The 57,671-nt window shown below is 72.4% G+C and carries 50 protein-coding genes and 1 riboswitch (2 of these 51 only partly in view); of the genes, 35 read left to right on the top strand and 15 right to left on the bottom strand.

All coding sequences use genetic code 11. The features are described from left to right. Together gcvH and gcvT are read right to left on the bottom strand one after the other, a co-directional pair. On the bottom strand, positions 1-273 hold the 5' portion of the coding sequence (gene gcvH / locus JYK04_RS29125; RefSeq protein ID WP_189742936.1) for a glycine cleavage system protein GcvH. The gene continues 111 nt to the left of window position 1, outside the view; the window shows 273 of its 384 coding nt (coding positions 1-273); it begins with the start codon at positions 271-273; the stop codon falls past the left edge of the window. A 101-nt stretch (positions 274-374) separates the two neighbouring features. Continuing rightward, positions 375-1,490 carry a glycine cleavage system aminomethyltransferase GcvT gene (gene gcvT / locus JYK04_RS29130; RefSeq protein ID WP_189742934.1) on the bottom strand — a complete coding sequence of 372 codons (1,116 nt, stop codon included), beginning with the start codon at positions 1,488-1,490 and terminating at the stop codon, positions 375-377. A gap of 175 nt (positions 1,491-1,665) precedes the next feature. Continuing rightward, a riboswitch (glycine riboswitch) is annotated at positions 1,666-1,769 on the bottom strand. 206 nt (positions 1,770-1,975) lie between these two features. Here gcvT and JYK04_RS29135 point away from each other — a divergent pair. From JYK04_RS29135 to JYK04_RS29185, 11 genes are all read left to right on the top strand, one after another. Then, positions 1,976-2,632 (top strand): P-loop nucleotide/nucleoside kinase family protein, encoded by a 657-nt coding sequence (locus JYK04_RS29135; RefSeq protein ID WP_229876338.1) that lies wholly within the window; start codon positions 1,976-1,978, stop codon positions 2,630-2,632. Between the two features lie 215 nt (positions 2,633-2,847). Then, on the top strand, positions 2,848-3,582 hold the full coding sequence (locus tag JYK04_RS29140) for an enhanced serine sensitivity protein SseB (protein ID WP_189742930.1): 735 nt from the start codon (positions 2,848-2,850) through the stop codon (positions 3,580-3,582). A gap of 94 nt (positions 3,583-3,676) precedes the next feature. Then, positions 3,677-4,417, top strand: coding sequence for an enhanced serine sensitivity protein SseB C-terminal domain-containing protein (locus tag JYK04_RS29145; RefSeq protein ID WP_189742928.1), 741 nt, complete (start codon positions 3,677-3,679; stop codon positions 4,415-4,417). A 420-nt stretch (positions 4,418-4,837) separates the two neighbouring features. Then, positions 4,838-5,833: an ABC transporter permease gene (locus tag JYK04_RS29150; protein WP_189742926.1), complete on the top strand. Its 996-nt coding sequence runs from the start codon at positions 4,838-4,840 to the stop codon at positions 5,831-5,833. A 78-nt stretch (positions 5,834-5,911) separates the two neighbouring features. Continuing rightward, complete coding sequence (locus JYK04_RS29155) at positions 5,912-7,660, top strand: ABC transporter substrate-binding protein (protein WP_189742924.1); 1,749 nt, start codon at positions 5,912-5,914, stop codon at positions 7,658-7,660. A 152-nt stretch (positions 7,661-7,812) separates the two neighbouring features. Next, positions 7,813-8,820 (top strand): ABC transporter permease, encoded by a 1,008-nt coding sequence (locus tag JYK04_RS29160; RefSeq protein ID WP_189742922.1) that lies wholly within the window; start codon positions 7,813-7,815, stop codon positions 8,818-8,820. An 86-nt stretch (positions 8,821-8,906) separates the two neighbouring features. Further along, positions 8,907-9,971, top strand: coding sequence for an ABC transporter ATP-binding protein (locus JYK04_RS29165; protein ID WP_229876366.1), 1,065 nt, complete (start codon positions 8,907-8,909; stop codon positions 9,969-9,971). Positions 9,972-10,003: 32 nt separating this feature from the next. Then, a complete protein-coding gene (locus JYK04_RS29170; protein ID WP_189743223.1) occupies positions 10,004-11,080 on the top strand; it encodes an ABC transporter ATP-binding protein in 1,077 nt (358 codons plus the stop codon). Between the two features lie 162 nt (positions 11,081-11,242). Next, the gene (locus JYK04_RS29175; protein ID WP_189742918.1) at positions 11,243-11,899 is read left to right on the top strand and encodes a trimeric intracellular cation channel family protein; all 657 of its coding nucleotides are present in this window, start codon (positions 11,243-11,245) and stop codon (positions 11,897-11,899) included. A 47-nt stretch (positions 11,900-11,946) separates the two neighbouring features. After that, positions 11,947-12,804 (top strand): thioesterase family protein, encoded by an 858-nt coding sequence (locus JYK04_RS29180; protein ID WP_189742916.1) that lies wholly within the window; start codon positions 11,947-11,949, stop codon positions 12,802-12,804. 124 nt (positions 12,805-12,928) lie between these two features. After that, positions 12,929-14,092 carry a cysteine desulfurase family protein gene (locus JYK04_RS29185; protein WP_189742915.1) on the top strand — a complete coding sequence of 388 codons (1,164 nt, stop codon included), beginning with the start codon at positions 12,929-12,931 and terminating at the stop codon, positions 14,090-14,092. Here JYK04_RS29185 and JYK04_RS29190 read toward each other — a convergent pair. Next, positions 14,085-14,765, bottom strand: a complete 681-nt coding sequence (locus tag JYK04_RS29190; protein WP_189742913.1) for an N-acetylmuramoyl-L-alanine amidase — start codon at positions 14,763-14,765, stop codon at positions 14,085-14,087. The genes JYK04_RS29185 and JYK04_RS29190 overlap by 8 nt on opposite strands. Before the next feature lie 60 nt (positions 14,766-14,825). Here JYK04_RS29190 and mnmA point away from each other — a divergent pair, with 60 nt between their 5' ends. Then, entirely contained in the window at positions 14,826-15,959 is a 1,134-nt protein-coding gene (gene mnmA / locus JYK04_RS29195) for a tRNA 2-thiouridine(34) synthase MnmA (protein ID WP_189742911.1), read from the top strand. A 100-nt stretch (positions 15,960-16,059) separates the two neighbouring features. Here mnmA and JYK04_RS29200 read toward each other — a convergent pair whose 3' ends face one another. Beyond that, positions 16,060-16,833, bottom strand: coding sequence for a PE-PPE domain-containing protein (locus JYK04_RS29200; protein ID WP_189742909.1), 774 nt, complete (start codon positions 16,831-16,833; stop codon positions 16,060-16,062). 251 nt (positions 16,834-17,084) lie between these two features. Here JYK04_RS29200 and JYK04_RS29205 point away from each other — a divergent pair, with 251 nt between their 5' ends. Further along, on the top strand, positions 17,085-19,463 hold the full coding sequence (locus tag JYK04_RS29205) for an NACHT domain-containing protein (RefSeq protein ID WP_229876336.1): 2,379 nt from the start codon (positions 17,085-17,087) through the stop codon (positions 19,461-19,463). Here the strand turns inward: JYK04_RS29205 and JYK04_RS29210 are convergent. Beyond that, positions 19,460-19,762, bottom strand: coding sequence for a hypothetical protein (locus tag JYK04_RS29210; protein WP_189742904.1), 303 nt, complete (start codon positions 19,760-19,762; stop codon positions 19,460-19,462). The two genes, JYK04_RS29205 and JYK04_RS29210, sit on opposite strands and share 4 nt — an antisense overlap. Before the next feature lie 145 nt (positions 19,763-19,907). Beyond that, complete coding sequence (locus JYK04_RS29215) at positions 19,908-20,831, bottom strand: NADP-dependent oxidoreductase (RefSeq protein ID WP_189742902.1); 924 nt, start codon at positions 20,829-20,831, stop codon at positions 19,908-19,910. Between the two features lie 116 nt (positions 20,832-20,947). On the opposite strand from JYK04_RS29215, the gene JYK04_RS29220 reads away from it, so the two are divergent. The 12 genes from JYK04_RS29220 (at position 20,948) to JYK04_RS29275 (ending at position 34,286) form a co-directional block, all read left to right on the top strand. Continuing rightward, on the top strand, positions 20,948-21,913 hold the full coding sequence (locus JYK04_RS29220; RefSeq protein WP_189742900.1) for a GlxA family transcriptional regulator: 966 nt from the start codon (positions 20,948-20,950) through the stop codon (positions 21,911-21,913). 89 nt (positions 21,914-22,002) lie between these two features. Next, positions 22,003-22,347, top strand: coding sequence for a DUF1330 domain-containing protein (locus JYK04_RS29225; protein ID WP_189742898.1), 345 nt, complete (start codon positions 22,003-22,005; stop codon positions 22,345-22,347). Continuing rightward, on the top strand, positions 22,347-23,300 hold the full coding sequence (locus tag JYK04_RS29230; RefSeq protein ID WP_189742896.1) for a hypothetical protein: 954 nt from the start codon (positions 22,347-22,349) through the stop codon (positions 23,298-23,300). The genes JYK04_RS29225 and JYK04_RS29230 overlap by 1 nt, the downstream gene beginning before the upstream one ends. 31 nt (positions 23,301-23,331) lie before the next feature. Then, complete coding sequence (locus JYK04_RS29235) at positions 23,332-24,021, top strand: SDR family oxidoreductase (RefSeq protein WP_189742894.1); 690 nt, start codon at positions 23,332-23,334, stop codon at positions 24,019-24,021. After that, positions 24,018-25,001: a methionine synthase gene (locus tag JYK04_RS29240; protein WP_189742892.1), complete on the top strand. Its 984-nt coding sequence runs from the start codon at positions 24,018-24,020 to the stop codon at positions 24,999-25,001. The genes JYK04_RS29235 and JYK04_RS29240 overlap by 4 nt, the downstream gene beginning before the upstream one ends. Positions 25,002-25,032: 31 nt before the next feature. Then, complete coding sequence (gene ligA / locus JYK04_RS29245; RefSeq protein ID WP_189742890.1) at positions 25,033-27,234, top strand: NAD-dependent DNA ligase LigA; 2,202 nt, start codon at positions 25,033-25,035, stop codon at positions 27,232-27,234. A gap of 386 nt (positions 27,235-27,620) precedes the next feature. Further along, positions 27,621-29,810 (top strand): putative bifunctional diguanylate cyclase/phosphodiesterase, encoded by a 2,190-nt coding sequence (locus JYK04_RS29250; RefSeq protein ID WP_229876335.1) that lies wholly within the window; start codon positions 27,621-27,623, stop codon positions 29,808-29,810. A gap of 270 nt (positions 29,811-30,080) precedes the next feature. Continuing rightward, positions 30,081-30,377 (top strand): Asp-tRNA(Asn)/Glu-tRNA(Gln) amidotransferase subunit GatC, encoded by a 297-nt coding sequence (gatC, locus tag JYK04_RS29255; protein ID WP_030010586.1) that lies wholly within the window; start codon positions 30,081-30,083, stop codon positions 30,375-30,377. Positions 30,378-30,382: 5 nt separating this feature from the next. Further along, entirely contained in the window at positions 30,383-31,876 is a 1,494-nt protein-coding gene (gatA, locus tag JYK04_RS29260) for an Asp-tRNA(Asn)/Glu-tRNA(Gln) amidotransferase subunit GatA (protein ID WP_189742886.1), read from the top strand. After that, positions 31,873-32,118, top strand: a complete 246-nt coding sequence (locus tag JYK04_RS29265; protein WP_030010588.1) for a hypothetical protein — start codon at positions 31,873-31,875, stop codon at positions 32,116-32,118. The genes gatA and JYK04_RS29265 overlap by 4 nt, the downstream gene beginning before the upstream one ends. A 16-nt stretch (positions 32,119-32,134) precedes the next feature. Further along, positions 32,135-33,646 carry an Asp-tRNA(Asn)/Glu-tRNA(Gln) amidotransferase subunit GatB gene (gene gatB, locus JYK04_RS29270; protein WP_189742884.1) on the top strand — a complete coding sequence of 504 codons (1,512 nt, stop codon included), beginning with the start codon at positions 32,135-32,137 and terminating at the stop codon, positions 33,644-33,646. A 124-nt stretch (positions 33,647-33,770) separates the two neighbouring features. Further along, on the top strand, positions 33,771-34,286 hold the full coding sequence (locus JYK04_RS29275; RefSeq protein WP_229876333.1) for a hypothetical protein: 516 nt from the start codon (positions 33,771-33,773) through the stop codon (positions 34,284-34,286). Between the two features lie 157 nt (positions 34,287-34,443). Here the strand turns inward: JYK04_RS29275 and JYK04_RS29280 are convergent, their stop codons facing one another. The 3 genes from JYK04_RS29280 to JYK04_RS29290 all read right to left on the bottom strand — a co-directional run bounded on the left by JYK04_RS29280 (position 34,444) and on the right by JYK04_RS29290 (position 39,301). Then, a complete protein-coding gene (locus tag JYK04_RS29280) occupies positions 34,444-36,339 on the bottom strand; it encodes a protein kinase domain-containing protein (RefSeq protein WP_189742882.1) in 1,896 nt (631 codons plus the stop codon). Positions 36,340-36,578: 239 nt separating this feature from the next. After that, the gene (locus JYK04_RS29285) at positions 36,579-37,190 is read right to left on the bottom strand and encodes a GNAT family N-acetyltransferase (RefSeq protein WP_189742880.1); all 612 of its coding nucleotides are present in this window, start codon (positions 37,188-37,190) and stop codon (positions 36,579-36,581) included. Continuing rightward, positions 37,187-39,301: a penicillin acylase family protein gene (locus JYK04_RS29290; RefSeq protein WP_229876363.1), complete on the bottom strand. Its 2,115-nt coding sequence runs from the start codon at positions 39,299-39,301 to the stop codon at positions 37,187-37,189. Before JYK04_RS29290 ends, JYK04_RS29285 begins: the two co-directional genes overlap by 4 nt. A gap of 142 nt (positions 39,302-39,443) precedes the next feature. Between JYK04_RS29290 and JYK04_RS29295 the strand changes: the two genes are divergently transcribed. Then, positions 39,444-40,178, top strand: coding sequence for a siderophore-interacting protein (locus JYK04_RS29295; protein WP_189742876.1), 735 nt, complete (start codon positions 39,444-39,446; stop codon positions 40,176-40,178). A 34-nt stretch (positions 40,179-40,212) separates the two neighbouring features. Here JYK04_RS29295 and JYK04_RS29300 read toward each other — a convergent pair whose 3' ends face one another. The 3 genes from JYK04_RS29300 to JYK04_RS29310 all read right to left on the bottom strand — a co-directional run bounded on the left by JYK04_RS29300 (position 40,213) and on the right by JYK04_RS29310 (position 42,251). Next, on the bottom strand, positions 40,213-40,485 hold the full coding sequence (locus tag JYK04_RS29300) for a hypothetical protein (protein WP_189742874.1): 273 nt from the start codon (positions 40,483-40,485) through the stop codon (positions 40,213-40,215). A gap of 206 nt (positions 40,486-40,691) precedes the next feature. After that, positions 40,692-41,192 (bottom strand): DinB family protein, encoded by a 501-nt coding sequence (locus JYK04_RS29305; protein WP_189742872.1) that lies wholly within the window; start codon positions 41,190-41,192, stop codon positions 40,692-40,694. A 252-nt stretch (positions 41,193-41,444) separates the two neighbouring features. Further along, entirely contained in the window at positions 41,445-42,251 is an 807-nt protein-coding gene (locus tag JYK04_RS29310) for a GNAT family N-acetyltransferase (RefSeq protein ID WP_189742870.1), read from the bottom strand. A gap of 53 nt (positions 42,252-42,304) precedes the next feature. On the opposite strand from JYK04_RS29310, the gene JYK04_RS29315 reads away from it, so the two are divergent. From JYK04_RS29315 to JYK04_RS29340, 6 genes are all read left to right on the top strand, one after another. Then, a complete protein-coding gene (locus tag JYK04_RS29315) occupies positions 42,305-42,703 on the top strand; it encodes a cupin domain-containing protein (RefSeq protein ID WP_189742868.1) in 399 nt (132 codons plus the stop codon). 195 nt (positions 42,704-42,898) lie between these two features. Next, the gene (locus JYK04_RS29320) at positions 42,899-45,148 is read left to right on the top strand and encodes an MMPL family transporter (RefSeq protein WP_189742866.1); all 2,250 of its coding nucleotides are present in this window, start codon (positions 42,899-42,901) and stop codon (positions 45,146-45,148) included. Between the two features lie 39 nt (positions 45,149-45,187). Continuing rightward, positions 45,188-45,742 (top strand): GNAT family N-acetyltransferase, encoded by a 555-nt coding sequence (locus tag JYK04_RS29325; RefSeq protein ID WP_189742864.1) that lies wholly within the window; start codon positions 45,188-45,190, stop codon positions 45,740-45,742. A gap of 121 nt (positions 45,743-45,863) precedes the next feature. Continuing rightward, positions 45,864-46,454 (top strand): hypothetical protein, encoded by a 591-nt coding sequence (locus JYK04_RS29330; protein ID WP_189742862.1) that lies wholly within the window; start codon positions 45,864-45,866, stop codon positions 46,452-46,454. Positions 46,455-46,620: 166 nt separating this feature from the next. Further along, positions 46,621-46,812, top strand: coding sequence for a hypothetical protein (locus tag JYK04_RS29335; RefSeq protein WP_189742860.1), 192 nt, complete (start codon positions 46,621-46,623; stop codon positions 46,810-46,812). A gap of 59 nt (positions 46,813-46,871) precedes the next feature. Continuing rightward, positions 46,872-49,940, top strand: coding sequence for an ATP-binding protein (locus JYK04_RS29340; protein ID WP_189743217.1), 3,069 nt, complete (start codon positions 46,872-46,874; stop codon positions 49,938-49,940). Here the strand turns inward: JYK04_RS29340 and JYK04_RS29345 are convergent. From JYK04_RS29345 to JYK04_RS29355, 3 genes are all read right to left on the bottom strand, one after another. Further along, complete coding sequence (locus JYK04_RS29345; RefSeq protein WP_189743218.1) at positions 49,903-50,082, bottom strand: DUF6191 domain-containing protein; 180 nt, start codon at positions 50,080-50,082, stop codon at positions 49,903-49,905. The genes JYK04_RS29340 and JYK04_RS29345 overlap by 38 nt on opposite strands. A 42-nt stretch (positions 50,083-50,124) precedes the next feature. Then, positions 50,125-51,363 carry a PQQ-dependent sugar dehydrogenase gene (locus JYK04_RS29350; protein WP_189742858.1) on the bottom strand — a complete coding sequence of 413 codons (1,239 nt, stop codon included), beginning with the start codon at positions 51,361-51,363 and terminating at the stop codon, positions 50,125-50,127. Positions 51,364-51,507: 144 nt separating this feature from the next. Beyond that, positions 51,508-52,515 (bottom strand): aldo/keto reductase, encoded by a 1,008-nt coding sequence (locus JYK04_RS29355; protein WP_189742856.1) that lies wholly within the window; start codon positions 52,513-52,515, stop codon positions 51,508-51,510. A gap of 73 nt (positions 52,516-52,588) precedes the next feature. Between JYK04_RS29355 and JYK04_RS29360 the strand changes: the two genes are divergently transcribed. The 3 genes from JYK04_RS29360 to JYK04_RS29370 form a co-directional block, all read left to right on the top strand. Further along, positions 52,589-53,536 carry a 2-hydroxyacid dehydrogenase gene (locus tag JYK04_RS29360; protein WP_189742854.1) on the top strand — a complete coding sequence of 316 codons (948 nt, stop codon included), beginning with the start codon at positions 52,589-52,591 and terminating at the stop codon, positions 53,534-53,536. A 282-nt stretch (positions 53,537-53,818) separates the two neighbouring features. Continuing rightward, entirely contained in the window at positions 53,819-56,716 is a 2,898-nt protein-coding gene (locus tag JYK04_RS29365; RefSeq protein ID WP_373297475.1) for an EAL domain-containing protein, read from the top strand. Positions 56,717-56,920: 204 nt separating this feature from the next. Beyond that, positions 56,921-57,671 carry the 5' end (the start) of an acetolactate synthase large subunit gene (locus tag JYK04_RS29370; RefSeq protein ID WP_189742850.1) on the top strand. The gene runs 1,136 nt beyond the window's last position, so the window shows 751 of its 1,887 coding nt (coding positions 1-751); its start codon is at positions 56,921-56,923; its stop codon lies beyond the right edge, outside the window.

A 57,671-nucleotide genomic window follows, 5' to 3' on the forward strand; every position in this document is an offset into this window, starting at 1 on the left:
GACGAGGGCCGGGTCGTCCACGACGTCCTGGTTGGCCTCGACGACCTCGCCGGTGACGGGGGAGTACAGGTCGCTGACCGACTTGGTCGACTCCAGCTCGCCACAGGTCTCGCCCGCGGTCACCGTGTCGCCGACCTCGGGGAGCTGGGCGTAGACGACGTCACCGAGCGCGTTGGCCGCGAACTCCGTGATGCCGACCGTCGCGACGCCGTCCTCGGCGGTCGACAGCCACTCGTGCTCCTTGCTGTAACGCAGCTGCTGGGGGTTGCTCATGACCTGATTCTCCTGGATGCGGGGGAGTGGATACGAACTGCGGTCTTGGGTACTGAGACGGCGCCGTACGGGTTCCCGGACGGCGGACGTGGTGCGTGGGGCTACTTCTGCCGCTTGTAGAACGGCAGCGCCACGACCTCGTACGGCTCATGCGTACCGCGAATGTCGACGCCGACGCCGGACGTGCCGGGCGCGGCGTGCGCCGCGTCCACGTACGCCATCGCGATCGGCTTGCCCAGCGTCGGGGACGGGGCGCCGGAGGTGACCTCGCCGATGACCTGGCCGTCGGCGACGACCGGGAACCCGGCGCGCGGGACGCGGCGGCCCTCGGCGATCAGGCCGACCAGCTTGCGCGGAGGAGCGGTGGCGGCGCGCTCGGCGGCGGCCTCCAGCGCGGCGCGGCCGACGAAGTCGCCCTCCTTCTCGAACTTCACGACCCGGCCCAGGCCCGCGTCGAACGGGGTGAGGGCGGTGGTCAGCTCGTGCCCGTACAGCGGCATGCCCGCTTCCAGGCGCAGGGTGTCGCGGCAGGACAGGCCGGCCGGGACCAGGCCGACGCCCTCGCCCGCCTTGGTCAGCGCCTGCCACAGCTCCACGGCGTGCTCGGGGGCGACGAACAGCTCGAAGCCGTCCTCGCCCGTGTAGCCGGTGCGCGCGATCAGCGCGGGCACGCCCGCGACGGTGCCCGGCAGGCCGGCGTAGTACTTCAGGCCGTCCAGGTCGGCGTCGGTCAGGGACGCCAGGATGCCGGGGGACTCCGGGCCCTGGACGGCGAGCAGCGCGTACGCGTCGCGGTCGTCGCGGACCTCGGTGTCGAAGCCGGCGGCGCGCTCGGTCAGGGCGTCCAGGACGACCTGGGCGTTGGAGGCGTTGGCGACGACCATGTACTCGGTCTCGCCGAGGCGGTAGACGATCAGGTCGTCGACGATCCCGCCGTCCTCCTGACAGATGTGCGTGTAGCGGGCGCGGCCGACGCCGACGGTGGAGATGTTGCCGACCAGGGCGTAGTCCAGGGCCTTGACGGCCTCCGGGCCGGTCAGCGTGATCTCGCCCATGTGGGACAGGTCGAAGAGACCGGCCTTGGTCCGTACGGCGTTGTGCTCGTCGCGCTCGCTGGCGTACCGCAGCGGCATGTCCCAGCCCGCGAAATCGGTCATGGTCGCACCGAGCGAGCGGTGCAGCGCATCGAGGGCGGTCAGGCGGGGGGCAGTGCTCATGGGTGTGGCTCCCGGGTCCCAGGGCATCGACATGACATGACGAGGACGTTCCTCCCCATCTGTCATCGGAACCTGAGAGGTTCGCCGAGAGTTCCGCCGATCGTCCGATCGCCGGTTCTTCTCATCGACTTGCACCTTGGGTGGAGCTGCGCAGCAGCTCGCTTTTCAGATCTGCCTCATCCACGCGGTACGGGGCCTGAGAGATTCAAGGGAGGTTCTTGCTCCTTCGGCGCCCGCGCACGGCCTTGCGGCGTGCCGGGACTCTCCCGCGCGGATTCAAGCGGCCGGTATGCAGTTGGTCCAGATGGCGCACATCATTGCACGCCATGCCCGAGATCGGGCGGCGGGGTCCGAAAGTTCGTACGGCCCTCCGAAGGGTCGGACCGGAACCGGGGCCGCCGGATTACCGTCTCTTTACACTCAGTGGGCAAGGGTCCTGGTGACCCGATTCGGGGGAGGCGAACACTGTGCGGAGATTCGGAGTGGTGACGACGACGGGAACCGTGGAGGCGGTGCCCGCGCAGCGCGGCGCGCGCGGGCGCGAGAGGGCGGCCGACCGAGGCCTCGGCCTCGTACGCGACCTGCGCGGCCCGGCCGTGCGCGCCCCGCACCGGCTCGGCTTCGCCGACGGCGACATCGTCGTGGTGTCCGGTCTGCCCGGCGGCGGCAAGAGCACGCTGATCAAGCGCGCGGCCGCCGAGGGCGGGGCCGTGGACTCCCAGGACACCCGTGAGCGCTGGGAGCACCGCATGCCCGCGGCGCTGCCGTACGCGGTGTACCGGCCGCTGGTGCGCGCCGCCCACTACTGGGGGCTGTGGCGGATCCTGCGCTCCGGGGCCTCCGTGGTCGTCCACGACTGCGGTACGCAGGCCTGGGTGCGCGGCCTGCTCGCGGCCGTCGCGCGCCGCCGGGGCCGGGCGCTGCACCTGCTCCTGCTGGACAGCAGCCCCGAGGAGGCCCTCTCCGGGCAGGCCGCGCGCGGCCGCCGGGTCTCCGCCTACGCCTTCGCCCGCCACCGGGGCGCGGTCACCCGGCTGCTGCGCGAGGCCGAAGCGGGCCGGCCGCCCGCGGGCTGTGCCTCGGCGACCCTGCTGGACCGGGCCTCCGCCGCGACGGTGACCCGCATCGCCTTCACCGCCTGACCGGATCAGGCCCCGCCGGGTGCGGCGCCGCTGCCGGGCTCTGCCCGGACCCGCTCCTCAAACGCCGGAGGGGCTGGATTTGCCGGCGTTTGAGGCGCGGGGTTCGGGGCGGAGCCCCGGCTCTCCTCGGCGCAGGCCGAACCCCGGCGGCGCGGCCGCGCGCGGGGCCGGTACCCTGCGGGGCGACACGCGGCGGGATCACGGAGGCACGGGACATGCAGGGCAGCGGCTGGCCGGGGAATGAGCTGGAGCAGGTGCTCGGGGCGGCGCTCGGGCAGCCGGACGCCGGGGGGCGGATCCTGGAGGTCCTCGGGCGCAGCCAGGTGTGGGTGCCCCTGCCCGGCGGGGGCGGCCCGACGACGGCCGGCCTCGACCTGCCCACCATGGACATCGGCGGGGCGGCGTACGTCCCCGTCTACAGCTCCGAGGCCCAGTTCCTCGCCTGCGTCGGCCCCGGCATGGACTTCGCGGTGGCTCCCGCCGTCGAGTTCGCCCGCGGCCTGCCCCCGCAGCTCGGCATCGCCGTCAATCCCGAGGGCGCCGTCGGCGTACCGCTCCCGCCGTCCGCCGTCGCGGAGCTGTGCCGCAGCGGCCGGACCCCGCTCGACGGCCCGGCCACCGGCGGCAGGGTCCGGCTCTTCGAGCCCGACTGGCAGGATGATCCGGTGGATTTCCTGGCCGCCGCCACCGAGGAGTTCCGGGCCACCGGGGTGGTCGCCGCCGCGTACCGCTGCCTCGCCAGCATCGAGGGCGGGGAGCCCCAGCTGTTCGTCGGTGTCCGCCTGGTGGGATGGGAACCCGAGATGCAGAGCGCGCCGATGGAGGCCCTCGGACGGGCCCTGACCCGGGTCCCGCCGCCGTGGCCCGTGCAGTTGATCCTGCTGGACGCCGCCCAGGACCCGGTCACGGACTGGATTCGTGAGCGCGTACGCCCCTTCTACCTGCCGTAGGGCCGCTTAAGCTGGTTACATCTCCTGGCCGCACGCGCGACTGCCGGTTCGGAGGAAACGCGTGGAGCGACGGGCGGACGAAGAGGGGTTCCGGGTGAGTGCGTCAGGCACGGCCGCGGCCGGGCAGGTCGAGCACATGATGCGCCAGGTGACTCCCGGGCGCTACGAGAGTTACGAGTCACTCCTGCACGCCCTCGCCGAGGGCCGGCTGTGGATGCTGCTCTGGCAGGGGCAGCCGGGCTCCGCGGACGCCCAGTACGGCGGCATGGAGGTCGACAGCCTCGGCTATGCGCCCTGTGTCACCTCCCCCCAGGAGCTGGCCGCCAGCGGCTGGAACCGGGGCTACGAGGTGGTCACCGGGCGGGACATCGCCCGCGCGCTGTACCCGGACCGCTGGGGTCTGTGGCTCAACCCGCACGCCCAGGGCGGCGGCCTCGGCGTGCCCTGGGCCGACCTGCGCCGGATCGCCACCGGCCTGGACCGGATGCCGGCCGGTCCGCTGCGCCTGTCCGAGCCCGCGATCGAGCTCCCGCAGTTCTACGGGCTGCTGACCCAGCACGCGCACCGCACCCCCGCGGTGCGGTCGCTGCGCCGCGCGTGGGTGCAGCCCGCGCTCGGCTCCCCGTACCTCGCGGTCGGGCTCGACCTGTACGACGCCTCCGCGCCCGCGCTGGAATCCGTACGGGAGATGATGCGGCAGTCGGTCGGGGTGGTCCCCGAGGGCGTCCCGGTGTGCACGGTCGCACTCGGGGACGAGCACGACCCCGTCGCCATGTGGCTGCGCGCCCAGACCCGCCCCTTCTACGACCGCGAGGGCCAGGCGCCGGCGTACTGACGCGATATCCGAATATCGAGACATCCTTCCCGAAGGCCGCACCGATCCCATCGGTGCGGCCTTCGGCATATCCGGTGAATCCGCCCAAGATCCATGCCCGAAAGGGCAGTTGGGCCGGATGTCCGTTCCGCGCAGAACGGGCGGTGTTTCACCGCTCAACAGATCCCGGGGTTCGGATAACGGAAGGTGTAGGCGTAGATCACGGTTGCGCATCACATCCCCGGGGGGTCTGGCGGGCGCTTGAGAGGGCGTTGAAGACTCCACCCCACCGAAGGCCGGTCCATCTCGCGAACACCAGCTCTTCACGTGCACTTCCGGCACATTTCGTGCCAATCGCACCACCAGCGACGCCGATTGAACCAAGCCGCCGCAGCGGCGGGCATGGGCCGACCGATGTCGGCCGAGAGGGGTCCCACCACGATGACGGCACCACTGCAGGACACCAGCGCGGCCGAGCCCGCAGCCGTGGCCACCTCCGAGGTTCCGCGCAAGGCGATCGAGGGACGTTCGCTCGGCCGTATCGCGTGGACCAGACTCAAGCGCGACAAGGTGGCGATGGCCGGCGGCATGGTCGTGCTGCTGCTGGTGGTCCTGGCCATGCTCTCGCAGCCGATCCAGTGGATGTTCGGGCTGGACCCGGACGCCCTGCACCAGGACCTCATCGACCCCTCCCTGGCCACCCCCGTCGGCTCCTTCGGCGGCATCAGCTGGGAGCACCCGCTGGGCGTGGAGCCGAAGTTCGGCCGCGACATCGCCACCCGCATCCTGGAAGGCTCCTGGGTCTCCCTGCTGGTCGCCTTCGGGTCGACCGTGGTCTCGGTGTTCATCGGCTCCGTGCTGGGCGTCATCGCCGGGTACTACGGCGGCTGGGCCGACACGGTGATCAGCCGCATGATGGACACCTTCCTCGCCTTCCCGCTGCTGCTCTTCGCGATCTCCATCTCGGCCGCCCTCCAGGGCGGGGCCTTCGGCCTCGAAGGACTGCCGCTGCACATCAGCGTGCTGATCTTCGTCATCGGCTTCTTCAGCTGGCCCTACATCGGACGCATCGTGCGCGGCCAGACCCTCTCCCTGCGCGAGCGGGAGTTCGTCGACGCGGCCCGCAGCCTCGGCGCCCGCGGCCCCTTCATCGTCTTCCGCGAGCTGCTGCCGAACCTGATGGCGCCGATCCTCGTCTACTCCACGCTCCTCATCCCGACCAACATCCTCTTCGAGGCCTCCCTGAGCTTCCTCGGCGTGGGCATCCAGCCGCCGCAGGCCTCATGGGGCGGAATGCTCAGCTCCGCCGTGGCCTACTACAAGGTCGACCCGATGTTCATGGTCGTCCCGGGCATGGCGATCTTCGTCACCGTGCTCGCCTTCAACCTCCTCGGCGACGGTCTGCGCGACGCCCTGGACCCCAAGAGCTCGCGCTGACCCTCCCGTTCCTCGGGCACCCGGCCGAGGCTCCGCCAGTACGCACCATCACTCCGAATCAGGGGGCATCACTCCGCCATGAGAAGCAGGTCGAGAACAGCCGCGGTGCTCGCCGCCGCCATCACCGTCGCCCTCACCGCCTCCGCCTGCAATGGTGGTGACAAGACCGGCGGCGACGACAAGTCGGCCGGCGCCAACGCCGCCGTCAAGGCCGTGGTCAACGCCTCGGACAAGAAGGGCGGGACGGTCGTCTACGAGGCGTCCGACACCCCCGACTCCTTCGACCCCGGCAACACGTACTACGGCTTCGTCTTCAACTTCAGCCGCCTGTACGCCCGTCCGCTGACCACCTTCGCGCCCGCCCCGGGCGCCGAGGGCAACAAGGTGGTCCCGGACCTCGCCGAGAGCCTCGGCGTGCCGAGCGACGGCGGCGCGACCTGGACCTACAAGCTGCGCAAGGGCGTCAAGTACAGCGACGGCTCGGCGGTCACGTCCAAGGACGTCAAGTACGCGGTCGAGCGCAGCAACTTCGCGCGTGACGTGCACTCCAACGGCCCGAACTACCTCGCGCAGTACCTCAAGAACAACGAAACCCCGTACGAGGGCCCGTACAAGGACAAGTCCGACACCGGGCTGCAGTCCATCGAGACCCCCGACGACCAGACGATCATCTTCAAGCTGAAGCAGCCCTTCGCCGAGTTCGACTACCTGCTGGCGAACCCGCAGTCGGCCCCCGTGCCGAAGGCCAAGGACAACGGCGCCGACTATGTGAAGAACATCGTCTCCTCGGGCTCGTACATGTTCGAGAGCTACGAGCACGACAAGCAGGCCGTCCTGGTCCGCAACCCCAACTGGGACGCCTCCACGGACCCGCTGCGCAAGCAGCTCCCGGAGAAGATCGTCGTCAAGCTGAAGGTCAACCAGGAGACGATCGACTCCAACCTGAAGGCCGGCAACACCCACATCGACATCGTCGGCAACGGTGTGGCCCAGCAGACCCAGACCGAGCTGCTGACCTCGAAGGACCCCAACACCGACAACGCCGAGGGTGGTCGCCTGGTCTACATGGCGATGAACACCAAGGTGGCGCCCTTCGACAACGTCGAGTGCCGCAAGGCGGTCCAGTACGCGATCGACAAGGTGTCGGTGCAGACCGCCTTCGGCGGCCCGATCCGCGGCGCCATCGCCAGCACCGTCCTGCCGACCGACATCCCGGGTCACGTGGACTTCAACACCTACAAGACCCCGGACGACAAGGGCGACGAGACCAAGGCGAAGGCCGCGCTGACCGCCTGCGGCCAGCCGAACGGCTTCGAGACCACCATCACCGCGCGCAACGACCGCGCCGGCGAGGTCGACATGGCCACGGCCATCCAGGCGTCCCTGAAGAAGATCGGGATCACGGTCAAGATCCAGCAGTTCCCGGCCGGCAAGTACTTCAGCGACTACGCGGGCGTCCCGAAGTTCACCGAGGACAACAAGATCGGCCTCATGATGATGCAGTGGGGCGCCGACTGGCCGAGCGGCTTCGGCTTCCTCCAGCAGGTCGTCCACGGTGACTCGATCAGCAAGACGGGCAACACCAACCTGTCGCAGCTGAACGACCCCGAGATCAACAAGATGCTGAACGACAACATCGCCAACACCGACTCCGCCGCCCGCGAGAAGGTCTACGGCGAGATCGACAAGAAGGTCATGGACCAGGCGGTCATCGTGCCCCTGACCTACTTCAAGGTCCTGCACTACCGCTCGCCCAAGCTCACCAACGTGGTCTCCAACCCGGCGTGGAGCGGTCAGTACGACTACCTCAACATCGGCCTGAAGTAACCCCGGACGTCAAGTCCTCAGGCAGTTCGACCCTCTCAGCCAGATCTGCCAGAACCGTGGAAGGCAGGTGAAGGCAGCAGTGCGCGCGCCGGTCCGTCCCGCGCCCCCGACCGGGGTGCGGGGCGGACCGGCGGACGCCGAAGCCGACCCCCGTGTTTGTGTACATCGTCCGGCGGCTGTTCGCCGCGGTGTTCCTGCTGCTTGTTGTCAGCGCGATCACCTTCGCGATCTTCTTCCTGCTGCCCCGGCTGGCCGGCGGCACGGCCGACTCGCTGGCCACCCAGTACGTCGGCAAGAACCCCTCGCCCGAATCCATCGCCGCGGTCAAGAAGAACCTCGGCTTCGACCAGCCTCTGTACTCGCAGTACTGGGACTTCCTGCGGGGCATCTTCGCGGGCCGCGAGTTCAACTACGGCCCCGATCCCTCGCAGTGCAACGCCCCCTGCCTCGGCTACTCCTTCAAGGACCACGTCGAGGTCTGGCCCGACATCGTCAACCGGCTCCCCATCACCGCCTCCCTCACCCTGGGAGCGGCCGTCATCTGGCTGATCACCGGTGTGACCACGGGCGTGGTCTCGGCCCTGCGCCCGGGCTCGCTCTTCGACCGGCTCGCGATGGGCGTGGCCCTCGCCGGCGTCTCGCTGCCGATGTTCTTCACCGGCACGCTCTCGCTGGCCGTATTCGTCTTCAACTGGCCCGTGTTCACCAATGTGTACGTGGACTTCTCCGAGGATCCGGCCGCCTGGTTCCAGGGGCTGGTCCTGCCCTGGAGCACGCTGGCCTTCCTCTACTCCGCGCTCTACGCCCGGCTCACCCGGGCCGGAATGCTGGAGACCATGAGCGAGGACTACATCCGCACCGCGCGCGCCAAGGGCCTGCGCGAACGGGTGGTCATCACCCGCCACGGGCTGCGCTCCGCGCTGACCCCGATCGTGACCATCTTCGGCATGGACTTCGGGCTGCTCCTCGGCGGCGCCATCGTCACCGAGACGGTCTTCTCGTACCACGGCATCGGTGAGTACGCGTACCACGCCATCGCGGTGAACGACCTGCCGAAGATCCTCGGGGTGACCCTCTTCGCCGGAGCCTTCATCGTGCTGTGCAACCTGGTGGTGGACCTCGTCTACGCCATCATCGACCCGAGGGTGAGGCTGTCGTGACCGATCCGACTCCGAAGGGGAACGAGGCCGGCGCTGCCGCTGCCGCCGCCGACCGTGCCGCGCACACCGCCACCGCCACGGCGCCCGTGGCGGGACCGGGCGACGGCCCTCCCTCCGAGGCCTTCCTCGACGTACGCGACCTCAAGGTCCACTTCCCCACCGACGACGGCCTCGTCAAGTCCGTCGACGGGCTCTCCTTCCAGCTGGAGAAGGGCCAGACCCTCGGCATCGTGGGCGAGTCCGGCTCCGGCAAGTCCGTCACCTCGCTGGCCGTCATGGGCCTGCACCGGGCGGGCAACGCCGACCGCTCCAACGTCGAGATGTCGGGCGAGATATGGCTCGGGGGCAGGGAACTGCTCTCCGCCGATCCCGAGGAGGTGCGCCGGCTGCGGGGCCGCGACATGGCGATGATCTTCCAGGACCCGCTGAGCGCGCTGCACCCGTACTACACGATCGGCTCCCAGATCGTGGAGGCGTACCGCGTCCACAACGACGTGGACAAGAAGACGGCGCGCAGGCGGGCCGTCGAGATGCTCGACCGGGTGGGCATCCCCGAGCCGGGCAAGCGCGTCGACGACTATCCGCACCAGTTCTCCGGCGGCATGCGCCAGCGCGCGATGATCGCGATGTCGCTCGTCAACAACCCCGACCTGCTGATCGCGGACGAGCCGACCACGGCGCTGGACGTCACCGTGCAGGCGCAGATCCTGGACCTGATCCGCGATCTGCAGAAGGAGTTCGGCTCCGCCGTCATCATGATCACGCACGACCTCGGCGTCGTCGCGGAGATGGCCGACGAGATCCTCGTGATGTACGGCGGCCGGTGCGTCGAGCGGGGCACCGCCGAGAAGGTGTTCTACGAGCCCCGCCACCCCTACACCTGGGGCCTGCTGGGCTCGATGCCGCGCATCGACCGCGAGCAGAGCGAGCGCCTCATCCCGGTCAAGGGCTCCCCGCCCAGCCTCATCAACATCCCCGACGGCTGCGCCTTCAACCCGCGCTGCCCGTACGCCGACGTGCCCAAGGGCAACGTGACGCGTACGGTCCGGCCCGAGCTCACCCAGGACGACAGCCGCCACTGGTCCGCCTGCCACATGCCGCAGGAAGAGCGGACCCGGATCTGGACCGAAGAGATTGCGCCGAAGCTGTGACCGAGACGCCTGACACGAAGAAGCCGGAAACGGTGGTCATTCCCGCGCAGGCCACGGACTCTCCCGAGGTCCTGCTCAAGGTCACCGGCCTGGCGAAGCACTTCCCCATCACCAAGGGGCTGATCCGGCGCCAGGTGGGCGCGGTCAAGGCCGTCGACGGCCTCGACTTCGACGTCCGGCGCGGGGAGACCCTCGGCATCGTCGGCGAGTCCGGCTGCGGGAAGTCGACCATGGGCCGGCTGATCACGCGGCTGCTGGAGCCGACCGGCGGCTCCATCGAGTTCGAGGGCAAGGACATCACGCACCTCGGGGTGTCGGGCATGCGCCCGCTGCGCCGTGACGTACAGATGATCTTCCAGGACCCGTACGGCTCGCTGAACCCCCGCCACACGGTGGGCACCATCGTCAGCGCGCCGTTCAAGCTCCAGAAGGTCACCCCGGAGGGCGGGCTCAAGGCGGAGGTCCAGCGGCTGCTCTCGCTCGTGGGCCTCAACCCCGAGCACTACAACCGCTACCCGCACGAGTTCTCCGGCGGCCAGCGCCAGCGCATCGGCATCGCGCGGGCCCTGGCGCTGAAGCCGAAGCTGGTGGTCGCGGACGAGCCCGTCTCGGCGCTGGACGTGTCGATCCAGGCCCAGGTGGTGAACCTGCTGGACGACCTCCAGGACGAACTCGGGCTCACCTACGTGATCATCGCGCACGACCTGTCGGTCATCCGGCACGTCTCGGACCGCATCGCCGTGATGTACCTCGGAAAGATCGTCGAGCTGGCCGACAACAAGGGGCTGTACGGGGCGCCCATGCACCCCTACACCACGGCCCTGATGTCGGCCGTGCCGGTGCCGGACCCGAGGCGGCGCGGTGCCAAGAGCGGCCGCATCCTGCTCAAGGGCGACGTCCCGTCACCGATCTCGCCGCCGAGCGGCTGCCGCTTCCACACCCGGTGCTGGAAGGCCACGCAGATCTGCGCGACGCAGGAGCCGCCGCTGCTGGCGCTGAAGCCGGGCCACCAGGTGGCCTGCCACCACCCGGAGAACGCCCCCGACCAGGCACCGGGCGACCAGCCCCTGCCGGGCGCGGCGGACGCGGTGGCCAAGGTCACGGAGTGACGGGAACGCCGGCGGGGCCGTGCTGTTTCAGCCCCGCCGGCGTTTGAGGCGCGGGGGTTCGGGGGCAGCGCCCCCGCAACGGCGCCGCACGGCACACCCGGCACACCCGGCCTCGGTGGAGCCCCGCATTCCGCCGAGCCCGCCGCAGGTGACAATGGCCCGGTGCTCCACGATCTCTTCCCGCCCGGGATCCAGCATGCCCTGGATCTCGCCGGCATCTTCGTCTTCGCCACCGCAGGCGCCCTGCTCGCCGTCCGCAAGAACTTCGACGTCTTCGGCATCGCCGTCCTCGCGCTCGTCACGGCCCTGGGCGGCGGTCTCTTCCGGGACATCGTCATCGGCGCCGTGCCGCCCGCCGCCTTCGGCGAGCTCAGCTTCTTCGTGACCCCGCTGATCGCCGCCGCGATCGTCTACTTCCTGCACCCCGAGGTCCAGCGGATCAACCGCGCCATCAACGTCTTCGACGCGGCCGGCCTCGGGCTGTTCTGCGTGACGGGTACGACCAAGGCCTACGAGTTCGGCCTCGGCCTCACCGCCTCCGCGGCGCTCGGCGTGACCACGGCCGTCGGCGGCGGCGTCCTGCGCGACGTGCTGGTCAACGAGGTGCCCTCGCTGCTGCGCGACCGCGAGATGTACGCCGTCCCCGCGCTGGTCGGCGCCTCGATGGTGGCCGTCTTCATCAGCATGCACGCCCTCAACGGCATCACCACCGGCCTCGCGATCGTCACCACCTTCGTCCTCCGCCTCCTTGCCATGCGCTACCACTGGCGGGCTCCGCTGGCCTGGAACAGGCGGTCGTCGGTGGCCGAAGAGCCGTAACAATAGAAAGCTACCGCTTAGTAGCAAGCCGGTGTACCGTCGTTTACATGTCACACGCAGCTGCCAAGGCCTCCATCGGCGACAGTGAGTTCGACCGCGACACCGCCATCACCGCACGCGCGGGCGAGCCCGGGGTGTACGACGCGGAACTCTCCGCCGGATGGACGATCATCGCCGCCGTGAACGGCGGCTACCTGCTGGCCCTGGTCGGCCGGGCCCTGTCTGCGGCCCTCCCGCACCCGGACCCGTTCACCGTCTCCGCGCACTACCTGACCTCCTCCGTGCCCGGCCCCGCCGTGATCCGCACCCAGGTCGTCCGCGTCGGCCGCACCCTCTCCACCGGCCAGGCCTCGCTGTTCCAGTACGACGAGAGCGGCGCCGAAATCGAGCGCATCCGCGTCCTCGCCTCCTACGGCGACCTCGCGGCCCTGCCGGACGACGTACGCACCGTCGCCGTGCCGCCCGCCATCCCCGCCTACGAGGACTGCATCGGCCCCGAGGCCGGCCCGGCCCCGATCCCCGGCAGCTCCGCCATCGTGGACCGGCTCCGGCTCCGGCTGGACCCGGCGACCGCCGGGTGGGCCGTCGGCGCGCCCTCAGGAAAGGGCGAGATGCGGGCCTGGTTCGAGCTGGCCGACGGCCGCGACGCCGACCCGCTCTCCATGCTCCTGGCCGTCGACGCGCTCCCGCCGACCGCCTTCGACATGGGCCTGGTGGCCTGGACCCCGACGGTGGAACTCACCACCCACGTCCGCCGCCGCCCGGCCCCCGGCCCGCTCCGGGTCTCCATCACCACCCGCAACCTGGCCGGCGGCTTCCTGGAGGAGGACGCCGAGGTCTGGGACTCCTCGGACCACCTGGTCGCGCAGTCCCGCCAACTGGCCCGCGCCCTGCGCCCGGCCTGACCCCGGCCCGGCCCCGGCCCGCCCCCGGCCCGGCGGTTCCGACGGCGCCCGGGGGTGCCTTGCCGGCCATCGCGGGGTCCCGCGGCGCAAGCGGCCACCGGCGGACTCGTAGAATCGGGGGATCATGGCCTACCTCGACCACGCCGCCACCACCCCGATGCTGCCGGAGGCCGCCGCGGCGATGACCGCGCAGTTCGCCGCCACGGGGAACGCCTCCTCCCTGCACGCCGCAGGCCGCCGAGCCCGCCGTACCGTGGAGGAGGCCCGCGAGGCCTTCGCCGAGGCGATCGGCGCCCGCCCCAGCGAGGTGGTGTTCACCGCCGGCGGTACGGAAGCCGACAACCTCGCCGTCAAGGGCCTCTACTGGGCCCGGCGCGACGCCGACCCCGCCCGGACCCGGGTCATCGCCAGCCCCGTCGAGCACCACGCCGTGCTCGACGCCGTGCACTGGCTCGCCGAGCACGAGGGCGCGCAGGTCGAGTACCTGCCCGTGGACCGCTACGGGCGCGTCCACGCCGACGCCTTCCGCGAGGCCGTCGAGCGCAACCCCGACGACGTGGCCCTGGCCACCGTCATGTGGGCCAACAACGAGATCGGCACCGTCATGCCGGTCCGCGAACTCGCCGCCATCGCCCGCGAGTCCGGGATCCCGCTGCACTCCGACGCCGTCCAGGCCTTCGGCCAGCTCGACGTCCACTTCGGCGACAGCGGCCTCGCCGCCATGACCGTCAGCGGCCACAAGATCGGCGGCCCCTACGGCATCGGCGCACTGCTGCTCGGCCGCGACCAGAGCCCCGTACCCGTCCTGCACGGCGGCGGCCAGGAGCGGCACGTCCGCTCCGGCACCCTCGACGTGCCGGCCGTCGCCGCCTTCGCCGTGGCCGCCGTCCTCGCCGTCGAACGGCGCGAGCGGTTCGCCGCCGAGATCGGCGCCCTGCGCGACGAGCTGGTCGCCGCCGTCCGCGCGGCCGTGCCCGACGCGGTCCTCGGGGGAGACCCCGACGAGCGGCTTCCCGCCAACGCCCACTTCAGCTTCCCCGGCTGCGAGGGCGACTCGCTGCTGCTCCTGCTCGACGCCCAGGGCATCGAGTGCTCCACCGGCTCCGCCTGCACCGCGGGCGTGGCCCAGCCCAGCCACGTCCTGCTGGCCGCGGGCACCGACCCGCAGCTGGCCCGGGGCACCCTGCGCTTCTCCCTCGGCCACACCTCCACCCAGGAGGACGTCGCGGCCCTGGCCGCGGCCATCGGCCCGGCGGTGGAGCGCGCCCGCACGGCGGGCCTCAGCTAGGAGCCGGAGCCTCCAGGGCCGCCCGGACCAGGCCGATGTAGCGGTTCCAGTCCCAGTGGCGGCCGGGATCGGTGTGGTCGGCGCCCGGGACCTCGGAGTGGCCGAGTATGTGCGTGCGGTCCGCCGGTATGCCGTACCGGCGGCAGACGTCGGCCGCCAGCCGGGCCGAAGCCGCGTACATCGCGTCCGTGAAGTCCTGCGGGCGGTCCACGAAGCCCACGTGCTCGATGCCGACACTGCGCTCGTTCATCGAGCGGTTCCCCGAGTGGAAGGCCACGTCCAGCTCGCGCACCATCTGCTCGACGTGCCCGTCCCCGCGCACGATGTAGTGCGCCGACGCCTTGTGCCACGGGTTCTTGAAGGCGTCCACCGAGGACTCGAAGCCGCCCTGTGTGACATGCACGACGATCCGGTCCACCCGGTAGTCGTCCGGGCGGTCCGCCTTGCGCCAGTTCGCCGGCGAGGCCGACGTCCAGCTCGCGCCCGCGTGGTCGAGCTCGCCCTCCTTGCGCGGCTTGTCCACACCCGGTATCAGCCACCAGGCACGGCCGATCTCCTCCCGGCCGGCCACCGCCGCCACCGCGAAGATCCCGAGCCCGCCGAAGAGCACGGCCCTTCGGGTCCGCCCCGGCGGCCTCTTCCCCTTGTTCCCCTGCTCGACGATGTGATCCACCCCCCGTACCGGACAACGCGCTGTGACCCCGCTCGGTTCCCCCGTACTCTGGACGGTGCTATGACTGAGAACCTGCCGCGCACCGACCGTCCCCTTCGCGTCCTGGCCGCCATGTCCGGGGGCGTGGACTCCGCCGTCGCCGCCGCCCGCGCGGTCGAAGCCGGGCACGACGTGACCGGCGTCCACCTCGCGCTCTCCGCGAACCCGCAGTCCTTCCGGACCGGCGCCCGCGGCTGCTGCACCATCGAGGACTCCCGCGACGCCCGCCGGGCCGCCGACGTCATCGGCATCCCGTTCTACGTCTGGGACCTCGCCGAGCGCTTCCGCGAGGACGTCGTCGAGGACTTCATCTCCGAGTACGAGGCCGGGCGCACCCCGAACCCGTGCCTGCGCTGCAACGAGAAGATCAAGTTCGCGGCGCTGCTCGACAAGGCCCTCGCGCTCGGCTTCGACGCCGTCTGCACCGGCCACTACGCGACCGTCGTGCTCAAGGAGGACGGCTCCCGCGAGCTGCACCGCGCCTCCGACATGGCCAAGGACCAGTCGTACGTCCTCGGGGTCCTCGACGAGAAGCAGCTCGCCCACGCACTCTTCCCGCTCGGTGACACCCTCACCACCAAGGAAGAGATCCGCGCCGAGGCCGAGGAGCGGGGGCTGGCCGTCGCGAAGAAGCCCGACAGCCACGACATCTGCTTCATCGCCGACGGCGACACCCAGGGCTTCCTCGCGAACCGCCTCGGCAAGGCCGAGGGCGACATCGTCGACGAGGCGACCGGCGAGAAGGTCGGCACCCACGAGGGCGCCTTCGGCTTCACCATCGGCCAGCGCAAGGGCCTGCGCATCGGCCACCCCGCCCCCGACGGCAAGCCGCGCTACGTCCTCGACATCTCCCCGGTGAACAACACCGTCACCGTCGGCCCCGTCGAGGCCCTCGACGTCACCGCCCTCACCGCGATCCGCCCCCGCTGGTGCGGAGCCGTGGCCGCCGCCCCGGGCACCTACACCGCCCAGCTGCGCGCCCACGGCGGCGAGACCGAGGTCTTCGCCGAGGTCGTGGACGGCGAGCTGCGCGTCTCCTTCACCGAGCCGGTCCGGGGCGTGGCTCCCGGCCAGGCGATCGTGCTCTACGACGGCACCCGCGTGGTCGGCTCGGCCACCATCGCGACCACGACGCGGGCCGCCGCCACCGTCTGAACGGCGCCGTTCACGGCATGACGCCGCGGTCCGTCCCCCCCCCCCCCCCCCCCCCCCCGGGCGGACCGCGGCGTCATGTTGTGGCGGGGTGCCGCCCGGATCAGGCCGCGGGGTACCAGACGGTCCCACTGCCGCCGTGCCCGGCGAGGGTGCTCGCGATGATCTCGCCCTCCCGGAAGTAGCGCGGGTGCTGCTGCAGGAAGCCGGGGAAGGAATCCAGGGACGTCGCGTCACAGACCCCGTCGGTCTTGATGCAGTGGCGCTGGACCGGGACGCCGGGGAACACTTCCGGCCCGGTGCCGGGGGAGTACGCCACGAACGGGATGAGGACCCCCTGGGGCACCAGGCGCCAGAAACCGGTTCCGGGCTGCATGGGGTCGGAGTAGAGCATGCCGTCGACCCGGTCGCGCGGCACCTCGGTGCCGTTGTTCGCGATCGTCTGGAGCAGCAGGTCGCCGACCCAGGCGCCCTGGGAGTAGCCGGCGATCGTGAAGGTCGCGGTCGGGTCGGCCCGGTAGGCGTTCTCCAGGGCGGCCTTGGCGTTCCAGTAGCCCTGGTTCACGCTGTCGCCGAAGCTCGGTGCGAAGGGGGCCGGCTGTTCGTTGTGGCTGCCGACGAAGGGGCCGCCGCTGGCCACGTAGCAGACCGGAATCGCGATGCCCCCGTTCAGCTGCCGGTTCGCGGCGTCGAAGCTCGTCGTGCACCCGGGTGCGTCCGCCGCCGCGCCGGTACCGCCGATCTCGATGTAGTAGTGGTTCGCCGGGGCGGCGTGCGCAGTGGTCGGCGCGGCCACGGCGCCGGCGAACAAGAGGGCCGTCGCTGCGACGGCGGACTTGAGGCGGCGGGCGAGCCTGTTGGGCTTCGTGGTGGACATACGGGTCAACTCCCCTGGTTCGATGCGGGCACCGCGTCGGGTGCGGCGACCGGCACTCATCGTGGTGTTCGTGCTGGTCGGGGGACCATGCCCGCAACCGGCCATATGTGGCCGGTCGACGGTGCCCCGTGGTTTGACCGGGATCCGGGAGGACATCGGACCCAAGTGGCAGGGTCGTCGTCGGGCGGAAGGGCAGACAAGTGAGCAGCCGGTTCGGTGCGTTGCTCCGCGGGTTGCGGCACGAGGCGGGGATGACGCAGGAGCAGTTGGCCGAGCGGTCCCGGCTCGGGGTCCGCACCATCCACCGGCTGGAGACCGGCAAACCCACCGACGCCCGGATGGGAACGGTGAAGCAGGTCGCGCACGCGCTGGCCGACGAGCTCAAACGCGACCGGGACGCGCTCTGGACGGACCTGCTGGCCGCCCACCGCGGCAACGGGGCCGCCGCCGGGGAGGACCTGCGCGCGGCACGTGCTCCCGGGCCGGAGCCCGTACCGGACCGTCCGGTCCGGCCGGTGCCGCACCGCACCCTGCCCACGTCCCGGAGCGCCCTGGCCGAGGCCGCCGCGTCGCTCGCCCACGACGTCTACGGCCGCTGCATCCGGGAGGAGGAGCAGCGCCGCATCCACGACCCCTTCCCGCTGCCCGTGCGCTGGCGGTCGGCCCCCGCCGACCTGCTGGACCACTGGGACAACATCCGCGGCACTCCGCCCGGAGCCGCCCGCGGCCCGCTGTCCCTGGACGGCGGCCTCACGGACATCGCCGACGTCTACCGGCGCGTCCGGTCCGGGCGGCTGGTGGTGCTCGGCCGGGCCGGCTCCGGCAAGACCGTCCTCGTCCTGCGGTTCGTCCTCGACCACCTGGGGGCGCGTTCCGACGCCGAGCCCGTGCCCGTGGTCTTCAGCATGGGATCGTGGGACCCGACCGGCACGACCCTGCGCGACTGGCTGATCGCCCGCCTGCTGCGCGACCACCCGAACCTCGACGCCCGCGCCCCCGGCGGCTCCACCCTCGCCGCCGCCCTCGTGGACGCGGGCTGGATCCTGCCGGTCCTGGACGGGTTCGACGAGATGGCCACCGGGCTGCTCGGCGTCGCCCTGCGCGAGCTCAACGCGAGCTCGCTGCCGCTGCTCCTGACCAGCCGCACCGAGCAGTTCGCCGAGGCCGTCGGGGTCGAGGTGCTCCGCCGGACCGCCGGCATCGAGCTGCTGGACCTGGACGCCGACGACCTGGTCCACTACCTGCCCCGCACCGCGCGCCCGACCGCGCCGGCCGGCCGGGACCGGCGGGACGGGCGGGACGGCCGGGCCGCCACCGGGTGGGACCCCGTCCTGGAGCGGCTGCGCACGGACCCGGACGGCGGGCCCGGCGCCCGCCTCAGGGCCGTGCTGAGCACTCCGCTGATGGTCCTGCTCGCCCGGACCGCCTACAGCGACACCCCGGCCCAGGACCCGGCCGGACTGCTGGACGAGGCCCGCTTCCCGACCCCGGAGGCCATCGAGGAGCATCTGCTGGCCGGGTTCGTGCCGAGCGTCTACCGGCCCCTGCCCACGGCCGTCCCCGGCGGCCGCCGCACGCGCAGGCCCCGTGGCTGGGAACCGCACCGCGCCCGGCGCTACCTGGGCCACCTCGCCGACCACCTGGAGCGGCCCGGGCGCCGCGCCGGCCAGGACCTGGCGTGGTGGCAGCTGCGCGACTCGCTGCGGCTGTCCTCACGGATCCTGGCGGTCGTCCTCGCCTGCTCCGTGGTCACCGCCGTCGCCGACTGGCTGGTCTTCCCGGCGAAGAACCTGGCCGCGGGCCGCGGCGCCGCCTTCGCGCTGGGTACGGGCCTGCTGGACGCCCTGTTGTTCGGTCCCGCCGTCGGCCTCGCCTTCGGGCTGGTCTACGGGCTCATGGCCGTGCTCGGGATCCGGGCGTTCGAGCCGTCCCGGGTGCGGATGCGGCTGCCCGGCCGCCGCCGGCGGGGCACCGGACCGTCCTCCCGCAGGTTCGCCACCCTGGTCCCGGCCGGACTGCTGGGCGGCCTCGTGATGGGCCTCGGGTGCGGGATCGCCTTCACCGTGGGCGCGCAGCTGACGTACGGCGGGGTGCCGGTCAACGCGGCGGTGATCGAGGCGACGGCCGTCAACTGCCTCATGTACGGGCTCACGTTCGCCCTGGCGGGCGGGCTCGTCCTCGGGCTCGTGGCCACGCTGGAGACCCCCATCGACCTCGGCTGCGCCGCCACCCCGACGGACCTGCTGGCCGTCAACCGCAGCATCGTGGTGCGCCAGGCGCTCTTCCTCGCGCCGATGCTCACCCTGGTGATCGCCTTCGGCGGCCGGCTCATGACCGAGCTGCTCCAGGGCGTCGTCGGCCCCCTGACCTGGCCGATGGCCGACGGGCTCGCGCTCGGCGCCGTGGGCGGGGTGGCCGGTGCGCTCTCCTACGCCCTGGCGTTCACCGCCTGGGGCCAGTGGGTGCTCCTGGCCCGGATCTGGCTGCCGCTGACCGGTCGCCTCCCCTGGGCGACGGTCGCCTTCCTGGAGGACGCCTACCGGCGGGGCGTCCTGCGCCAGGTCGGCGCCGTCTACCAGTTCCGCCACGCCCGCCTCCAGCGCCACCTGCGCGGCCGGCCCACCGACTAGGGGGTGTACGGAGCCGCGTTCCACACCGTCTCCGGGCGATGGCCCGGCCCGGTGATCGCTGTCCAGCAGAGCCTGCAGAAGATCATGTCGTTGTCCTCGTCGAAGGCGAGATCCGCGGGATGACCCGGTACGGACCTGGCCACCGCGAAGTCGATCGGACTCTCCATGTAGCAATGCGGGTCGCCCTTGGCCAGCCAGAACGGATCGGCGCCGAGGCCTGGCGGACGCGGGCGGAAGCTGCTGCCGGCCCGGACGAGCGCGTCGACCACCTCGTACATGTGTCGCTGCGAATGCTCCATGGCCCGAGTCTGCACCGGGCCGTCGGCGCGGACACGGGCGGGGCCCGACCGGCGCGGCCGCCCGCTGTCCCCGGTCGTCACGCCGGGGCAGCGGGCGGATCGCGGCGGACGTGACCGCCCGGACGGGTCCGGGACGGTCCTGCGCTCAGGCGACCGTCAGGACGATCTTGCCGGTGGTGCGGCCCTGCTCGCCGATCTCGTGGGCCTTCGCGGCCTGCTCCAGCGGCAGCACCGTGTCGACCAGCGGCTTCAGCAGGCCCTGCTCGACGAGCGCCGCGATCTCGCGCAGGCCGCCCAGGTCCGGCTCCACCAGGACCCAGGAGGCGTGCACGCCCTGCGGGTCTTCCGGGAGGGAGTCCGGGCCGGGCAGGGTCACCAGGTGACCGCCGGCCTTCAGGACCTTCAGCGAGCGCCGCGTGTAGTCCCCGCCGATGGCGTCGATCACGACGTCCACGTCGGCGACGGCGTCCTCGAAGTCCGTGGTGCGGTAGTCGATCACCTCGTCGGCGCCGAGCTCGCGCAGCAGCGCGTGCTTGCCCGCGCTCGCGGTGCCGATCACGTACGCGCCGCGGGCCTTGGCGATCTGCACCGCCAGGTGGCCCACCCCGCCGGCCGCCGCGTGCACCAGCACCCGCTGTCCGGCACCGACCCCGGCCGTGTCCACCAGGGCCTGCCAGGCGGTCAGCGCGGCCAGCGGCAGCGCCGCGGCCTGTACGTGGTCCAGTGCGGCCGGCTTGGGGGCGAAGTGCCGGGCGGGGGCCGTCACGTACTCGGCGTACGCGCCGGCCTGCTGCGGGAAGCGGGGCATCCCGTAGACCTCGTCGCCCACCCGGTACAGGGTCACGCCCGGGCCCACGGCCTCGACGGTGCCGGACACGTCCCAGCCGACCGCCGGCACGGGGCCCCAGGGGATCAGGGCGCCGCTCTCGCGCGTCTTCCAGTCCACCGGGTTGACCCCGGCGGCGCGGACCCGGACCAGGATCTCGCCCATACCGGGCTCCGGACGCTCGGCCTCGGTCTCGACGAGGACCTCGGGTCCGCCCCACTTGCTGATGACGACGGCGCGCATGACATGTCTCCTTGCTGGGTTCCGGCCGGCCGGTGTCCCGGCCGATGACCTCACTCTCTCCGCTCGCCGACCTGCGCAGTGTTGGCCGTACGGCCACCATGTGTCAGGATCTGGCCATGCACCGAATCGCCGTACTCGCCCTCGAAGGGGTCCCTCCGTTCGAGCTCGGCATCCCCTCCCGCGTCTTCGGCAACGCCCACGACGAGGCCGGGGACCCGCTCTACGAGGTGACCGTCTGCACCGCCGACGGACTGCCCGTGACCAGCGACGCGGGCTTCACCGTCGGCGTCTCGGCGGGCCCCGAGGCCCTCGCCGCCGCCGACACCGTGATCGTCACGCCCACCCACGCCATGGACGAGCTCGCGCACGGCGCGCCCCTGCCGCAGCCGCTGACCGACGCCCTCGCGGCGATCCGGCCCGGCACCCGGATGGTCTCCCTGTGCACCGGCTCGTACGTCCTGGCCGCCGCCGGACTGCTCGACGGCCGACCCGCCACCACGCACTGGCTGCACGCGCCCGAGTTCCAGCGCGGCTTCCCGCGCGTCCGGCTCGACGAGGAGGTGCTCTTCGTAGACGACGGCGACATCCTCACCTCGGCCGGCGTGGCGGCCGGCATCGACCTCTGCCTCTACCTGATCCGCCAGGACCACGGCACGGGCGTGGCCAACCGGGCCGCGCGGCTGTGCGTGGTCCCGCCCTGGCGCGACGGCGGACAGGTCCAGTACATCGACCGCCCCGTCCCCGAGCCGACCGTCGCCACCACCACCGCCACCCGTGCGTGGGCCCTGGAACGCCTCGCCGAACCGGTCACCCTCGGTGAGCTGGCCGCGCACGCCCGGATGAGCCTGCGCACCTTCACCCGCCGGTTCCGCGACGAGGTCGGCATGACCCCGGTGCAGTGGCTCACCGCCCAGCGCCTGGAACTGGCCCGCCACCTGCTGGAGTCCAGCGACCTGCCGGTCGACCTGGTGGCCCACCGGGCCGGCTTCGGCTCCGCGAACTCCCTGCGCCAGCACATGCGTTCCGCGCTCGGCGTCTCCCCGATCGCCTACCGGCGCACCTTCCAGCCCGCATCGGCATGACCTGCAAGGTAATCGCCGCCGGGGCCGCGCGCTGACACGATCGGATCAACGGGCCCGGACCGACGGGCCGGTCGACAGGGGAGCAGACCATGACCGCGTACGCCATCGCCCACATACGCCCCGAGACGATGAACGAGGACATCCTCACCTACATCGAGACCATCCAGTCGACGATGGACCCCTTCGGCGGCCGCTTCCTCGTCCACGGCAAGGAGGCCGAGGTCCTGGAGGGCCCCTTCCCCAGCACGGTCGTCATGATCGGCTTCCCGGACCTCGAAACGGCCCGCGCCTGGTACGCCTCCGACGCCTACCAGGCCATCCTCCCGCTGCGCACGGACCACATCCCCGGCGAGGTCATCCTCGTCGAGGGAGTCCCGGCCGACTACGACGCCACGAAGACGGCCGCCGGCCTGCGCGCGGCGGCGGGGCTCTGATGAACCCCGCCGTCTACGTCCTCGGCGGACCCGACGGGTACCGGGCCATCACGGACGACTGGGGCGCCGCCAGCGTGGACCTCGACCTGCTGGCCGGCCCGGACACCGTGATGGTGCTGATGGGCCGCGCCTCCGCGTACGGACAGCCCTTGTCCGGGACCGGCGAAGGCGACGACGACGTCCAGGGGGGCGTCCTCGTGGACCCCGAACGCAAGGTCCTGCTGTTCTTCGCACTGGAGGGCCCCTCCGTCCGCATGCGCACCCGCCGGGCCACCCTCGCCCTCGTGCGCGCCGCCTGGCCCGGCTGGGACGTGCGCTGGGCCTACGGCGGCCGGACCGACCTGCGCGCCTACGCCGGCCTCGACCCGGCGGACGACCCCGACCGGGACAAACGCGTGTGGGAAAGCGACTTGTCCGAGACGGACGGCGTCGCGCTGCCGTACCCGAACCCCGAGGTCACCGTGGTGACCCTGGACGGCGCAGACCGCTGCCACCTGGTCTGGTACGCCTTCGACCACCCGGTGATGTACGGCCCGGCCCTGCTCGACTGGCTGGCCGCGGCCACCGACCACGGGGCGTACCACGAGCTCGCCGTGGCGGGCCTGCACGTCGACACGGAGCGGCGCCGGGTCGGCTGGTGGGTCACCAACCACCAGATCCACCACGACACCGCGGCCGCCCGCTGGCCCGGCTGGACCGTGGAGTTCTGGGAGGACCGCTGGGCCGAGCACCGCACGGCCTCCGGCGGCCGCTTCGACCCGACCGAACCGGACGACGCCGCCGCGCTGACCGACGTACGGGACGCGGCGCTGCAGCACTGGACGCCGATCCTCCACGACCAGGACGGGCTCCCCTGTCTGGCCGGCCTGGACCACCGGGGCCCCGTCTCCCGGCAGGGCCCGGCCGCCCGCGCGGCGATCGCGGAGGCGTACCGCTCGGCCACCGCGGGCTGACGGGCACCGGCGGGGTGCGAGCATGGGCGGTATGGCTACTCACTTGATCACCGGCGCCGGCTCCGGCATCGGCGCCGCCGTCGCGGCCCGCCTGCACGCCCGCGGCGACGACCTCGTCCTGCTCGCCCGTGACGCCGCCCGCGGCAAGCAGCTCGTCGAGCGTTTCCCCGGCTCGCGCGCGCTCGTCGGCGACCTCGCCGACCCCGACCGGCTGTCGTGGGCGTTCTCCAAGCAGGCCCTCCCGGAGCGGATCGACTCCCTGCTGCACATCGCCGGGATCGTCGACCTCGGACCGGTCGGTGAGCTCCGGCCCAAGACCTGGCACCAGCAGCTCAACGTGAACCTGATCGCCCCCGCCGAGGTCACCCGGCTGCTGCTGCCCACCCTGCGCGCCTCCAGGGCCACCGTCGTCTTCGTGAACTCCGGCGCCGGTCTGACCGCCCACGCCGACTGGAGCGCGTACGCCGCCTCCAAGCACGGCCTCAAGGCCCTCGCCGACTCGCTGCGCGGCGAGGAGCGGGCCAACGGCATCCGCGTCACCTCCGTCTACCCGGGCCGCACCGCCAGCCCCATGCAGGCCAAGGTGCACTCGCAGGAGGGCAAGGAGTACGACCCGGCCGCCTGGATCGACCCCGAGTCCGTCGCGACCACGATCGTCATGGCCGTCGACCTGCCCCGCGACGCCGAGGTCAACGACCTGAGCGTCCGGCCGGGCCGATGAGCGCCGGCGCCACCGGCGTCGGATCGCTGCCCGGCGGCGACGCCCGCGAGGCAGCGAAGACGGTCACCGGGTCCTTCGAGGAGTTCCCCTACCTCGCCGAGCTGCCCGCCCGCGGGCCCGGCGCGGACATGATCGGCCGGTCCCTCGGACTGCTCGTCGACATGTACGCCCACGTCGAGCCCAGCGGCTGGCGGATCAGCGACCGCCCGGGACGCGACTCGAAGCGGGCCCGGTCCTGGCTGGGGGAGGACCTCGACGCGCTGGAGGAGTTCACCCAGGGGTACACGGGGAAGCTCAAGGTCCAGGCCGTCGGACCGTGGACGCTGGCCGCCGCCCTGGAACTGCACGGCGGCGAGGCCATGCTCCAGGACCCGGGGGCCTGCCGGGACCTGGCCGGATCGCTGGCCGAAGGCCTGCGCGAGCACCTGGCCGACGTGCGCAAGCGGATCCCCGGCGCCGACGTCGTGCTGCAGCTCGACGAGCCCTCCCTGACGGCCGTACTGCTCGGCCGGGTCCGCTCGGCGAGCGGCTACCGCACCTACCGGGCCGTCGACCGGCAGGTGGTCGAGGGAGCGCTGCGCGACCTGTTCGCCGTCCACGACGGGGAGGTCGTCGTGCACTCCTGCGCCCCCGAGGTCCCCTTCGGCCTGCTCCGCAGGGCCGGTGCCACGGGGGTGTCGTTCGATTTCTCCCTGCTCACCGAGCGCGAGGACGACACCATCGGGGAGGCGGTCGAAGGCGGCACGAAACTCTTCGCCGGAGTGGTGCCCGGCACGGACGCCCCGTTGTCGGACCCGGGCGGTAGCGTCATGGGTGTCAGGAAGCTTTGGCGCAGGCTGGGGCTGGCCCCGGGGACTCTGGCGGAGTCCGTCGTGGTCACCCCGTCGTGCGGTCTGGCGGGCGCTTCGCCCGCCTACGCCCGCGCGGTGCAGGCGCATTGCGTCAGGGCGGCGAGGTCGCTCGCCGACAACCCTGAGTGACGGTCGAAGACGGGCCACAGGAGGACACGGCATGGCAGCCGAACAGCAGGACACGGCGGTACCGACGGCGGTGCGTGATCAGCACGCGCTGCTGGCGGAGCAGGTCGAGGAGCACCGCTTCCGGTACTACGTGAACGACCAGCCGGTCGTCAGCGATGCCGAGTTCGACCAGCTGCTGCGCTCGCTGGAGGCACTGGAGGAGCAGTACCCGGAGCTGCGCACGCCCGACTCGCCCACCCAGAAGGTGGCCGGGGCGTACGAGACGGACTTCGCCTCCGTCGAGCACCGGGAGCGCATGCTCTCCCTCGACAACGCCTTCGACGACGAGGAACTGGCGGCCTGGGCCGAGCGGGTGGCCCGGGACGTGAACACCTCGGACTACCACTACCTGTGCGAGCTGAAGGTGGACGGCCTCGCCGTCAACCTCACCTACGAGAACGGCCGTCTCACCCGGGCGGCCACCCGCGGCGACGGCCGCACCGGTGAGGACATCACGCCCAACGTCCGCACCATCGCCGAGATCCCGGACCGCCTCAAGGGCGACCGGATCCCGGCCCTCGTCGAGATCCGCGGCGAGGTCTACTTCCCGATGGAGAAGTTCGAGGAGCTCAACGCCCGGCTGGTGGAGGCGGAGGGCAAGCCCTTCGCCAACCCGCGCAACGCGGCGGCCGGTTCGCTGCGGCAGAAGGACCCCAAGGTCACCGCGAGCCGCCCGCTGCACATGGTCGTGCACGGCATCGGCGCCCGCGAGGGCTTCGAGATCGAGCGCCAGTCGCAGGCGTACGAGCTGCTGCACGAATGGGGTCTGCCGACCGCGCAGCACAACAAGGTGGTCGCCACGCTCGCCGAGGTCCGTGATTTCATCAGGGACTTCGGGGTGAACCGGCACTCGGTGGAGCACGAGATCGACGGCGTGGTCGTCAAGCTCGACGAGATCGCCCTCCAGGGCCGGCTCGGCTCCACCGCACGCGCCCCGCGCTGGGCGATCGCCTGGAAGTACGCGCCCGAAGAGGTCAACACCAAGCTGATCGACATCAAGGTCGGTGTCGGCCGCACCGGCCGGGTGACCCCGTACGCGCAGGTCGAGCCGGTGAAGGTCGCCGGCTCCGAGGTCGAGTTCGCGACCCTGCACAACCAGGAGGTCGTCAAGGCCAAGGGCGTGCTCATCGGGGACACCGTCGTCCTGCGCAAGGCGGGCGACGTCATCCCCGAGATCCTCGGCCCCGTGGTGGACCTGCGCGACGGCAGCGAGCGGGAGTTCGTGATGCCGGCCGCCTGTCCCGCGTGCGGGGCGGAGCTGCGGCCCATGAAGGAGGGAGACATCGACGTCCGGTGCCCCAACGCCCGCAGCTGCCCTGCGCAGTTGCGCGAGCGGGTCGCCTACCTGGCCGGCCGGCAGTCCCTGGACATCGAGAACTTCGGCATGGTGGCGGCGGCCGCGCTGACCGGCCCGCTGGAGCCGGCCCGGCCGCCGCTGCTGGACGAGGGCGACCTCTTCGGCCTGACCATCGAGCAGCTGCTGCCCATCAAGGCGTACGTCCTCGACCCGGACAGCGGGCTGCCCAAGCGGGACCCGAAGACGGGCGAGGAGAAGATCGTCACGGTCTTCGCCAACCAGAAGGGCGAGCCGAAGAAGAACGCCCTGGCCATGCTGGAGCACATCGCCGCGGCCAAGGAGCGCCCGCTCGCCCGCTTCATCAACGGCCTGTCGATCCGTCACGTCGGGCCGGTCGCCGCCGAGGCGCTCGCCCGCGAGTTCCGCTCGATCGAGCGCATCGAGCAGGCCACCGAGGAGGAGCTGACCGCCACCGACGGCGTCGGCGCGATCATCGCCGCCTCGCTCAAGGAGTGGTTCGCCGTCGACTGGCACCAGGAGATCCTGCGCAAGTGGCGGGAGGCCGGCGTCCGGATGGAGGAGGAAGGTTCCGCCGAGGAGGAGGGGCCGCGGCCGCTGGAGGGGCTGACCGTCGTCGTCACCGGCACTTTGCAGAGCCACACGAGGGACGGCGCGAAGGAGGCCCTGCAGAGCCGCGGCGCCAAGGTCACCGGGTCCGTGTCGAAGAAGACCTCCTTCGTCGTGGTCGGGGACAACCCCGGCTCGAAGTACGACAAGGCCGTGCAGTTGAAGCTCGCCGTCCTCGACGACGCCGGGTTCGCCGTTCTGCTGGAGCAGGGGCCGGACGCGGCGCGGGAGGTCGCGCTCCCGGTCGACGGCGAGGGCGAAGCGCAGTAGTACCGGCAGGGGAATCGCCGAGGGGGAGTAGCGAAGGCGAACGGATGCGTGGCGTGCGGCCGTACGGGCGGGCGCACGCCAGGCGCGGCGAACGGTGGTAAACGGCCGGTACAAGGCTGGTCGCAGGGCGGTGAGCTGTCGGATCATCGGACGGGTGACAGGGGGCCCCGGTCCAAACTCACCCGTTCGGCGGATACCGTACTGATGAGGATGGCTGGGTCGCATTCGGGCAACCACTGCCGACCGCTGCCCCTGGGAGCCTCGCGCGTCCTACTGTTGAGGGGTGCGCCTGTCGTGCACGGCTGCAGGATGCGATTTCGGCCGTGGTGGCATGACATCGGGGCCATCGCGTGACATCGGCATCGCCGGCTGTGAGAGGTACGGGCATGAAACCCACCGAAAGCGCCGACCCGTCACCTGAATTCGGCGGGGAGCTCCCGTCCATGCGGGCGGGCAGGGCGGGCAGGCCCGGTGTCCTGGGTGCCAGGACACCGGAGACCCGACCGGTCCCCACCCACGCGGGCGGGCAGGAGCGGCGCGGTGTGCTGCCCTTCATCGTCGTGGGCCTCGCCGTCACGGTGCTCACCGTCGGCATCGTCTCCGCGCTGAGCGGTCGTCATGCGCTGTTCCCCGGCGGGCCGGTCGGCTGGGCCCTGGCCCTCCTCACCGGCATCATCGTCGGCCACCTCGTCGCCCTCGGCCGCGACCGCTGGTGGGGCGGCACCGGATCGGGCGCCGCGCTCACCCTCGGCGTCCTCATCCTCTACGGATGGGTGCCCGCCGGACTGGTCTCGCTGGCCGTGGTCTCCCTGGTCGGGGCCGCGCGCCGGCACCGCTGGCGGCAGGGGCTGCTGCACGGCTCCGTGGACATCCTCGGCATCGGCGCCGGGGCCCTCGTACTCGCCGCCTTCGGCGAGGTGCCCTCCGTCGAGACCCCCTGGCTCCCGGCCTCCTGGGGGCTGGAGGCGGTCCCCGAGGTCGTCTTCGTCGCCGTCGCCTACCTGCTCGCCACCCGGTTCCTGCTCTGGATCGCCCTGGCGCCGCGCGGCGACGGCCTGCCCACCGTTGCCCGCACGGCCCTGCTCCGGCAGGCCTTAGTAGCCGTGGCGCTGCTCGGCATCGCCCCCCTGATCTGCGTCGTCGCCGTCAGCAGGCCGGTCCTGCTGCCGCTGTTCGCCGTACCGCTGATCGCCCTGGACTCCACCCTGTGGATCGCCCGGGCCCGCGCAGAGGAGCAGCTGCGGGACCCGCTGACCGGGCTGCCCAACCGGCAGTGGCTGCTGGAGCGGGCCTGGTCCGCCCTGGACGAGGCGGAACGCTCCGGGACCCGGGCCGCCCTCGTGCTCATCGACCTGGACCGCTTCCGGGCGGTCAACGACACCCTGGGGCACCTGGCGGGGGACCGGCTGCTGCTCCAGATCGCCGAACGGCTGCGCCAGGCGCTGCCCGAGGACGCCGAGGCGGCCCGGCTCGGCGGCGACGAGTTCGCCGTCCTGCTCCCCTTCGCCGACTCCACCACCAGCGCCCAGCGCATCGCCCGCCACCTGGTCGCGGAGCTCAGCTCCCCCCTCGACCTGGACGGCCTCACGCTCGTCCTGGAGGCCAGCGCGGGCCTCGCCGTCTTCCCCGACCACGCGCTCGACGCGGAGGGGCTGCTGCGGCGCGCGGACGTGGCGATGTACCAGGCGAAGCGCGACCGCACGGGCGTCGAGGTGTACGAGTCCAAGCGGGACAGCAACACGCCCGACCGCCTGGGCCTGCTCGGCGACCTCCGCAGGGCCCTCGACGCCGGGGAAGTGGAACTCCACTACCAGCCGAAGGTCCGTTTCGACGGCCAGGTCGCCGGGCTCGAAGCCCTGGTGCGCTGGGTGCACCCGGAACGCGGCAGGGTGTCCCCGGACGAGTTCATCGCGATCGCCGAGACCTCCGGGCTGATGCCGCACCTGACGGAGTACGTACTGGAGACGGCCCTCGCCCAGGTGGCGCGGTGGCGGGCCCAGGGCCTCAAGGTCCCGGTGGCGGTCAACGTGTCGCCGCGCGACGTCCACACCCCGGGCTTCGCGGGCGCGGTCGCCGCGCGGCTGGCCCGCCACGGGGTCCCGGCGAGCGGGCTGCAGCTGGAGATAACGGAACACGTCCTGCTGGAGGACCCCCAGCGGGCGGCCGACACCATGGCCGGACTCACCGGTCACGGCGTGAAGATGTCCCTGGACGACTTCGGCACCGGCTACTCCTCGCTCGTCCACCTGCGCCGCCTGCCGGTCAGCGAGCTGAAGATCGACCGGTCGTTCGTCGGCCGGCTGGCGGTCGACGCGCAGGACGCGGAGATCGTCCGCTGCACGGTGGACCTCGCGCACTCGCTGGGCCTGCTGGTCGTGGCGGAGGGCGTGGAGGACGACGAGACCTGGGAGCGGCTGCGGGACCTGGGCTGCGACGCCGTCCAGGGCTGGCTGGTCGCCGCCGCCATGCCGCCGCAGGAGGCCACCGCCTGGCTGCTGGCCCGCGGCGAGCGCGGCTGGCGCCGCCCGGCGGACATCACGGCGGAGCTCGCCGCCGCGGAGGCCGACGCGGTCTGACCGCGGTCGGCCCGGCCCCCGGCAGCGGCGCCGCTGCCGGGGGCCGGGCCGACGGACCCCCGCGCCTCAAACGCCGGCGGGGCTGGATGCGGCCGACGCCGGCACCATCCAGCCCCGCCGGCGATTGAGGCGCGGGTCCGGGCAGCGCCCGGGGGCTCCGCGCAGCGGCCCGGCCCAGGCGTCGGTGCAAACCGTTTCGCTGGGCGGGGGCCCGGCCCCATAGGATTGGGACCGAAACTACACATCCACCCACCCCCAGAGGATCGCTGCATGCCTGGCATTACGCGCGAGGAGGTCGTCCACCTCGCTCGGCTGGCGCGCCTTGAGCTGTCCAGCAACGAGCTGGATCACTTCGCCGGACAGCTCGGCGACATCATCGGCGCGGTCGCCCGCGTTTCCGAGGTCGCCGACCAAGACGTCCCGCCGACCTCCCACCCGCTGCCGCTGACCAACGTCATGCGCGCGGACGAGGTCCGTCCGTCGCTCACCCCCGAGCAGGCGCTCTCCGGTGCTCCCGCCCAGGAGCAGCAGCGTTTCAAGGTGCCGCAGATCCTGGGGGAGGACTAACAATCATGGTCGACATCATCAAGCTCACGGCCGCCGAGACCGCCGAGAAGATCGCCTCCGGCGAGCTCACGGCCGTCGAGGTGACCGAGGCCCACCTGGCCCGCATCGACGCCACCGACGAGAAGGTCAACGCCTTCCTGCACGTGGACCGGGAGGGCGCGCTCGCCCAGGCCCGCGCCGTCGACGCCAAGCGCGAGGCCGGCGAGAAGCTCGGCCCGCTGGCCGGCGTACCCCTCGCCCTCAAGGACATCTTCACCACCGTCGGGGTCCCGACGACCGTCGGTTCGAAGATCCTCGAAGGCTGGATCCCGCCCTACGACGCCACCCTGACGCGCAAGCTGAAGGAAGCCGACGTCGTCATCCTCGGCAAGACCAACATGGACGAGTTCGCCATGGGGTCCTCCACCGAGAACAGCGCCTACGGCCCCACCGGCAACCCCTGGGACCTCACCCGGATCCCCGGCGGCTCCGGCGGCGGCTCCGCGGCGGCCCTCGCCGCCTTCCAGGCCCCGCTCGCGATCGGCACGGACACCGGCGGCTCCATCCGCCAGCCCGCCGCCGTCACGGGCACGGTCGGCGTGAAGCCCACGTACGGCGGTGTCTCCCGCTACGGCATGGTCGCCTTCTCCTCCTCCCTCGACCAGGGCGGGCCCTGCGCCCGTACGGTCCTGGACGCGGCGCTGCTGCACGAGGTGATCGCCGGGCACGACCCGCTCGACTCCACCTCCATCGACGCCCCGGTCCCGCCGGTCGTCGAGGCCGCCCGCAACGGCTCCGTCGCCGGCATGCGCGTCGGTGTGGTCAAGCAGTTCGCCGGTGAGGGCTACCAGGCCGGTGTCGTCCAGCGCTTCAACGAGTCGGTGGAGCTCCTCAAGGAGCTCGGCGCCGAGATCGTCGAGCTGGACTGCCCCTCCTTCGACCTCGCGATGGCCGCGTACTACCTGATCGCGCCGTCCGAGTGCTCCTCCAACCTGGCCCGCTTCGACGCCATGCGCTACGGCCTGCGCGTCGGCGACGACGGCACGAAGTCCGCCGAGGACGTCACCGCCCTGACCCGCGAAGCCGGCTTCGGCGACGAGGTCAAGCGCCGCATCATCCTCGGCACGTACGCGCTCAGCTCCGGCTACTACGACGCGTACTACGGCTCCGCCCAGAAGGTCCGCACGCTCATCACGCAGGACTTCGAGAAGTCCTTCGAGCAGGTCGACGTGATCGTCTCCCCGACGACCCCGACCACCGCCTTCCCCATCGGCGAGCGCACCGACGACCCGCTGGCCATGTACCTCGCGGACCTGTGCACCATCCCGACCAACCTGGCCGGCAACTCCGCCATGTCGCTCCCCTGCGGCCTGGCACCGGAGGACGGTCTCCCGGTCGGGCTCCAGATCATCGCCCCGGCGATGAAGGACGACCGGCTCTACAAGGTCGGTGCCGCCGTCGAGGCGGCCTTCGTCGCACGCTGGGGTCACCCGCTGCTTGAGGAGGCACCGTCCCTGTGAGCACCAGTGCACTGACCAAGGCCAAGGGCTTCAAGAAGTCCAAGACCGGCACCTACCTGTCGATCGGCACCACCGCCTTCGGCGCGATCAGCGTGATCAAGCAGGTCAAGAAGGCCCGCAGCGAGCACGACGTGCTGAAGCTGGTCGACGCCGCCGTGTCCGCCGCCGCCATCGTCACCGGCCTCGCGATCCTGTACCGCGAGCTGAAGCGCCTGGGCGACGACGACGTCCTGCTGGGCTGAGAGGGAAAGTTTCACCGTGACCACCTTCACCGAACTGCTCTCGTACGAGGACGCTCTCGCCTCGTACGACCCCGTCATGGGCCTCGAGGTCCATGTCGAGCTCGGCACCAAGACCAAGATGTTCTGCGGCTGCTCCACCGAGCTGGGCGCGGAGCCCAACTCGCAGACCTGCCCGACCTGCCTCGGTCTGCCCGGCTCCCTGCCGGTCGTCAACGCGATCGGCGTCGAGTCGGCCATCAAGATCGGCCTCGCGCTGAACTGCGAGATCGCCGAGTGGTGCCGCTTCGCCCGGAAGAACTACTTCTATCCGGACATGCCGAAGAACTTCCAGACCTCCCAGTACGACGAGCCCATCGCCTTCAACGGCTTCCTGGACGTCCAGCTGGAGGACGGCGAGATCTTCCGTGTGGAGATCGAGCGCGCCCACATGGAGGAGGACACCGGTAAGTCGCTGCACGTCGGCGGCGCCACCGGCCGTATCCACGGCGCGTCCCACTCCCTGCTGGACTACAACCGCGCCGGCATCCCGCTCATCGAGATCGTCACCAAGCCCATCGAGGGCGCGGGCGAGCGGGCCCCCGAGGTCGCCAAGGCGTACGTCGCCGAGCTGCGCGAGGTCATCAAGGCACTCGGCGTCTCCGAGGCCCGCATGGACAAGGGCCAGATGCGCTGCGACGTGAACCTGTCGCTGCGCCCGACCCCCGAGTCCGAGTTCGGTACCCGCTCGGAGACCAAGAACGTCAACTCCCTGCGTTCCGTCGAGCGCGCGGCCCGCTTCGAGATCCAGCGCCACGCGGCGGTGCTCTCGTCGGGCGGCTCGATCGTGCAGGAGACCCGGCACTTCCACGAGGAGGACGGCTCCACCACGGCCGGCCGCATCAAGGACAACGCCGAGGACTACCGGTACTTCCCGGAGCCCGACCTGGTCCCCGTCGCCCCGGCCCGCGACTGGGTCGAGGAGCTGCGCGCCGGTCTGCCCGAGATGCCGCGCGTGCGCCGCAACCGGCTCCGCGAGGAGTGGGACGTCAGCGAGCACGACATGCAGTCGATCCTCAACGCGGGCGCGGTGGACTCCATCGTCGCCACGATCGAGGCCGGTGCCGACTCGGCCGCCGCGCGCAAGTGGTGGATGGGCGAGCTGGCCCGCAACGCCAACGAGCAGGGCGTCGTCGTCGACGAGCTGCCGATCACCCCGGCCCAGGTGGCCCGGGTCGCGGCCCTGGTCGCCGACGGCTCGCTCAACGACAAGCTGGCCCGCAAGGTCCTCGAAGGCGTCCTCGCCGGTGAGGGCACCCCGGACGAGGTCGTCGAGAAGCGCGGCCTGAAGGTCGTCTCGGACGAGGGCGCGCTCGGCGCGGCCGTGGACGAGGCCATCGCGGGCAACGCGGCCATCGCGGACAAGATCCGCGGCGGCAAGATCGCCGCTGTCGGCGCCCTGGTCGGAGCGGTCATGAAGACCACCCGCGGCCAGGCCGACGCGGCGCGGGTCAAGGAGCTCATCCTGGAGCGCCTGGGCGTCTCCGAGTAGTCCCCGTCACGCACGACGGCGGCCCCGCACCGGCTCTCCCGGTGCGGGGCCGCCGTCGTTCAGACTGGGTGCGGGGTGACCGCGTACGACGGGCACGCGGTCGGTGGAGTCGGGGGATGCGCCGGTGGAGATCGGTTCGATGGTCATCGCGGTGGCGGGCGTCGCGGGCACGCTGGGCGGCGCGCTGCTCACCCAGCGGGGTGCGGAGCGCACGAAGCGCCGTGAGATCGAGCTCGTGCGCGCCCACGACGAGAAACGCGAGAACCGGACGCTGCGGCGCACGTGTTACGCGGACCTCAACCGGGACGCCCGGCAGTTCACCACCGCCCTCAACCGGCATCTGCACACCATGCGGGAACGCGGGGTCGAGGACGCCGACCGGGGCGCGCTCGACGCCGCGAAGGACGCCTTCCGCGACCGCTACTCAGAGGCGCAGATGATTGCCCCCGACCCGGTCCTCGCGCCTGCGACGGTGGTCCACCACGCCCTGACCGCCGTCTACGGGCAGGTGAAGCGCCTGGAGCGGGGTACTCCGGAGGCGGGGGAGTCGATGGAGTCGGCGGTGGAGGCACAGCAGGGGATCTGGGACCCGCTCCGCGAGATGCGGGCGGCCATGCGCGCCGACCTCGGCGTGGGCTGAGGCGCCGCGGCCTCGGCGCCGCCGGGGGGAGCGGGAGCCGGCGGCCGCCTTGCCGGGCGCCCGGTCGCGGAACTGCCCACCGGGCAACTTCCGTTCGCCGGGCGCCCGGCCGGACGGGTCGCGCCGGGCAGCGGGTTCCTGTCGGAGCCCGCTGCCGTCAGCGCTTGAGGACCGGGGCGGCGATGACGGCGTTGCCGCTGTTGCGGCAGCCCTCCTCCACCTTCAGGCGCAGGCGCAGGGCCCCCTTGATGTCCAGGGACTTGGTGACCGGCTTGCCCAGGTGGACGGCCTCGGAGAAGAGGGCGGGCTTGTCGTCCACGGAGACGGTCACCCGGGCCTGTTCCATGGTCGAGCCGTCGTCGACGCCCACGGTGAACTCCAGCGTGGACCAGGCGCGGTTCACGTCGTACTCGATCGTCGCACCGTAGTAGCAGCTGCCGAGGAGGGCGGCTCCGTACTCCTTCGTGTTCAGCTTGGCCGAGCCCACTTCGAAGTGCCGTACCGCTCCGACCGAGGACAGTACGGTCAGATCGGCCACGTTGCTGTCCTTCACCGAACCGGGTGTCCCGGGGCTCGACGAGGCCTCCGCGGTGGCGGACTCCCCGGGAGAGGCCTCGGCGGGCGTGGGGTCGGCGGACCCGGTCGCCCGCGCCGACGGCGCGGAAGCCGACGCCGGCGCCTGCGGCGCGCTCGTCCCGCCGGGCTTCTCGCCCCCCGCGGCGTTCTCCTTCTCCTTGTCCTTGCCGCCCAGGAGCTGTACGCCGACGACGGCGAGGGAGGCCAGCACCAGCACCGCGGCCACCGAGCCGAGGATCAGCCCGGTCCGCCGCTTCTTGGCGGGACGCGGCGGCTCGGGGGCGGGGGCCGGGGCCGGGGTCAGGTTGTACGCGGGCCCGTACCCGGCGGGTACCTGGGCCTGCACCGGCGGCACCGGCACCGGCACAGGCTCCGGATGCGGGACGGGGACGGGGACCTGGGCGGGCGCGGGTCCCGGGGTCGGGGCCGTGGCCGGCTCCGGCTGCACGGGCTGCGCCGTCGGGGCGTACGCGGGCGGCGGCGCCACCGGCGGCGCGGTGACGGGCTGCGGCGGGACCGCCGGCGGTGGCGGCGCGGCCGGCCTGGGCGGAGCCTCCTGGGCGGCCCGCTGCGAGGTCGCGGTGGTCGTGGACACCACCGCGTGGCGGATGTCCTTCATCCAGCCGGCCAGGTTCACCGGCCGCTTCCCCGGGTCGGCCGAGTAGATCGCGGTGATCCGCGCCCGCTGCTCGGCGTCCAGCACGGCGATCTGCGGCAGCGCGGTCAGCGCCTGCGTCAGCTGCTCCGGTGTGGCGGGCGGGGACTCCCCGCTCAGCAGGAAGTACGCGATCGCCCCGAAGGCGTACCGGTCCGTGCCCGGCGTCCGCTTGCCGTCGAAGACCTCGGGCGCCGCGTAGCCCGGGGTGAACCACACCTCGGCCGTCTGGTGGTCGGCGGTCAGCTTGCTGAGGCCGAAGTCCACCAGGGTGGCCTGCCCGTGCGCGTCGACCATCACATTGCCGGGGGAGAGGTCACCGTGGACGACCTGGCGCCCGGACGGGGTGGCCTTCCCCGAGTGCAGCCAGTCCAGGACGTCGGCCAGCTGCTCCAGCGTGCGCATCACCTCGCGCCGCTCGGCGGCGGTGGCCAGCGTCCGCTCGGCCCGCCAGTCCCGCAGGTCGAGCCCGTCGACGTGGTTCATGACCAGGACGAGCGCCCGCCCGGTCAGGGCCGAGGACTCCCCGGGCCGGTGGATCGGCGGCCCCTCGAAGTGCTCGCGCACTCCCACGACACCGGGCCGGTGGACGAACCGCAGCAGCTCGGCCTGCTCGTTCCACTTCTGGCTGATCCGGTCGAAGACGTCCGGCGTGATGGTCGTCTTGGAGTCGAGCACTTTGACGACCACGGGTTCGGATCCGCCGGCGAGTTCGATCTCGGCGAGATAGAGCACGGCCTCCCCGCCGCGCCCGATCGAGCGGAGCAGACGGTACCGGTCGGCTGCCGCGTCCGGACCGATGTGCAGGTTCTGACTGGTCAATGTCCCCCACCTCAAGGCGCTTTGAGAGGCCATCAGCTTCCAGCGGGGAGGCGCGCGGGTCAATCGGAATCGGGAATCCCCACCCGGTTCACCCTTCCACCACTCGACAGGCCTTCGGCGGCCGGTGGCGACCGGTGGCGAACGCCGGTGCCCGGACACGCCGTCGGGCGCCCGGCTCCCGCATCCGCCCGATGGACGGCTGCCGTTCGCCGGGCGCCCGGTCGAAGGGGCGGTTCCGGTCAGCCTGCCGCCGGCGCGGCCCCCGGAGCGGCGAGGAAGGCCAGCTGCGCCGGCTTGGCCGGGAGGTAGACCTCGGGCAGGTCGATCTCCGGGAGCACGACCTGCGGTCCGAGCACGAAACCGGTGCGCTCCATGAGGGAGATGGCCTTGGCGTTGCGGGCGTCGGGTTCGACGACCACGCGCCGCGCGGCGGCGTCGGAGAACACGAACGCGATGAAGACGGTCATCAGCGAGCCGGTGAAGCCGCGCTCGGCCGCGCCCGTGGTCGGGCCGATCAGCAGGTGCACGCCGACGTCCCCGGGCTGGACCTCGTAGCACTCGCTGACCCGGTCCTCGGCGCAGTCGTACGTCTGGAACAGGGCGACCTGCTCGCCGTCGCGGCTCACCATGAAGGCGTGGTGTGTGGTGCGGCGGTCGACGTCCTCGTAGATCTCCTGGACCAGTTCGCGGCTGGCCTCGCCCATGCCCCAGAAGCGGGCCCGCTCCTGCGTGACCCAGCTGTGGATCAGCGCGGAGTCGGCCGCCGGGTCGACGGGGGTGATGGTGACGGTGCCGAAGCCCTCGACGACCTGGGTGAACACGGGCTGTCCGACGGAGATGGCGGAGGTCATATCGATTCCTTGGTGAGCCGGGCCCAGTCGGTGACGACGGGGACGAGTTCGCACTGTGCCCACAGGGGCAGCTGGTCGCGGTGGTGGGGCGAGCCGGTGACGCCGTCCGCACCCAGCGGGACCGCCCAGAGGCTGTCCTCGCGGCGGGCGAGGTCCCAGACGTAACGGGCCGCCGACGCCCGGGCGGTGAGGTCGGTGAAACCGGGGACGGTGGAGGTGGCGTTCACGCAGTCGTGGTCGCCGCCGAGGCCGGGCCACTCCGCCGGCTCCGGGTCGGGCACGGCCTGCCAGGGGGTGAGGCGGTGCACCTGCGACCAGGGGGTGTCGGGGGTGTCGGCCGCGGCCGTCTCCTCCAGGGCGGCCCGGACGTGCGCCGCACGGTCGAGGCCGGGGACGAGGGAGGTGGTGAGCAGGCCTTCGAGGGCGTAGCCGATCCGCGGGACCAGGTACAGCCACGGGTGGAAGACCGCCGGGCCGGTGGGCGCCCCCCACAGGTCCTCGAAGACGGGGTCGGCGGCGAAGCGGCGTACGGTCGCGCCGCGGAAGGCCGAGAAGACGGTGGCGTCGGTGCTGTCCGCCGCCATGTGCCGGTCCCAGGCCAGCAGCCGGGTCCGCAGGGCCTGCGCCGCCGGCGTCAGGTCCTCGAAGCCGGGCAGCAGCGCGAGCAGGGGCGCGGCCGAGGCCAGGTGCGTGTCCCGGTGTACGTCGGCCATCGCCTTCGGGGACCAGTCCGCGGACCCGCTGAGCAGTTCGCGGATGCGGTCGGCGCGGTGCGGGGGCGCGAACTCCACGCCGAGCGGGGAGGCGATCCCGCGCGCGTTCGCCATCACGGCGAAGCCCTGCACCGGTTCCGCGGGCGTGGGGGCCCAGCCCCGCCAGGCGTGCTGCGGGTCCCAGGCGGGCACGGGCCGCAGCCGGTTGGTGTGGTGGCGCAGCGGTACGGCGCCCGCGACGCGGTGCAGCAGCCCGCCCGCGGAGTCGGCGGCGTGGACGACGTTGACCGGCTCGGCCCAGCCGTCGAAGGCACGGTCGATGTCGGCGACGGTGCGGGCGCGCAGCAGCGCGGGGAGGGCGGCGAAGCCGAGGTCCAGGCGGACCCGCGGCGGGTAGCGCAGGGAGAGGGTCTGGGCGCTGCCGTCGGCGTGCGCCCCGGCGTCGGGGTCGGCGCCGAGGTCGCCGTCCGCGTGGATGATCACGGGGCCGCGGGGGGTCTCCAGGATCTCCACCTCGACGTCGTCGCCGTCGGCCACGGCGATGGTCTCGGTGTGGCGGGAGACGGGCTCCCAGGCGCCGTCCGCGCCGAGGGCCCAGGTGGCGCCGTCGTCACCGCGGCGCAACTGCTCGACGTACAGGTCCTGGTAGTCGGACATCGCATTGGTGATCGCCCAGGCGGCGGTGCCGGTGTGCCCGAAGTGGCCGAGGCCGGGGACGCCGGGGACGGCCAGGCCCAGTACGTCGTATTCGGGGCAGGAGAGACGTATCTGCTGGTAGACGCCCGGGTCCTCGATGAATCGGTGCGGGTCGCCCGCGATGATCGCCGAGCCGGTGGTGGTGCGGTCGCCCGGCACCAGCCAGCCGTTGCTGCCGGCCGTGCCGGGGCCGTCGGTGGCGAAGAGGGTGACGGCCTCGTCGCCGAGGGCGCGGGCCACGCGCTCGCGCCACAGCTTGGTGGCGAAACCGGCGAACAGGATGTGCGTGGCGATCCAGATGGCCAGCGGGACCCACGGTTCCCACGGGGTGGGGGTCAGACCCGTGCGTGCGAAGCGTTCGTCACGGGCGGCGCCGGCGGCGAGCCCGTCGTTGACGCCGTCCACGTACGCGCGCACCCAGGCGGCGGTGGCGGGGTCGCCGGCCTCCATGGCCTCGAAGCAGCGGCGGGCCGTGTCGGCCAGCCGGGACTGGCGGGCGAAGCGGTCCCAGGTGACGGCGTCCGCGCCGAGGAAGGAGGCGCTGGAGCCCTCGGAACGGTGCCGTTCGACCTCCAGCTGCCAGGCGCGGTCGAAGGCGGTGACGCGGCCCTGTGCGTGGACGAGCCGGAGTTCGTCGGATGCGCGCAGGTGGGGGATGCCCCACCGGTCGCGGAAGACCCCGTAGGATTCCGGGGTCTCCACGGGGGGCCCGCCGCGGTCCGCTCCGTACGGCCGGGCGTCGCCGCTCTCGCTGCTGGCACTGCTCACGCTGCTCACACTCTTCCCCGACGTGCGTTTAGGTTAGGCTGACCTAACTATAGGGGTGTCAGGGGAGGGGTTGGACATGGCTGTCGGCAAGGGCTGGGAGGGCGTGGTCCTCAAGCTCATGCGGGGCAAGGACTTCACGTTCACGGTCACCGGAGCGGAAGACCTTACGGAGAACTACCGCCGCGTGAGCTTCACGGACGGCGGGCTGCTCGCGGCCGCCGGTGAATCGCTGCACCCGACGATGTGGGTACGCGTCTGGTTCCAGGGCGCGGGCAAGCCGCACCAGCGGGCGTACACGCTGGTGGACCCGGATCCGCAAGCGGGCACCTTCAGCTTCGAGTTCGCCCTGCACGACGGGGTCGCCAGTGCCTGGGCGCGCGGCGCCGAGCCGGGCGACACGGTCGAGGCCACCGTCCAGGGCACCGGATTCACGGCCCCGGCGCCGGCCCCGGAGCGGCTGCTCGTCATCGGGGACTCCGCGTCCCTCCCGGCGATCAACTCGCTGCTGGACACGTACCCCGAGACTCCGGCGACCATCTGGTTCGAGACGCAGCACGACTCGGACGAGCGGCTGCCGATGCGGGTGGAGCCGGGCCGGCACGACATCCGCCGGGTGCGGCGCAACGGTACGGACCTGGCCGACCGGGTGCGCGCCGAGCTGCCCGGGCTGGCCGGGGACCCGGAGGCGGCGTACGTCTGGCTGGCCTGCGACACGGTCACGACGCGCGCCCTGACGGCCTACCTGCGCAAGGAACTCGCGCTGCCCAAGCACCGGGTGAACGCCCTCGGCTACTGGCGGCCGGGGGCCTGAGACCTGAGGCCTGAGGCGGCCTGCGACCGTCGGGCTACATGGCGGACGCCTTGCAGGCGCTCACCGCGGTCCCGTTGGTCACACCGCCCTTGGTCAGCCCGCTCACGCACTGCTCCTGCTCACCGGTGTACCCGGCGGAACACGCCGTGCGGACGGACTCCGGGGCCTCGCCGCCCTGCAGCTCCCGCTCGACCTGGTTGATGCAGGCCGAGACGTCGGCGTGGGCGGCGGGGGCCGCGAAGGCCGCGCCACCGAGTACGAGGGTCAGGCCGCTGAGGACACCTGCGATACGGGTCGACGTGCGCATGGGACGCACCTGCTCTCCAGGGTCGTCGCGCGGCCGATACCCGAAAGGTGCCGGTCCGCGCGGGAACAGCGCCGAGCGCACGCGGCCGGGTTCGGGCCGCAGCGGTCCGGGTCCCCGGCCCGGACCGGCTCGGCAGGGAATCCCCTCCTGTGTCCGACGCTAGAGCAGCCCCCTGGCGCACGCACCCGCAGAAGCCGTTCCCCCGGTCAGGCGCCGGTGGTGCCGTCGATCCCCTCGCGGAGGAAGTCGGCGTGGCCGTTGTGGCGGGCGTACTCGTGGATGAGGTGGAGCATCACCAGACGCAGCGAGGCCTCCTCCTCCCAGCTCGGCACGTACGCCGTCACGTCCAGGGACGCGGCCGCGGCCTCGATCCGGCGGGCGTGCGCGATCTCCTCCTGCCATGCGTTGAACGCCTCCGCGCGGCTGGATCCGGAGGCGTCGTAGGCGGCCTGGAAGTCGTGGGTGTCCGACCACAGGTGCGGAAGGTCCTCGCCGCCGAGGACGCGGCGGAACCAGTGCCTTTCGACCTCGGCCATGTGCCGGACCAGCCCCAGCAGGGACAGGGTGGACGGGGGCATCGAGGCGCGCCGCAGCTGCTCGTCGGTGAGGTCCTCGCACTTCCAGGCGAGGGTGGCCCGGTGGTAGTCGAGGAAGGTCCGGAGGGTCTCGCGTTCGTCCCCGGTCAGGGGCGGGCTGATGCGTTCCATGGCATTGATCTTGCCCGCTGCTCCCGGGCCGGCATAGAGCCCGTCCCGCCCCGGACTGGGCCGTCTCTTCCGGATCTTGCCGGGCCCGCGACGCCCGGCACCGCACCTGGCCGCGTTGTCGGGGCGCCCGAGTACGTCCGGTACACGGGCGCCCCTCCGCCTTGCCATGCTTCCCCTCGGCCCTGGCCGGCCCGGGAGGCCCCATGGCACCGGACGCCGCGGGCTCGGCCGACAAGATCCGGAAGAGGCGGCCTAGGAGGCGCCGTCGGTCCAGATGTAGGGCACCGTCACGCCCAGGACCCCGAAGCCCAGCCGCTCCAGGATCGGACGGCTGTCGTCCGTCGCGTCCACCTGCAGGTAGGTGATGCCGAGCTCCGCCGCCAGGCGGGCGCGGTGGGCGACCAGCAGGCGGTAGATGCCGCGGCCGCGCCACTCGGGGATCGTGCCGCCGCCCCAGAGGCCCGCGAAGGCCAGGCCCGGCTGCATCTCCATGCGGGCCGCGCTCACGGGGATGTCGCCCGCCATCGCGAGCACCGCGGCGATCGTCTCGGGTTCCTCGCGCAGGCTGCTGAGCAGCTGTTCCCGGATCTGGGGCCGTTCCCGCCCGAAGGCTCCGGCGTGGACCCGCATCATCAGGTCGACGCCCTCCTCGTCCGTCACCACCCGCAGGGTGATCCCCTCCGGCGGGTCCACCGGCAGCTTCGCGAGTTCGGACACCAGGCCCACCATCAGGGTCTCGGGCGGCTCGGGCACGAAGCCCGCCGCCCGCAGCCGGTCCCCGAGGTCGGCGGGCCGGTCGTAGTCGTACAGCTTCCACTCGAACTCCGGACAGCCGCGCCCCGCGAAGAACGCCACCTGCGCCGCGATCTCCGCGTCCGCCGTCCCCGCGTCCAGGTCCGACCAGAGCACGCCGTTCCACCCGAGCCCGGGCGCGACGTGCCGTACGACAGCACCCGCCCGCTCCACGTTCGCCCGCGGGGCGTCCGGCAGTGTGCCTTCGCGCACCTCGGCGTCGAAGCGGGCGCGCACCTTCATCAGTTCATCAAGATCGATCGTCATAGTCCCAGCTCACCAGTGTCGGGCGGGCGCCACAACTGCATTAGCCTCACCCCGTGAACCACGACTCCGCCATCTACACCGGTAAGGCCACCCCCGACGCCGCCGCCGACCGCGGCTGGCTCCTCGGCCACTTCAAGGACATCTCCGATCCCCGCCACAGCGAGGACGTCGAGATCAAATGGGGTGTCCACCCGAAGGGCGACGAACGGGAGCGGTGGGCGACCGCCGAGAAGCGCACCGCACTGCTGGTGCTGATCAGCGGACGCTTCCGGCTGGAGTTCCCGGGGCGCACCGTCGTCCTCGCCGAGCAGGGGGACTACGTCCTCTGGGGGCGCGGCGTCGACCACTCCTGGTACGCGGAGGAGGACGCCGTCGTCCTCACCGTCCGGTGGCCCTCGATCCCGGGCTACCGGGTGGACGAGCCCGAAACCGAGCTGGAGGCAGGGGTGTAGTCCCGGCGCTGTGACGATGCACACGAAACGGGCCAACGATCACGAAACGCTGAGATCGTGGAGGGTGTAGACCCTCGACGCCGAGCCTTCCCAGGGTGATCCCCCGGGCCCCTTGGCCGGGCCTTCACGCGTTCATGCGTTCTTTGCGACGGGCTGCCTCCCGGTAAAGATCCGAACCACCAGGGAGCACGTCCGTTGGCTGTAATCGCACGCTGGTGCATGCGCCACCGCCTCCTCGCCGTCCTGATCTGGCTGCTCGCGTTCGGCGGGATCGCGGCGGCCGCAGTGACCGCCGGGTCGGCGTTCTCCAACGACTACGAGGTCCCCGGCACCGAGTCCGGCAGGGCGAACGCCCTCCTGCGCGAGGCCTTCCACGGCCAGGGCGGCGACACCGACACCATCGTGTGGCGGGCCCCGGACCGGCAGAGCGTGCGCACCCCGGACATCGAGCAGCGCATGACCCGGGCCCTGGAGGCCGTCGCCGGGCTCCCCGGCGTCGGATCGGTCGCCGGACCCTACGGTCCCGCCCCCGAGAGCGCCGCCCGGATCAGCCCCGACGGGCGCACCGCCTACGCGGTGGTGACCTTCGACCAGCAGGCCGACTCCGTACCCAAGGCCCAGGCCAGGGCGGTCGTCGACGCGGCGAAGAACCCCACCACCGAGGCCGGCGGTCTCCAGGTCGAACTCGGCGGCCGCGCCATCCAGCTCACCGAGGCCCCCACCGCGCACCTCGCCGAGGTCATCGGCGTCGTCGTCGCGGCCCTGGTCCTCTTCCTGGCCTTCGGCTCGCTCGCCGCGAGCCTGCTGCCCATCGCGACCGCCCTGGTCAGCGTGGGCACCGCCTATTTCGGCATCACGCTGCTCGGCCACGCGATGCCGGTCGCCGACTTCGCCCCGATGCTCGGCACCCTCATCGGCCTCGGCGTGGGCATCGACTACGCGCTGTTCATCGTCACCCGGCACCGCAAGGGCCTGGCGCGGGGCAGCACGGTCGAGGAGGCCGCGGCGAACGCCGTCGCCACCACCGGCCGGGCCGTCGTCTTCGCCGGTGCCACCGTCTGCATCGCACTGCTCGGCATGTTGGTGCTGCGGCTGAACTTCCTGAACGGCGTCGCGATAGCGGCCTCCGTGACGGTGGTCCTCACGGTCGCCGCCTCGGTCACCCTGCTGCCCGCCCTCCTCTCGTACATAGGCATGCGCGCCCTCTCGCGCCGCGAGCGCCGCAAGCTCGCCGCCGAGGGGCCGCGTCCCGAGCAGACCTCCGGCTTCGCCGCCCGCTGGTCCGTCTTCGTCGAGCGGCACCCCAAGCTGCTGGGTGCCGTCGCCACCGCGGTCATGCTGGTGCTGGCCCTGCCCACCCTCTCCCTCCACCTGGGCACGTCCGACCAGGGCAACAACCCGGCCACCTCCACCACCCGGCAGGCCTACGACCTGCTGGCGGAGGGCTTCGGCCCCGGTACCAACGGCCCGCTCACCGTCGTGGCCCGGCTCGACGGCGCGGGCGACCGCCTCGCCGTGGACCAGCTGGCGCAGGCACTGCGCACGACCGAAGGCGTCGCCTCCACCGGCCCCGCCGTCCTCAACCGCAGCGGCGACACCGCCGTCCTGACCGTCGTACCGGATTCCGCCCCCCAGTCCCGGGCCACGAGCGACCTCGTCGACAGACTCCGCCGGGACGTCATCCCGGCCGCCGGGCACGGGAACTCCATGGAGGTCCACGTCGGCGGTGTGACGGCCGCCTACGACGACTTCGCCGAGGTCATCATCGGGAAGCTGCCGCTCTTCGTCGGCGTGGTCATCGCCCTCGGCTGCGTGCTCCTGCTGCTGGCCTTCCGGTCCATCGGCATCCCGCTCAAGGCGGCGGCCATGAACGTCGCGGCCGTCGCCTCCTCCTTCGGCGTCGTGGTCGCGATCTTCCAATGGGGCTGGGGCAGCGAGCTGCTGGGCCTGGGCAGTGCCGGCCCCATCGAGCCCTTCCTGCCCGTGATCATGGTGTCCGTCCTCTTCGGGCTGTCGATGGACTATCAGGTCTTCCTCGTCAGCCGGATGTACGAGGAGTGGCTGGAGACCGGTGACAACCGGCGGGCCGTGCGCGTGGGCCTCGCCGAGACCAGCCGGGTCATCAACTCGGCGGCCGTCATCATGATCTCCGTCTTCCTGGCCTTCGTCCTCAGCGGCGACCGGATCATCGCGATGTTCGGCATCGCCCTCGCCGCGGCCGTGGCCCTCGACGCCTTCGTGCTGCGCACCCTCCTCGTCCCGGCCCTGATGCACCTGCTCGGCGGGGCCAACTGGTGGCTGCCCGCGTGGCTCGACCGGCGCCTGCCCCGGATCAGCATCGAGCCCCCCGAACACCGCCCGCATGCGAGACTTCCGAAGCAGCGGCCCGCTGCGGACCTTGCCACGAGCGAGGACGGCGCCGAGCCCGCCACCACCGCCCGGTGATCCGGCCACCCGCCGCCTGAGACCCAAGGAAGCCCCAGCATGTTCTCGATAGACCTCGCCGAAGACGCCCGGATGTTCCCGCTGGAGGCCCGGCACGCCCAGGAGTTCTTCGAGCACATCGAGCGCGGACGCGAATTCATCGGGCAGTACGTCGGCTTCCCGGACCGGGCCACCGACCTCGACTCCGCCCGGGCCCTGCTCGCCAAGTACGCGGCGACGGCGGGGGAGGACGGCGCCCGGTTCTTCGGCATCCGGCTCGACGGCACCCTGGTGGGCGGGGTCCTCTTCCCGACGTTCGAGGCGCACTACGGCAACTGCGAGATCGGGTGCTGGCTGGAGCCCGACGCGGCCGGCCGGGGCCTGGTCACCAAGGCCTGCCAGGTCCTGATCGACTACGCCTTCGGCGAGCGCGGCATGCACCGCGTCGAGTGGCACGCGGCCTCCGGCAACAAGAAGAGCCTCGCCGTGGCCGCGCGCCTCGGGATGACCCGCGAAGGCGTCATGCGGGAGAACTACCTCCACCGCGGAGTCCGTCAGGACACCGAGGTCTGGTCGATCCTCTCCCGCGAATGGGCCGCGACCCGGTCCGCCTGAGTCCGCCCCGGGCCCGGTCCGGGGGCGCCCCGTCACGGGCTCCGCCGACCGCCGGGCCCGCGCCGCCCGGAACCCGCCGATTCTCAGAAAACTCTCAGACAGGGCGCCTACGGTGCCCCGCATGGACACCACGAAGACCCCCGCCCCGAACGCCGCCGAGGCGGACACCACCCCGGCCGACCTCGAAAAGGCCGAGACCCCCCAGGCGGCCGAGGCCGAGGCCGACTCCGCGGTCACCGACGAGGTCACCGAGTCGGACCTGGACGACGAGGCGTTCGCCGACGACCAGGCCGAGGACCGGGAGCCGAGCCAGGTCGGATCCGCCGCCTTCGCGGTCGTCGCCGCGGGTCTCGGCGTCGTCGCCCTCAGCGGCAGCTGGGTCGCGGGCATCGTGTCCGAGCGTGCGAGCGTCGCCGCCCGGCTGGAGCTGACCCAGGCCGCCGACGCCAATGCGCAGATCGCCGCCCAGTTCGTCGACCCGTGGCACAGCACCGCGATGGTGAACGGCATCTTCTCCGCCCTCGCCCTGATCATCGCCACCTTCGTGCTGGCCCTCCCCGCCTTCAGCAGCCCCGAGCGCACCCTCCCCACCTGGGTACGGTCCGTCTCCTGGGCGGGCATCGGGCTGGGCGCCCTCGGCGTACTGCTCTTCGTCCTCATGTACTTCGACCTCCTCCTCGCCATTCCCAAGGCGGCCGGAGCCGGCGCCTAGGCACTGCCTTAGGTCCGCAGGGACCGGCCCGGGGCTCCCCGGCCCCGGACTAAGGCCCCCTGCCCCCGGCAGATGCGGCATGCGACCGATGTGCCGGTACCCCCTGGGGCGCGAATCTTGGATCACACCGAACGAGGTGCCCGAGCAACGCGACCAGGGAGCAGAGATGTTCGAGTACGAGATCGCCAACGCCGTCCGCAGCGCCGACCTCATCCGTGAGGCGGCCGAGTACCGCACGGCCCGGGCGGCGGGGCGGGCGCACCGCGCCTCCTCGCCGGACCAGGAACACCGGAGGCGGGTGAGAACGCTCCGGAGCCGGTTCACCCGCTCTGTCCGCTCCGCGCCGCGCACCGCGTGAACTGACACGTGATGAGAAGCGCAGCGGTGGTGAGTGCCGCCGGACAGGACGTCTGTGCGATGCTCGGCGGCGTGGAGACCAGATCTGTCAGCCCGGTGTTCGTCGGCCGAGCCGATGAACTGGCCGTACTCACCGACGCATTGACCCGGGCCGCCGGGCAGGAACCGCAGGCGATGCTCATCGGGGGAGAGGCCGGAGTCGGCAAGACCCGGCTCACCGAGGAGTTCCTCTGCGAGGCGGACCGCCGCGGCGCCGTCGTCGCCGTCGGAGGCTGTGTGGAGATCGGGGCGGAGGGCCTTCCCTTCGCCCCGTTCTCGACGGCCCTGCGCACCCTGCACCGGCTGCTGCCCGGAGAACTGGCCTCCGCCGCCGCAGGCCAGGAGGACGAACTCGCCCGCATCCTGCCCGAACTCGGCGACACCCCGCGCGGCCCGCACGACGAGGAGAGCACCGCCCGGCTCTTCGAACTGACGGCCCGGATGCTGGAGCGCCTCGCCGCCGACCGCACCGTCGTCCTCGTCCTGGAGGACCTGCACTGGGCGGACACCTCCACCCGGCATCTGCTCTCCTATCTCTTCCGCACCCTCGTCAGCGGCCGGCTCGTCATCGTCGCCACCTACCGCGCGGACGACGTGCACCGGCGTCACCCGCTGCGCCCGCTCCTCGCCGAGCTCGACCGGCTGCGCACCGTCCAGCGCATCGAGCTGTCCCGCTTCAACCGGGCCGAGGTACGCCGCCAGCTCGTCGGCATCCTCGCCGCGCAGCCCGACGAGGACTTCGTGGACTCCGTCTTCGACCGGTCGGACGGCAACGCCTTCTTCGTCGAGGAACTCGTTGCCTCCAAGGAGAGCGGCTGCCGCACCGGCCTCACCGAATCCCTGCGCGACCTGCTCCTCGTCCGGGTCGAGGTGCTCCCCGACGAGACCCAGGGGCTGGTGCGCATCGTCGCCGAGGGCGGCTCCACCGTGGAGTACCCGCTGCTGCGCGCCGTCGCCGGGCTCACCGAGGACGAGCTGATCGAGGCGCTGCGCGCCGCCGTCGGGGCCAACATCCTGCTCGCCACCCCCGACGGCGACGGCTACCGCTTCCGGCACTCCCTGGTCCGCGAGGCCGTCAGCGACGACCTGCTGCCGGGGGAGCGGGCCCGCGTCAACCGCCGCTACGCCGAGGCCATGGAGGCCGACGGGACACTGGTCCGGGCCGAGGAGCGGGTCATCCGGCTGGCCAGCTACTGGTACCACGCGAACGACCCCGCCAAGGCGCTGCCCGCCGTACTCGCCGCCTCCGTGGCGGCCCGCCGCCGGCACGCCTACTCGGAGCAACTGCGCCTGCTGGAGCGGGCCATGGACCTGTGGGACAGCGCCCCGGAGGGCGTCCGCGAGGCGCTCCGCCCGGCGGACTACACCGAGGTGTACCCTCCGTGCGGCTGCGACCCGGCCACCACCGCGCTCCAGCGGCTCGACCTGCTGGCCGAGGCCACCGTGGCGGCGCGCTACGGCGGCGAGCGCGACCGCGCCCTGAAGATCACGAAGACGGCGCTGCGCCTGCTGGAGGACGACCGAGATCCGCTGAGGGCCGCCTGGTTCTGGACCGAGCGCTCCCGGCTGATCGCCGGCCTCGGGCGCGGCGACGGCTGGGAGGAGATAGCCAAGGCGCAGGACCTCGTCCGGGGGCTGCCCCCGTCCCAGGTGCACGCCGAGGTCCTGGTCCGGGCCGCGAGCTGGGGCATGCTCCACAAGCCGGGCCCCGGCAACCTCGCCGCCGCCGAACGCGCCGTCGAATACGCACGGATGGTCGGCGCCGAGGAGACCGAGCTCAACGCCCGGATCACGGTCGGCGCTCTGCTCACCGACTCCGGCGACGCTCCGGGCGGTCTCGCCGAGATGCACGCGGTCCGGGAGCGGGCCACGGAACTCGGGCTCACCATGCTGGCAGGGCGTGCGCATATCAATCTCACCTCTCAGTTGGAAAGCCTGGGCCGGTCCCGCGAAGCCGTGGAACTGGCCGAACAAGGGGTCGAACTGGTCCGCAGATCCCGGCTGATGGACAGCGAGGCCTGGGTCTGCGGGAACAAGGCCGAGAGCCTCTACAGCCTCGGCCGCTGGGAGGAGGCCGCCGAGGCGGCCCGGCGCACCCTGCTCGTCGGCCAGAGCGCGGCCCCCCGCGGCTGTGCCTCCGCTCGGCTGGCCTACCTGGCCCTGGGCCGGGGCGAGTTGACCGAGGCCGCCCACCAGCTGGCTGCCGCCCACGTCCACTTCGGCAGCCACGAGACCCGGCCCCAGCCCCAGCACCGGATCCCGCTCTACCGCCTCGCGATCGGCCTGGCCGCGGCGGAGGGCCGGATCGCCGACGTCCGCGCCGAGACCTCCGCTGCCGCCGCCTACGGGTTCCCGCTCGGGCAGCACCGCTACGCCTGGCCGCTGCTGCTCGCCGCCGCCACCGCGGAGGCGGACGCCCGGGGACTCCCGGCCGCCGAGGCCGGCCGGGACGCGGCCCTGGACGTGCTGCGCACCGCTGCCCGCCCCCTCGCCACCCCGGTCCCGGTGTGGACCGCCCACGCCGAGTACGTCCGGGCCGAACTGCGCCGGGCCGAGGCCCGGGACACCCTCGCCGACTGGACCGCCGTCGAGCAGGCCGTCCGCCCGCTGGAGCGCCCGTACCTGCTGGCCAGGGCCTGCCACCGGCTCGCGGAGGCCCTGCTGGCCGCCGGTGACCGGGAGCCCGCCGCCGCCCTGCTCCGCGAGGCCTATGCCACTGCCGAGCGGATCGGCGCACGCACCCTGCGCGAGGACCTGGCCCTGCTGGCCCGGCGCGCCCGCCTCCCGCTGACCGGCACCGACAGCGCCGCCGCCCCGCCGGCCTTGGAGACCGACCCGGTCGAGGCGCTCGGGCTGACCAGCCGCGAGCGGGACGTGCTGCGCCTGGTGGCGGCCGGCAGCACCAACCGGAAGATCGCCGAGGAGCTCTTCATCTCACCGAAGACGGCGAGCGTGCACGTCTCGAACATTCTGGCGAAGCTGGGCGTCACCGGCCGCGGCGAGGCGGCCGCCCTCGCCCACCGGCTGCGTCTCTTCGCCCCGCCGACCCCGGTCAGTCCCCGTCCGGAGGCTGCTCGTCCAGGCGTATGAGCACCCTGCCGGAGTCGAGGTCTATGGGACCCCGTCCCGGATCGTTGTCATTGACGTCGGCCCGGGACAGCTCCAGGCGCTTCTTCTCCTCGTTCGTGTGCTTGCGTCCCGGGTTGAACAGCTCCTCGATCATGTTGAACACCACGCCCACCGCCCTCTTCGCCCCCTGCCGGGGACGTGCTGGTCACCGCACCGTCAGGGTCAGGATCCTGTCGTCGCCCGCTTCCGGGGACCCGCGTCCGTCCGTCTCGCTCGTGACCAGCAGCAAGCGGTCCCCGCCGAGAGGCACCACCGTCCGCAGCCGCCCGTACTCGCCCTCGAGGAAGGGCTCGGGCTCCGCCACCAGCTGCGTCCCGGCCAGCGGGATCCGCCACAGCCGCTTGCCCTTCAGCCCGGCCATCCACACCGAACCCTCCGCCCACGCGATCCCGCTCGGCGAGGCCTCGTCGGTCTTCCACACGGCCACCGGATCCCGGAAGCCGGGCTTCCCCGCCTTCCCCTCGGCCTCGGGCCAGCCGTAATTGGCGCCGGGCTCGATCAGATTCAGCTCGTCCCAGGTGTTCTGGCCGAACTCGGCCGCCCACAGCCGTTTGTCCTTGTCCCAGGCGAGCCCCTGCACATTGCGGTGCCCGTAGGAGTAGACGACGGAATCCGCCTCCGGATTGCCGTGCACCGGATCCCCGTCCGGGGTCATCCGCAGGATCTTGCCGCCCAGCGACTTCTTGTCCTGCGCGAGCCCGGTGTCACCGGTCTCACCCGTCCCCGCGTAGAGCATCTTGTCCGGGCCGAAGGCGATCCGGCCGCCGTTGTGGATGAGGCCCTTGGGAATCCCCCGGAACACCGTGTCCGGAGCGCCCAGTTGCTGTCCGGCAGGTCTTTGTTCGTCGTACCGAAGCCGGGCGATGCGGTTGTCGGACTCGGTCGTGAAGTACACGTACACCAGCCGGTCCGACGCGAAGGCGGGTGACAGCGCGAGGCCCAGGAGCCCGCCCTCACCGCCCGGAGCCACCCCCGGCACCTCGCCGATCCGGGTCACCGCGCCCGAACCCGCAGCGACCCTGCTGATCGTCCCCTTGTCCCGCGAGGCGACGAGCAGGTCCCCGCCCGGCAGCGGGGCCACCCCCCACGGCGACTCCAGCCCCTTGGCCACCTCGCCGGTCACCGTCACGGTCCCCTTCGCCGGCGGGCCGGCGGCCTCCGGCGGCACGGATGGCGGTCTCCCCGACGGCCCCGGCGACCCGGAGCCCGCCGCGGCCGTGCCCGGTGGGGAGCCGCCCGGCCCCGCACCCGGTGCGCCCTGCGGCGAGCACCCCGCCGCCAGCAGGGCGCCGCAGCCGGCCAGCGCGAGCGCCGCCAGCACACCCCGGCCCCGCCCGCCCGCACCCTCGGACCCCGCCTGCCCGGGAGAACTTCCGTATCGCATGGCCCTGCTCCCTTCCGGTCCTCCGATCCTGCCCTTCACCCGTCTCAACAGCTCCGGCAGTTCCCGAAGTTCCACCACTCGTACACTCGATCGAGTGGTTGTCCGGCCGCCCTCCGACCGGCCCCGGCCCGCGCCGGTGCCGGATCAGTCCCAGGCTCCCACCTCGACCGGAAGGGCGGCGATCTCGGCCAGGTCCCCGGCCGAGAGCCGGACCTCCGCCGCCCGCGCGTTCTCCGCCGCCCACGGCGCCCGGTCGGCCCCCGGCACCGGCACCACCTGCGGCCCCTGCGCCAGCACCCACGCCAGGGCCACCTGCGCGACCGTGACCTCGGGGCCGTGCCGCCGGGCCACCCGCCGCAGCCCCGCCAGCAGCACCTGGTTCGACGCCATCGCCTCCGCCGTGAACCGCGGGTGCCGGGCCCGCACGTCCTGCGGCTCGAACCCCTCACCCGGCGTGAGGGTCCCCGTGAGGAACCCGCTGCCCAGCGGCATCGCCGCCAGGAACCCCACCCCGCGCGCCGCGCACCACGGCAGCAGCTGCCACGCCGCCTGCGGCGACCACACCGACAGCTCCGCCTGCACCGCGCTCACCGGGAACACCTGCTGCAGCCGCTCCAGGTGCCGCAGGGTCGTGCGGTACCCCCGGTCCCCGCTGCGCCCGGCCCCGGGACCGGCCCCGGCGCCCAGCGCGCAGTACCCGAGCGCCCGCACCTTCCCCGCGCCCACCAGCTCGGCCATGGCCCCCCAGGTCTCCTCCACGGGCACGTCCGGATCCACCCGGTGCAGCTGGTAGAGGTCTATGACATCGGTCCGCAGCCGCCTCAGCGAGGCGTCGCAGGCCCGCCGCAGATAGCCGGGCCGCCCGTCGGCGACCACGTGCTGGTCACCCGCCCGCAGTCCCACCTTGGCCGAGACGAACGCCTCGGACCGCCGCTCCCGCAGCACCCGCCCGAGCAGCAGCTCATTGGTGAACGGCCCGTACACGTCGGCCGTGTCCAGCAGGTTCGACCCCAGGTCCAGCGCGGTGTGCACGGCGGCCAGCGACTCCTGCCCCCGCCGCCGCGAAGGCGCGTACGCCCAGCTCATCGGCATACAGCCGAGGCCGACGGCGCCCACCGTCAGCGCCCCCGCCCCGATCGCCCTGCGCTCCACCCCTGCGTCCCCCTCCGGCTCCGGCCCTCAAAGTAACGGCTTGATCCGGATGCCTTGGCATAGCCTCGTGATCATGACTGCAATGACCCCGGATGTCTGGCTCCCGTTCCCCGCCGAGGAGATCGAGGGCCTCCCCGACTCCTTCCGGTACCGCCTCTGGGACGGCGAGGACGCCTTCCCGGCCGACCCGGCCGACTGCGTCTTCTACGTGACGCCCTACATGAAGTCCCCCGAGGTCACCGTGCGCCCGCTGGCGGCGATGCCCGCGGTCCAGGTCGTCCAGACCCTGACCGCCGGCATCGACGACGTGCTGGGCCGCCTCGGCGACCTGCGCCCCGGCGTACGGCTGTGCAACGCCGCGGGGGTCCACACGGCCAGCACCGCCGAACTCGCCCTCGCGCTGACCCTCGCCTCCCTGCGCGGCATCCCCGGCATGGTCCGCGGCCAGGACCGCGAGGAATGGCGTTCCGGGTTCTACGACGCCCTCGCCGACAAGTCGGTTCTGATCATCGGCTACGGATCGATCGGCTCCGCGATCGAGGACCGGCTCACGGCCTTCGAATGCGGCCCGGTCGCACGGGTGGCGCGGACGGCCCGGACCACCGCACGCGGGCCCGTGCACACCCTCGCGGACCTGCCCGGGCTGCTGCCCCGGGCCGACGTGGTGATCCTCGTGACACCGCTGACCGACGCCACCCGGGGCCTGGTCGGCGCCGACTTCCTCAGCCGGATGAAGGACGGCGCCCTGCTGGTGAACGTGTCGCGCGGCCCCGTCGTCGACACCAAGTCCCTGCTGGCGGAGGTGGAGTCGGGCCGCCTGTGCGCGGCGCTCGACGTCACCGACCCGGAACCGCTGCCCGCGGGCCACCCGCTCTGGCATGCTCCGAATGTCCTGATCACCCCTCATGTCGGGGGCAGCAGCTCGGCGTTCGAGCCGAGGGCCAAGCGCCTGCTGGCCCGCCAGCTCACCCGGTTCGCCGCCGGCGAGCCCGTGGAGCACACGGTGCTGATCACCGAGTGACGCATGATGTGCACGCTCCGCAGTCACTCGAATGCGCTGCGTGGGCGCAACTCCCCGATCGGTAACTGAGAGTAGAGAGACCCTGTCCCTGAGTGACGAAAGTGGTGTATCGTCCGGAAGAAGGGGCTGCGCCACGAACGTCTGGCGCTGGGGAGTGATCGGACACTTTGGGGGGCGACGGGCGATGTACGGCCAATGGACGAAGGATCCGACGCGGCACAGCCGCCGGAGGCGACGCTGCCGAGACTGGGCTGCACCGGAACCAGCCGGCGAGGGGGACCGGTGAGTCCCCCGGGGGCGGCACTCCTGAACCGGCCGTCCGTCTCAGGCGGAGGCAAGGGTCTGGCGATGCAGCTGCTCCTCGCGGTGGTCAGCGGCGGGTACGCCGTCGGTGCCGCCCTCAACTGGGGCTCGGAGGAAGTCGCCGAGATCATGGGGGACTTCGGGCTCAGCGCGGCCGGCTTACTCGCCGCGGTCTCCTGCTACACCTACGCGAGGGCGATCGACAGCCGCGAACGCCCCGCCTGGCTGCTCTTCGCCTTCTCCTCCCTCATGGGCGCCTGCGGCAACGCGGTCTGGGGCTGGTACGAGGTGGTCCTGGGCGAGGAAGTGCCGAAACCCTCGCTCGCCGACTTCGCCTTCCTCTGCTTCGCCCCGCCCGCCATCGTGGGCCTGCTCGTCCTCGCCAAACGCCCGGTCACCCGTGCCGGCTGGGTGTGCCTCGGACTCGACTCCTGGCTCATCGGCGGCTCCCTGCTCACGCTCTCCTGGAGCCTGGCCCTCGCCCACGCGGCGCGGACCGCCCAGTCCGGCGCCCCCGGCAGCGTCCCGCGCGCCGCGCTCTCCCTCGCCTACCCGCTCCTGGACATCGCGCTCGTCTCGATGGTCCTGGTCCTGCACTTCCGGCGCAGCGAGACCAACCGCTCCGCCGTCAACACCGCCATCGCGGCGCTGGCCCTGACCGTGCTCAGCGACGCCCTGTTCACCTCGCCCCTGCTGAGCGCCGAGTACCAGTCCGGACAGCTGCTCGACGCGGGCTGGTTCGCGGGCTCGCTGCTCCTCGCGTACGCGCCCTGGGGCGCCCGGCGCCTCCACCCGGACCCGGAGCCGGCCGGGCGCCCGCGCGCGGACCGGGCGCACAGCCGCCCGATCACCGGCTCGCTGCCCGCCCTCACCCCGTACCTCGCGGCCGCCGTGTGCACCCTCGGCATCCTGTACAACGTCGTGGACGGCCGGAAGGTGGACCGGATGGTCGTCTTCACCGGCTGCACCGTCGTGCTCGCCCTCGTCATCCGGCAGGGCATCATGCTCCTCGACAACATCGCGCTGACCCAGGAACTGGCCCAGAAGGAGAACCACTTCCGCTCCCTGGTGCAGGGCTCCAGCGACGTGATCATGATCGCCGCCCCCACCGGAACCCTGCGCTACGTCAGCCCCGCGGCCGCCGGGGTCTACGGCCGCGAGGCGGAGGAGCTGGTCGGCACCGAGCTCGCCACCCTGATCCACCCCGACGACCTCGGCCGGGTGGTCCACGAGGTACGCCGCTTCCTCGCCGCACCGCCGACCGAGGAGCCCACCACCCGCATCGAGTGCCGCTTCAAATCGGGCGGCGGCGAGTGGCTCAACGTGGAGTCCACCGTCAACCGCCACCAGGGCGGCCTCATCCTCAACAGCCGGGACGTCACCGAGCGGGTCCGGCTCCAGGCCCAGCTCCAGCACAGCGCCGAACACGATCCGCTGACCGACCTGCCCAACCGGGCCCTGTTCACCCGGCGCGTGCGCCAGGCGCTGACCGGCCGGCGCGCGGGCGACCACAGCACCGCCGTGCTCTTCATCGACCTCGACGGCTTCAAAGCGGTCAACGACACCATCGGCCACCAGGCCGGCGACGAGCTGCTCGTCGAAGCCGCGCGCAGGCTCCAGGACTCGGTCCGGGCCGGGGACACCGCGGCCCGCCTCGGCGGCGACGAGTTCGCCGCGCTGATCCTGGGCGACGGCAACCGCGATCCCGGCGCCCGCGAGTACCAGGTGCGCGAGATCGCCGACCGGCTGCGCACCACCCTCTCCCAGCCGTACCGGATCGGCGGCAGCGAGGTCCGGGTCGCCGCGAGCATCGGAGCGGCCTTCGCCGACCCCGGCATCACCCCTTCGGACCTGATGCGCAACGCGGATCTCGCGATGTACCGGGCCAAGGCCGGCGGCAAGGACCGCGTCGAGCTGTACGCCCCCCAGATGCAGGCCGAAGTCGTACGCAAGGCCGAACTGGCGGGCCGGCTGCGGACGGCACTGCACGAGGGCGAGTTCGCCCTGCTGCACCAGCCCGTCGTCTCACTGGCCACCGGTGAGGTGTCGGCCGTCGCCGCGCAGGCCCGCTGGCGCTCCGCCCAGGGGATCCTCTTCACCCCGGCGGAGTTCCTCCGGGTCGCCGAGTACAGCGAGGGCGGCGCCGGTGGGACGGGCGTCCCCGGCGCCGCCGGCCATGACGCCTCGCGCACCGCCGAGCTCGGGCGATGGCTGCTGGAGGAGGCCGTGGAGCAGGCCGCCGACCGGCACCGGGCCGGGCACGGCGTACCCGTGGCCGTGCGGATGACCGCCCAGCGGCTCCTGGACCGGTCCATGCCCCTCGGCTCCGTGGAGGCCCTGCTGACCCGGCACGGGCTGCCGTCCGGGGCCCTGGTGCTGGAGCTCGCCGTATCCGACCCCAGAGTGCCCTTCGATGACCTGGAGCGCCGCCTGAGCTCCCTGCACCGGCTCGGGGTGGGTATCTCCCTGGACGGCTTCGGCAGCGGCTACGCGGCCATCAGCGCCCTGCGCCGCCTCCCCGTGGACATGCTCAAGCTGGACCGGGGCCTGGTGGAGGGGGTGGTCGAGTCCGCCCGGCTGAACAAGATCACTGCCGGTCTCTTGCGTATCGCAAACGACCTGGGCATGCGGTCGGTGGCGGACGGGGTGGATCTGCCCGAGCAGGTCCTGGCGCTGCGCGCGATGGGGTGCACGCACGGCCAGGGAATGGCCTTTTCCGGCCCGCTCGACGAGTACAGGCTGCGCCGCGCGCTGGTGCGCGGTACGTTCCCAGTACCGGGCGGAGTGGCCCAACCAGCACTGGCCGGCGGTTCCCCCGGGGGCTCGATGGCCCTTCGTAGAGGCTCACATAATGAGACGCCCGTCCCACCTACTTGACATCACCCTCCCGCCAGAGGGAGGGTCAATGCCATGCGCACCCGAATTCTCGTACTTGGAAAGCGCGTCGGCTGAAGCTGGGGCCTGTATGTCCCCGCTCAACACCCCCGACGCGCTCCCCTCGCTTGCCTCCTGGCACGAGGGGTTTTTTGTTGCACTGGCACAGAGTCGAATCCGCGTAAAACCCTCAGCTTCGAGAAGAGAATGCCGATGACCGAGCAGGCCACCGGGGCCCACCATCCGCAGCCGCGGCCCCGTTCCGGCGGACAGCAGTCCGCCGCAGTTGAGCACGTCACGGGTGCGCAGTCCCTCATCCGCTCTCTCGAAGAGGTGGGGTGCGACACCGTCTTCGGTATTCCGGGCGGCGCCATCCTCCCCGCGTACGACCCGATGATGGACTCCAAGAAGGTCCGTCACATCCTGGTCCGTCACGAGCAGGGGGCCGGCCACGCCGCCACCGGCTACGCGCAGGCCACCGGCAAGGTCGGCGTCTGTATGGCCACGTCCGGACCGGGCGCCACGAACCTCGTCACCCCGATCGCCGACGCGCACATGGACTCCGTCCCGCTCGTCGCGATCACCGGTCAGGTCTCCTCCAAGGCGATCGGCACCGACGCCTTCCAGGAGGCGGACATCGTCGGCATCACGATGCCGATCACCAAGCACAACTTCCTGGTCACCAAGGCCGAGGACATCCCGCGGACCATCGCCGAGGCGTTCCACATCGCGGCCACCGGGCGTCCGGGCCCCGTCCTGGTCGACATCGCCAAGGACGCCCTGCAGGCGAAGACCACCTTCTCGTGGCCGCCCACCCAGGACCTCCCCGGTTACCGGCCGGTCACCAAGCCGCACGCCAAGCAGATCCGCGAGGCCGCCAAGCTCATCTGCCAGGCCAAGCGCCCGGTCCTGTACGTCGGCGGCGGCGTCATGAAGTCCGGCGCGACCGCCGAGCTGA

Source organism: Streptomyces nojiriensis, assembly GCF_017639205.1.
Taxonomy (GTDB): Bacteria; Actinomycetota; Actinomycetes; order Streptomycetales; family Streptomycetaceae; genus Streptomyces; species Streptomyces nojiriensis.

What these genes read in the sequence shown, in the direction of transcription:
- gcvT (WP_189742934.1), bottom strand. Translation starts at nt 1,490, where the DNA reads ATGAGCACTGCCCCCCGCCTGACCGCCCTCGATGCGCTGCACCGCTCG.
- JYK04_RS29140 (WP_189742930.1), top strand. Translation starts at nt 2,848, where the DNA reads ATGCAGGGCAGCGGCTGGCCGGGGAATGAGCTGGAGCAGGTGCTCGGG.
- JYK04_RS29150 (WP_189742926.1), top strand. Translation starts at nt 4,838, where the DNA reads ATGACGGCACCACTGCAGGACACCAGCGCGGCCGAGCCCGCAGCCGTG.
- JYK04_RS29155 (WP_189742924.1), top strand. Translation starts at nt 5,912, where the DNA reads ATGAGAAGCAGGTCGAGAACAGCCGCGGTGCTCGCCGCCGCCATCACC.
- JYK04_RS29180 (WP_189742916.1), top strand. Translation starts at nt 11,947, where the DNA reads ATGTCACACGCAGCTGCCAAGGCCTCCATCGGCGACAGTGAGTTCGAC.
- JYK04_RS29185 (WP_189742915.1), top strand. Translation starts at nt 12,929, where the DNA reads ATGGCCTACCTCGACCACGCCGCCACCACCCCGATGCTGCCGGAGGCC.
- mnmA (WP_189742911.1), top strand. Translation starts at nt 14,826, where the DNA reads ATGACTGAGAACCTGCCGCGCACCGACCGTCCCCTTCGCGTCCTGGCC.
- JYK04_RS29200 (WP_189742909.1), bottom strand. Translation starts at nt 16,833, where the DNA reads ATGTCCACCACGAAGCCCAACAGGCTCGCCCGCCGCCTCAAGTCCGCC.
- JYK04_RS29205 (WP_229876336.1), top strand. Translation starts at nt 17,085, where the DNA reads ATGACGCAGGAGCAGTTGGCCGAGCGGTCCCGGCTCGGGGTCCGCACC.
- JYK04_RS29210 (WP_189742904.1), bottom strand. Translation starts at nt 19,762, where the DNA reads ATGGAGCATTCGCAGCGACACATGTACGAGGTGGTCGACGCGCTCGTC.
- JYK04_RS29215 (WP_189742902.1), bottom strand. Translation starts at nt 20,831, where the DNA reads ATGCGCGCCGTCGTCATCAGCAAGTGGGGCGGACCCGAGGTCCTCGTC.
- JYK04_RS29220 (WP_189742900.1), top strand. Translation starts at nt 20,948, where the DNA reads ATGCACCGAATCGCCGTACTCGCCCTCGAAGGGGTCCCTCCGTTCGAG.
- JYK04_RS29225 (WP_189742898.1), top strand. Translation starts at nt 22,003, where the DNA reads ATGACCGCGTACGCCATCGCCCACATACGCCCCGAGACGATGAACGAG.
- JYK04_RS29230 (WP_189742896.1), top strand. Translation starts at nt 22,347, where the DNA reads ATGAACCCCGCCGTCTACGTCCTCGGCGGACCCGACGGGTACCGGGCC.
- JYK04_RS29235 (WP_189742894.1), top strand. Translation starts at nt 23,332, where the DNA reads ATGGCTACTCACTTGATCACCGGCGCCGGCTCCGGCATCGGCGCCGCC.
- JYK04_RS29240 (WP_189742892.1), top strand. Translation starts at nt 24,018, where the DNA reads ATGAGCGCCGGCGCCACCGGCGTCGGATCGCTGCCCGGCGGCGACGCC.
- ligA (WP_189742890.1), top strand. Translation starts at nt 25,033, where the DNA reads ATGGCAGCCGAACAGCAGGACACGGCGGTACCGACGGCGGTGCGTGAT.
- JYK04_RS29250 (WP_229876335.1), top strand. Translation starts at nt 27,621, where the DNA reads ATGAAACCCACCGAAAGCGCCGACCCGTCACCTGAATTCGGCGGGGAG.
- gatC (WP_030010586.1), top strand. Translation starts at nt 30,081, where the DNA reads ATGCCTGGCATTACGCGCGAGGAGGTCGTCCACCTCGCTCGGCTGGCG.
- gatA (WP_189742886.1), top strand. Translation starts at nt 30,383, where the DNA reads ATGGTCGACATCATCAAGCTCACGGCCGCCGAGACCGCCGAGAAGATC.
- JYK04_RS29285 (WP_189742880.1), bottom strand. Translation starts at nt 37,190, where the DNA reads ATGACCTCCGCCATCTCCGTCGGACAGCCCGTGTTCACCCAGGTCGTC.
- JYK04_RS29295 (WP_189742876.1), top strand. Translation starts at nt 39,444, where the DNA reads ATGGCTGTCGGCAAGGGCTGGGAGGGCGTGGTCCTCAAGCTCATGCGG.
- JYK04_RS29300 (WP_189742874.1), bottom strand. Translation starts at nt 40,485, where the DNA reads ATGCGCACGTCGACCCGTATCGCAGGTGTCCTCAGCGGCCTGACCCTC.
- JYK04_RS29305 (WP_189742872.1), bottom strand. Translation starts at nt 41,192, where the DNA reads ATGGAACGCATCAGCCCGCCCCTGACCGGGGACGAACGCGAGACCCTC.
- JYK04_RS29310 (WP_189742870.1), bottom strand. Translation starts at nt 42,251, where the DNA reads ATGACGATCGATCTTGATGAACTGATGAAGGTGCGCGCCCGCTTCGAC.
- JYK04_RS29325 (WP_189742864.1), top strand. Translation starts at nt 45,188, where the DNA reads ATGTTCTCGATAGACCTCGCCGAAGACGCCCGGATGTTCCCGCTGGAG.
- JYK04_RS29330 (WP_189742862.1), top strand. Translation starts at nt 45,864, where the DNA reads ATGGACACCACGAAGACCCCCGCCCCGAACGCCGCCGAGGCGGACACC.
- JYK04_RS29335 (WP_189742860.1), top strand. Translation starts at nt 46,621, where the DNA reads ATGTTCGAGTACGAGATCGCCAACGCCGTCCGCAGCGCCGACCTCATC.
- JYK04_RS29340 (WP_189743217.1), top strand. Translation starts at nt 46,872, where the DNA reads ATGCTCGGCGGCGTGGAGACCAGATCTGTCAGCCCGGTGTTCGTCGGC.
- JYK04_RS29350 (WP_189742858.1), bottom strand. Translation starts at nt 51,363, where the DNA reads ATGCGATACGGAAGTTCTCCCGGGCAGGCGGGGTCCGAGGGTGCGGGC.
- JYK04_RS29360 (WP_189742854.1), top strand. Translation starts at nt 52,589, where the DNA reads ATGACTGCAATGACCCCGGATGTCTGGCTCCCGTTCCCCGCCGAGGAG.